Annotated in this window: 56 protein-coding genes, 2 pseudogenes and 1 riboswitch (2 of these 59 cut by a window edge); of the genes and pseudogenes, 22 read left to right on the top strand and 36 right to left on the bottom strand. The window is 41.8% G+C overall.

Annotated elements, in window-relative coordinates; all coding sequences use genetic code 11:
• The 11 genes from I585_RS11825 to I585_RS11775 all read right to left on the bottom strand — a co-directional run.
• Positions 1-795: the beginning of a hypothetical protein gene (locus tag I585_RS11825; RefSeq protein ID WP_010742016.1), read on the bottom strand. It extends 801 nt beyond the left edge of the window; the window shows 795 of its 1,596 coding nt (coding positions 1-795); its start codon is at positions 793-795; its stop codon lies beyond the left edge, outside the window.
• Positions 788-1,546, bottom strand: a complete 759-nt coding sequence (locus I585_RS11820; protein WP_010742015.1) for an ABC transporter ATP-binding protein — start codon at positions 1,544-1,546, stop codon at positions 788-790. Before I585_RS11820 ends, I585_RS11825 begins: the two co-directional genes overlap by 8 nt.
• A 258-nt stretch (positions 1,547-1,804) precedes the next feature.
• Entirely contained in the window at positions 1,805-2,278 is a 474-nt protein-coding gene (locus tag I585_RS11815; protein ID WP_010742014.1) for a GyrI-like domain-containing protein, read from the bottom strand.
• A gap of 122 nt (positions 2,279-2,400) precedes the next feature.
• Entirely contained in the window at positions 2,401-2,604 is a 204-nt protein-coding gene (locus I585_RS11810) for a hypothetical protein (RefSeq protein WP_010742013.1), read from the bottom strand.
• Between the two features lie 120 nt (positions 2,605-2,724).
• On the bottom strand, positions 2,725-3,108 hold the full coding sequence (gene lpdD, locus I585_RS11805; protein ID WP_034709146.1) for a prenylated flavin chaperone LpdD: 384 nt from the start codon (positions 3,106-3,108) through the stop codon (positions 2,725-2,727).
• Positions 3,101-3,670: a UbiX family flavin prenyltransferase gene (locus tag I585_RS11800; RefSeq protein WP_010742011.1), complete on the bottom strand. Its 570-nt coding sequence runs from the start codon at positions 3,668-3,670 to the stop codon at positions 3,101-3,103. Before I585_RS11800 ends, lpdD begins: the two co-directional genes overlap by 8 nt.
• Positions 3,671-3,679: 9 nt before the next feature.
• The gene (locus I585_RS11795; RefSeq protein WP_010742010.1) at positions 3,680-5,152 is read right to left on the bottom strand and encodes a UbiD family decarboxylase; all 1,473 of its coding nucleotides are present in this window, start codon (positions 5,150-5,152) and stop codon (positions 3,680-3,682) included.
• Between the two features lie 87 nt (positions 5,153-5,239).
• Positions 5,240-6,121, bottom strand: coding sequence for a LysR family transcriptional regulator (locus I585_RS11790; RefSeq protein WP_010742009.1), 882 nt, complete (start codon positions 6,119-6,121; stop codon positions 5,240-5,242).
• Between the two features lie 72 nt (positions 6,122-6,193).
• Positions 6,194-6,760 (bottom strand): NUDIX hydrolase, encoded by a 567-nt coding sequence (locus I585_RS11785; protein ID WP_010742008.1) that lies wholly within the window; start codon positions 6,758-6,760, stop codon positions 6,194-6,196.
• Between the two features lie 143 nt (positions 6,761-6,903).
• The gene (locus I585_RS11780) at positions 6,904-7,599 is read right to left on the bottom strand and encodes a response regulator transcription factor (RefSeq protein WP_010742007.1); all 696 of its coding nucleotides are present in this window, start codon (positions 7,597-7,599) and stop codon (positions 6,904-6,906) included.
• Positions 7,600-7,636: 37 nt separating this feature from the next.
• Complete coding sequence (locus I585_RS11775; protein ID WP_244265992.1) at positions 7,637-9,145, bottom strand: sensor histidine kinase; 1,509 nt, start codon at positions 9,143-9,145, stop codon at positions 7,637-7,639.
• Between the two features lie 155 nt (positions 9,146-9,300).
• Between I585_RS11775 and I585_RS11770 the strand changes: the two genes are divergently transcribed.
• The gene (locus I585_RS11770; RefSeq protein ID WP_010742005.1) at positions 9,301-11,607 is read left to right on the top strand and encodes an HAD-IC family P-type ATPase; all 2,307 of its coding nucleotides are present in this window, start codon (positions 9,301-9,303) and stop codon (positions 11,605-11,607) included.
• Between the two features lie 45 nt (positions 11,608-11,652).
• On the opposite strand, the gene I585_RS11765 is transcribed toward I585_RS11770, so the two are convergent.
• From I585_RS11765 to I585_RS11750, 4 genes are all read right to left on the bottom strand, one after another.
• Complete coding sequence (locus I585_RS11765; protein ID WP_010742004.1) at positions 11,653-12,504, bottom strand: AraC family transcriptional regulator; 852 nt, start codon at positions 12,502-12,504, stop codon at positions 11,653-11,655.
• A 73-nt stretch (positions 12,505-12,577) separates the two neighbouring features.
• Positions 12,578-13,729, bottom strand: a complete 1,152-nt coding sequence (locus I585_RS11760; RefSeq protein ID WP_010742003.1) for a pyridoxal phosphate-dependent aminotransferase — start codon at positions 13,727-13,729, stop codon at positions 12,578-12,580.
• A 19-nt stretch (positions 13,730-13,748) separates the two neighbouring features.
• Entirely contained in the window at positions 13,749-14,471 is a 723-nt protein-coding gene (locus tag I585_RS11755; RefSeq protein ID WP_010742002.1) for an amino acid ABC transporter ATP-binding protein, read from the bottom strand.
• Complete coding sequence (locus I585_RS11750; protein ID WP_010742001.1) at positions 14,464-15,915, bottom strand: ABC transporter substrate-binding protein/permease; 1,452 nt, start codon at positions 15,913-15,915, stop codon at positions 14,464-14,466. Before I585_RS11750 ends, I585_RS11755 begins: the two co-directional genes overlap by 8 nt.
• A gap of 261 nt (positions 15,916-16,176) precedes the next feature.
• Here I585_RS11750 and I585_RS11745 point away from each other — a divergent pair, with 261 nt between their 5' ends.
• Both I585_RS11745 and I585_RS22900 read left to right on the top strand, forming a co-directional pair.
• A complete protein-coding gene (locus tag I585_RS11745) occupies positions 16,177-17,256 on the top strand; it encodes an iron-containing alcohol dehydrogenase family protein (protein WP_010742000.1) in 1,080 nt (359 codons plus the stop codon).
• Positions 17,257-18,303: 1,047 nt separating this feature from the next.
• Positions 18,304-18,498, top strand: a pseudogene (locus I585_RS22900) (hypothetical protein); the annotation flags it as partial.
• A gap of 381 nt (positions 18,499-18,879) precedes the next feature.
• On the opposite strand, the gene I585_RS11730 reads toward I585_RS22900, so the two are convergent.
• Both I585_RS11730 and I585_RS11725 read right to left on the bottom strand, forming a co-directional pair.
• Entirely contained in the window at positions 18,880-20,622 is a 1,743-nt protein-coding gene (locus I585_RS11730; RefSeq protein ID WP_244266005.1) for a hypothetical protein, read from the bottom strand.
• Between the two features lie 59 nt (positions 20,623-20,681).
• Complete coding sequence (locus I585_RS11725; protein ID WP_010741997.1) at positions 20,682-21,218, bottom strand: GNAT family N-acetyltransferase; 537 nt, start codon at positions 21,216-21,218, stop codon at positions 20,682-20,684.
• A gap of 378 nt (positions 21,219-21,596) precedes the next feature.
• Here I585_RS11725 and I585_RS11720 point away from each other — a divergent pair, with 378 nt between their 5' ends.
• Positions 21,597-23,027 (top strand): basic amino acid/polyamine antiporter, encoded by a 1,431-nt coding sequence (locus I585_RS11720; RefSeq protein WP_010741996.1) that lies wholly within the window; start codon positions 21,597-21,599, stop codon positions 23,025-23,027.
• A gap of 42 nt (positions 23,028-23,069) precedes the next feature.
• Here the strand turns inward: I585_RS11720 and menA (I585_RS11715) are convergent, their stop codons facing one another.
• The 4 genes from menA (I585_RS11715) to pplA all read right to left on the bottom strand — a co-directional run bounded on the left by menA (I585_RS11715) (position 23,070) and on the right by pplA (position 27,254).
• Positions 23,070-24,056 (bottom strand): 1,4-dihydroxy-2-naphthoate polyprenyltransferase, encoded by a 987-nt coding sequence (menA, locus tag I585_RS11715; RefSeq protein ID WP_010741995.1) that lies wholly within the window; start codon positions 24,054-24,056, stop codon positions 23,070-23,072.
• A gap of 86 nt (positions 24,057-24,142) precedes the next feature.
• The gene (gene menA, locus I585_RS11710; protein WP_010741994.1) at positions 24,143-25,093 is read right to left on the bottom strand and encodes a 1,4-dihydroxy-2-naphthoate polyprenyltransferase; all 951 of its coding nucleotides are present in this window, start codon (positions 25,091-25,093) and stop codon (positions 24,143-24,145) included.
• A gap of 10 nt (positions 25,094-25,103) precedes the next feature.
• The gene (locus I585_RS11705; protein WP_010741993.1) at positions 25,104-26,168 is read right to left on the bottom strand and encodes an FAD:protein FMN transferase; all 1,065 of its coding nucleotides are present in this window, start codon (positions 26,166-26,168) and stop codon (positions 25,104-25,106) included.
• Positions 26,169-26,354: 186 nt separating this feature from the next.
• Entirely contained in the window at positions 26,355-27,254 is a 900-nt protein-coding gene (pplA, locus tag I585_RS11700; RefSeq protein WP_010741992.1) for an extracellular electron transfer flavoprotein PplA, read from the bottom strand.
• A 256-nt stretch (positions 27,255-27,510) separates the two neighbouring features.
• On the opposite strand from pplA, the gene I585_RS11695 reads away from it, so the two are divergent.
• From I585_RS11695 to I585_RS11680, 4 genes are all read left to right on the top strand, one after another.
• The gene (locus I585_RS11695) at positions 27,511-29,475 is read left to right on the top strand and encodes an FAD-dependent oxidoreductase (protein WP_010741991.1); all 1,965 of its coding nucleotides are present in this window, start codon (positions 27,511-27,513) and stop codon (positions 29,473-29,475) included.
• A gap of 130 nt (positions 29,476-29,605) precedes the next feature.
• On the top strand, positions 29,606-30,019 hold the full coding sequence (locus tag I585_RS11690; protein ID WP_010741990.1) for a NusG domain II-containing protein: 414 nt from the start codon (positions 29,606-29,608) through the stop codon (positions 30,017-30,019).
• A gap of 11 nt (positions 30,020-30,030) precedes the next feature.
• On the top strand, positions 30,031-30,573 hold the full coding sequence (locus tag I585_RS11685; RefSeq protein WP_010741989.1) for a Gx transporter family protein: 543 nt from the start codon (positions 30,031-30,033) through the stop codon (positions 30,571-30,573).
• A gap of 20 nt (positions 30,574-30,593) precedes the next feature.
• On the top strand, positions 30,594-31,580 hold the full coding sequence (locus I585_RS11680) for a polyprenyl synthetase family protein (RefSeq protein ID WP_010741988.1): 987 nt from the start codon (positions 30,594-30,596) through the stop codon (positions 31,578-31,580).
• 51 nt (positions 31,581-31,631) lie between these two features.
• Here the strand turns inward: I585_RS11680 and I585_RS11675 are convergent, their stop codons facing one another.
• The 5 genes from I585_RS11675 to I585_RS11655 form a co-directional block, all read right to left on the bottom strand.
• Positions 31,632-31,991, bottom strand: coding sequence for a DUF1634 domain-containing protein (locus I585_RS11675; RefSeq protein WP_010741987.1), 360 nt, complete (start codon positions 31,989-31,991; stop codon positions 31,632-31,634).
• Positions 31,991-32,839 (bottom strand): sulfite exporter TauE/SafE family protein, encoded by an 849-nt coding sequence (locus tag I585_RS11670; RefSeq protein ID WP_010741986.1) that lies wholly within the window; start codon positions 32,837-32,839, stop codon positions 31,991-31,993. The genes I585_RS11675 and I585_RS11670 overlap by 1 nt, the downstream gene beginning before the upstream one ends.
• A gap of 137 nt (positions 32,840-32,976) precedes the next feature.
• A complete protein-coding gene (locus tag I585_RS11665) occupies positions 32,977-34,551 on the bottom strand; it encodes a phosphatase PAP2/LCP family protein (RefSeq protein WP_010741985.1) in 1,575 nt (524 codons plus the stop codon).
• Positions 34,552-34,580: 29 nt separating this feature from the next.
• A complete protein-coding gene (locus tag I585_RS11660; RefSeq protein ID WP_010741984.1) occupies positions 34,581-35,732 on the bottom strand; it encodes an FtsW/RodA/SpoVE family cell cycle protein in 1,152 nt (383 codons plus the stop codon).
• The gene (locus tag I585_RS11655) at positions 35,710-36,852 is read right to left on the bottom strand and encodes an FtsW/RodA/SpoVE family cell cycle protein (protein ID WP_010741983.1); all 1,143 of its coding nucleotides are present in this window, start codon (positions 36,850-36,852) and stop codon (positions 35,710-35,712) included. The genes I585_RS11660 and I585_RS11655 overlap by 23 nt, the downstream gene beginning before the upstream one ends.
• A gap of 113 nt (positions 36,853-36,965) precedes the next feature.
• Positions 36,966-37,134: riboswitch (M-box (ykoK) riboswitch) on the bottom strand.
• A gap of 211 nt (positions 37,135-37,345) precedes the next feature.
• Here I585_RS11655 and I585_RS11650 point away from each other — a divergent pair.
• The gene (locus tag I585_RS11650) at positions 37,346-37,930 is read left to right on the top strand and encodes a class I SAM-dependent methyltransferase (protein WP_010741982.1); all 585 of its coding nucleotides are present in this window, start codon (positions 37,346-37,348) and stop codon (positions 37,928-37,930) included.
• Between the two features lie 161 nt (positions 37,931-38,091).
• Positions 38,092-40,308: a MucBP domain-containing protein gene (locus tag I585_RS11645; protein ID WP_010741981.1), complete on the top strand. Its 2,217-nt coding sequence runs from the start codon at positions 38,092-38,094 to the stop codon at positions 40,306-40,308.
• A gap of 37 nt (positions 40,309-40,345) precedes the next feature.
• On the opposite strand, the gene I585_RS11640 is transcribed toward I585_RS11645, so the two are convergent.
• On the bottom strand, positions 40,346-41,041 hold the full coding sequence (locus I585_RS11640; protein ID WP_010741980.1) for an alpha/beta hydrolase: 696 nt from the start codon (positions 41,039-41,041) through the stop codon (positions 40,346-40,348).
• 3 nt (positions 41,042-41,044) lie between these two features.
• Positions 41,045-41,680 carry a pentapeptide repeat-containing protein gene (locus tag I585_RS11635; protein ID WP_010741979.1) on the bottom strand — a complete coding sequence of 212 codons (636 nt, stop codon included), beginning with the start codon at positions 41,678-41,680 and terminating at the stop codon, positions 41,045-41,047.
• A 247-nt stretch (positions 41,681-41,927) separates the two neighbouring features.
• Between I585_RS11635 and lepB the strand changes: the two genes are divergently transcribed.
• Entirely contained in the window at positions 41,928-42,497 is a 570-nt protein-coding gene (gene lepB, locus I585_RS11630; RefSeq protein WP_010741978.1) for a signal peptidase I, read from the top strand.
• 46 nt (positions 42,498-42,543) lie between these two features.
• Here lepB and I585_RS11625 read toward each other — a convergent pair whose 3' ends face one another.
• From I585_RS11625 to I585_RS11610, 4 genes are all read right to left on the bottom strand, one after another.
• Positions 42,544-42,963, bottom strand: a complete 420-nt coding sequence (locus I585_RS11625) for a hypothetical protein (RefSeq protein ID WP_010741977.1) — start codon at positions 42,961-42,963, stop codon at positions 42,544-42,546.
• A 2-nt stretch (positions 42,964-42,965) separates the two neighbouring features.
• Positions 42,966-44,264: a Y-family DNA polymerase gene (locus I585_RS11620; RefSeq protein WP_010741976.1), complete on the bottom strand. Its 1,299-nt coding sequence runs from the start codon at positions 44,262-44,264 to the stop codon at positions 42,966-42,968.
• 161 nt (positions 44,265-44,425) lie between these two features.
• Positions 44,426-45,370, bottom strand: coding sequence for a permease prefix domain 1-containing protein (locus I585_RS11615; RefSeq protein ID WP_010741975.1), 945 nt, complete (start codon positions 45,368-45,370; stop codon positions 44,426-44,428).
• Positions 45,371-45,373: 3 nt separating this feature from the next.
• Entirely contained in the window at positions 45,374-45,700 is a 327-nt protein-coding gene (locus tag I585_RS11610; protein ID WP_010741974.1) for a PadR family transcriptional regulator, read from the bottom strand.
• 281 nt (positions 45,701-45,981) lie between these two features.
• On the opposite strand from I585_RS11610, the gene I585_RS11605 reads away from it, so the two are divergent.
• On the top strand, positions 45,982-47,067 hold the full coding sequence (locus I585_RS11605) for an NAD(P)/FAD-dependent oxidoreductase (RefSeq protein WP_010741973.1): 1,086 nt from the start codon (positions 45,982-45,984) through the stop codon (positions 47,065-47,067).
• A gap of 57 nt (positions 47,068-47,124) precedes the next feature.
• Here the strand turns inward: I585_RS11605 and I585_RS11600 are convergent, their stop codons facing one another.
• From I585_RS11600 to I585_RS11590, 3 genes are all read right to left on the bottom strand, one after another.
• On the bottom strand, positions 47,125-47,688 hold the full coding sequence (locus I585_RS11600) for a YdeI/OmpD-associated family protein (RefSeq protein ID WP_010741972.1): 564 nt from the start codon (positions 47,686-47,688) through the stop codon (positions 47,125-47,127).
• A 1-nt stretch (position 47,689) separates the two neighbouring features.
• Complete coding sequence (gene deoC / locus I585_RS11595; RefSeq protein WP_010741971.1) at positions 47,690-48,391, bottom strand: deoxyribose-phosphate aldolase; 702 nt, start codon at positions 48,389-48,391, stop codon at positions 47,690-47,692.
• A 170-nt stretch (positions 48,392-48,561) separates the two neighbouring features.
• Positions 48,562-49,467 (bottom strand): AraC family transcriptional regulator, encoded by a 906-nt coding sequence (locus I585_RS11590; RefSeq protein ID WP_010741970.1) that lies wholly within the window; start codon positions 49,465-49,467, stop codon positions 48,562-48,564.
• Between the two features lie 287 nt (positions 49,468-49,754).
• On the opposite strand from I585_RS11590, the gene I585_RS11585 reads away from it, so the two are divergent.
• The 10 genes and pseudogenes from I585_RS11585 (at position 49,755) to rarD (ending at position 57,594) form a co-directional block, all read left to right on the top strand.
• Positions 49,755-50,393 (top strand): CPBP family intramembrane glutamic endopeptidase, encoded by a 639-nt coding sequence (locus I585_RS11585; protein WP_010741969.1) that lies wholly within the window; start codon positions 49,755-49,757, stop codon positions 50,391-50,393.
• Between the two features lie 110 nt (positions 50,394-50,503).
• The gene (locus tag I585_RS11580) at positions 50,504-50,872 is read left to right on the top strand and encodes an iron chaperone (protein WP_010741968.1); all 369 of its coding nucleotides are present in this window, start codon (positions 50,504-50,506) and stop codon (positions 50,870-50,872) included.
• A gap of 91 nt (positions 50,873-50,963) precedes the next feature.
• A complete protein-coding gene (locus I585_RS11575) occupies positions 50,964-51,536 on the top strand; it encodes a TMEM175 family protein (protein ID WP_010741967.1) in 573 nt (190 codons plus the stop codon).
• A gap of 225 nt (positions 51,537-51,761) precedes the next feature.
• A complete protein-coding gene (locus tag I585_RS11570; RefSeq protein ID WP_010741966.1) occupies positions 51,762-52,805 on the top strand; it encodes an aldose epimerase family protein in 1,044 nt (347 codons plus the stop codon).
• On the top strand, positions 52,795-53,964 hold the full coding sequence (locus I585_RS11565; protein WP_010741965.1) for a galactokinase: 1,170 nt from the start codon (positions 52,795-52,797) through the stop codon (positions 53,962-53,964). Before I585_RS11570 ends, I585_RS11565 begins: the two co-directional genes overlap by 11 nt.
• 161 nt (positions 53,965-54,125) lie before the next feature.
• Positions 54,126-54,383, top strand: coding sequence for a hypothetical protein (locus tag I585_RS11560; RefSeq protein WP_010741964.1), 258 nt, complete (start codon positions 54,126-54,128; stop codon positions 54,381-54,383).
• A gap of 61 nt (positions 54,384-54,444) precedes the next feature.
• Positions 54,445-54,855: a FosX/FosE/FosI family fosfomycin resistance hydrolase gene (fosX, locus tag I585_RS11555; RefSeq protein ID WP_010741963.1), complete on the top strand. Its 411-nt coding sequence runs from the start codon at positions 54,445-54,447 to the stop codon at positions 54,853-54,855.
• Positions 54,856-55,015: 160 nt separating this feature from the next.
• The gene (locus I585_RS11550; protein WP_010741962.1) at positions 55,016-55,936 is read left to right on the top strand and encodes a hypothetical protein; all 921 of its coding nucleotides are present in this window, start codon (positions 55,016-55,018) and stop codon (positions 55,934-55,936) included.
• A gap of 74 nt (positions 55,937-56,010) precedes the next feature.
• A complete protein-coding gene (locus tag I585_RS11545) occupies positions 56,011-56,445 on the top strand; it encodes a GNAT family N-acetyltransferase (RefSeq protein ID WP_010741961.1) in 435 nt (144 codons plus the stop codon).
• Between the two features lie 259 nt (positions 56,446-56,704).
• Positions 56,705-57,594, top strand: a pseudogene (rarD, locus tag I585_RS11540) (EamA family transporter RarD).
• Between the two features lie 42 nt (positions 57,595-57,636).
• Here the strand turns inward: rarD and I585_RS23395 are convergent.
• Positions 57,637-57,671, bottom strand: partial view of a hypothetical protein gene (locus I585_RS23395; RefSeq protein WP_010741959.1) — the end only. It continues 130 nt past the right edge of the window; the window shows 35 of its 165 coding nt (coding positions 131-165); its start codon lies off the right edge, out of view; the stop codon is at positions 57,637-57,639.

The raw sequence follows: 57,671 nt of genomic DNA, 5'->3' as shown, positions 1-57,671 counted from the left end.
AAAAAATCTAAGTGCTAGTAAAAACAGCCCGGTTAGGACGAGCAAGCCAACTAAAGTCAACAGTCCTCTTGCTGTAAACAATCCATGCATCACTTGATAAAATGGCATGAAGATCGCAAATGCCTGTCGATCAACCATGCCTGCTGAGTGATCGACAGTATTCTGAGAAAAATTAATCATCAAAATCCCGCCGACAGAAACGACCATTGAAAATCCTAGCATCAAGCTGGTAAACAATTTTTTATGTTGGCGAAACAGCTTGGTCTTCGTCATCCCAAAAACAATCAAGCTGCAAAGACTGAACAGCAAGATGAAGAAGATGAAGAACAATAGTATCGCGCCAATCACCGCAAACACGATGGAATAGCCGCTCTTAAAGGCCGTCAGGAAAAATAGAATCAATAGCGGCAGCAAAAATGGCACGATCGTCATTCCCACCGCTAAAAACTTCGCGATAAACACTTCGCTCTGTTTGATCGGCAGTGACAGATAATCCTGTAAATCCTTGCTTTCAAAAAAGACATTAAAGATGGCCGACAAGGATTGGGAAAAGCCGATCAAAGCAAACAAGGTCATATAATAGGTGAAAAATCCAGGCAATTTGGCAAAGTCGATCATCACCATCGTGACTCCGTAGATCGCTAGAAAAATCACGCCGGATAACAGGTATTGCTGAATGATCCCGCGGATAACCTGCTTCCCCTTACGCCCTTTTTTGCGGATTTGATTCGTAGAAGATGGATTGACATACAGCATATTTACCGCAATCAATCGCTTGATGATCCCGCTATTCATGCGCATCCCCCTCAATCTCGGTTATCAGATCGCCATCCGCTTGGCGGCCCGCCATCTTGAGGTAGACACTTTCTAAAGATTCATTTGGATAATCCTGCAATAGGCTGTCCACCGAACCATTGTAAATCAATTCGCCCTTTTTTAAGATAGCTAACTCATCGCATAATTGCTGCGCAGTATCCAACACATGGGTAGAAAAAATGACTGTTTTTCCTTTTTCCGCATGCCGTTTGATCATTTCCTTCAAGTCAAAGGCCGCTTGCGGGTCCAAGCCCTGCAAGGGTTCATCTAAGATCCAAATATCAGGATCAGGCAGCAGCGCCCCGATGATGATCGTTTTTTGCCGCATCCCATGGGAGAAGCTTTCTAATGTCTCATCCTCATGGCCAATCAGATCAAACAATTCGATCAGCTCCTGCCGCCGATGGTCTTGTCCCTTTAACTCATAGGCCGCCGAGATCAGATCCCAGTATTCATTTGCCGTCAATTGCAAAAACATATCCGGTGAATCCGGCACATACGCGATTTTTTTCTTGATCGCCAAACGATCCGCCTTCAAATTCTTGCCATCAAATAAAATTTCGCCGCTTGTAGGCTCAATGATACTCACTAAGCTCTTGATCGTGGTGGATTTTCCCGCGCCATTGTGTCCCAAGAAGCCAAAAATCTCGCCTTCCTTGATCGTTAGGCTCAAATTATCCAACGCCTTTTTCTCTCCATAAACTTTCGTAATTCCCGTTAACTCAATCATCGCTTCATCCCCCTAGGTCATCTTTTGATTGAAAAATGAGTTTTTCCTGCTGCTATACTGATTATTTTTCATTATCACTAAAAATGGTTTACTTTGATTCTTTGTGAAAGACAAAACGGACATCTTCTCTTCTATTGTAGTAAACACTTCCAAAAAGGAAATGATTTTGTCCTGAATTGCGCCAACCTTTGTAATTACTATACGAGAAAAGACTGGCTATGACAATAAACTCCAAAAAAAAACACTCATTTGAGTGTTTTAAGCTTTAAGCGGAACCCAAATCTCGATGACCGAGCTTTCGCGATTCCAATGAAATTTTTCGTCATATTTTTCAAAATGCAAAAAATTGGTCTGCTCCAATGACAGACCCAGTTTCGGTATGAGCCCTTGATAAATATCTGCATAAGTAGAATAGATGTGCGCCATTGCCCCTCGATGTTCTACCACCAAATACTTGCAGGCTGGTATTTCTTCCAAAACAAAGTTTGCCGGCACCTTCGATGTGAAAGGAACCGCACAATAGTAAATCAATCGGGCTTCCCGACGTTTCATAAAGGCAAACTTTGTCCAAGCAGCATTTTGCTGGCTCAATCCGTTGCTTTTAAGCTGCCGATTAAACGTCGGCCAAAATGACAGGCAGCGTTCTAGATTTGTGCTTTTTTGCTCCGTCAGTTCCTGCTCCAAACCAATCACAGAAAAACTAGGCAGTTCTCTCAGCTCGTACTTCATCATGATTTTTTACCCTTCGCCGTTTTCAATTAGTTTACCTGAAACGGCCTAAGAATGAAATTGCGTATAATAAAATATAATAGCAATTAACTGCTGATCAACTACAGAAGATCGGCTAGTTAAGCTTAACTAGCCTTCTTCAAATCTTGATTATTATCAGAATTGGATGCTTGCTGCATTTTGATTGCCTTAGCTAGAATTTGCTGTTTCCGTTGTGCTTCGAGCGCATTGATTCGCTCCCAATAGCGCAATTTTGCTTGGGCATTTCTTTGTTTTCTAACACCCATCAACACGACAAGACTAAGGATCAATAGAATAAGGATCATCATCTTTATCACCTCCTATACCCTTATTCTAGTACCTCTCGTCAAAACCAATTAGGACATATGTCACATTTTGGCAAGAAATTTTCAGAAAAAAACTGCCTAACAGAATTAGGCAGTTTACAATCAATTATATAGCGGTGCTTTTGTTAAGGTATGTCCATCGAGCCAAAGAGCAAGCGCTGCCGCAAGCTCATCGGTCATCGAAAAAGCCGCTTCGATTTGTTCCTTCGAAATATGGTCCACGTGCACTCCCGCCGTAATGACACAATTTCCGGGTATTTTTGGGGCGATCGTTTCAAAAATCAGATCGGCTAGCACATCGTCTTTATGAAAGCGGCCGTCATGGCTCGGAAAGCGCTGGACCTGTTTTTCACTTGAAAAAGTAGTCACCGTCCCAATATGAGGTGTATCTCCTCCGAAGAGACACAGAATCAAGTCATTTCCGATCCATTCAGCCCGCAAAGTGATTTGATAGCCGGCCTGCTTGCTGGTGAAGGTTTTAGTCATTTTCTTTCCACCGTCCTGAAACATGGTTTGCGATTCCTAATGCATCCATCAGCTTCATCGATTGATGGGCTACAATATCGTCGATCGTTTTAGGTTGGCTGTAAAAGGCCGGAATCGGCGGGACGATCTGAACACCTAAACGAGCTAATTTTGTCAGGTTTTCTAAATGAATCGCATTTAACGGCGTCTCTCGCGGAACTAGAATCAATTTTCTTTGTTCCTTCAAGGTCACATCGGCCGCTCGCGAAATCAAGCTATCGCCAAAACCAATTGAAATCCCGGCGACAGTTTTCATGCTGGCTGGTACGATCACCATGCCATCTGTTAAAAACGAACCGCTTGCGACTGCCGCACCCAAATCACGATTACTATAATGATAGTCCAGCATGCCTTCCAGCTCATTTAGCGTTAGATCAGACTCTAATTTCAAGTTCTGCTTTGCCCAATCGCTGATGATCCCGTGAGTCTCGATCGCAGGATCGTCTTTCAATTGTTTGATTAAATCGATCGCGTAGACGATTCCTGAGGCTCCGCTGATTCCTATGACGATTCTCTTTTTCATCTGGTTCACCTACTTCAAATATTTTTCCCAATCAGGTACTTCTTTAAACTCTGCTCGAATAAAATCATCCTTCAAATCAAAGGGCACAGTCCCATCCAAAATCGTTTTGCTGCTCATGCCGCGGAAGCGAATCGAGGTTGGATTGTATTCTGGCCGTTCAGACGGATCTAACGGATGATTCCGCATCCCCGGCAGCACGATAATATCCTGATCTCCCTGGAAACGAGTATTCAGCGTCCACATTACATCGTTCATATCAAAAATATCGACATCATCATCCACCAAAATCACGGTTTTTAATTCTTTGAAGGCTGACAAAGCCAGTAGTGCTGCTTGTCGTTGAATCCCTTCATCTGCTTCATTTTCTTTATGAATCTGCAAGATCGACATCAATTTTCCGCCGCCAGCAGGAGGATTGTAAACATTGGTCACTTTCCCCGGAATCGCCTTGTCGACTAAGTCTAAAATACTGGCCTCGGTAGGAATCCCCGCCATCGAGACATGCTCTTCTGAAGGACCAATCGTTGTCTGCATGATCGGACGATCCTTGCGGTGAGTAATGGCCTTGACTTTTACTACGTTAACCGCTGGATTGGCATCGCCATTGTAGCCGGGAAATTCCGGCATGGCTTTGCCTGTGTTGGTGTTGATATCCTCTTGAATCGTTTCGTAAGGCAAAATTTCCGCTTCAATAATAAATTCTGACCGGGCGATGCCGACTTCATCCACGGCCACGCCATCAACTAATTGCACCGGTTCTTGTCGCAACGCACCTGCCACCCATAATTCGTTGTAGCCCAGCGGTGTGGTCGGCGGCTCAAATGTCGTCCCAATAGAAATCGCTGGGTCCAACCCAATATTGATCGTGATCGGCATCGGCTTGTTCAACGTCTCGTATTGTTTTTGGAAATGGCCGATGTGACGACCACCTGGCATGATATACATGCCGATTGTGTCTTCATCTTCTAAAACCATGCGATGAATCGTTACATCGCTCATGGTTTTATCAGGATCAGAACCGAAAACGACACCCATCGTAATATACGGTCCCGCATCATATTCCGTATTGGTCGGCGCAGCCAAAATTTTGCGAATATCGAAGCCCTCATCGGTCGCTAAATGTACGACTTCTTGCGCAGGCGCTTCCGCTTTTGAGACTTTGATCGGCTTGACTGGATTTTGCACTGAATCCTTCAATAAACGTCCCAAATGCTTTGGGTCATGATGCAAAATTTTTCCGACGCGATCACGACTGGCGATAATCCCAATCAATACGCGCGTATCGGGGAAGCCTTTGACATTGTTGAACATCATCGTCGGACCTTCTTGCGTTGGCCGCTTGACGGTTCCTCCCGCTCCGATATAACGATAGACTCCCGATAATTCCGCATGCGGATCGACTTCCAGATTCGTCTCATGGTATTCTCCTGGCATTTCTTGCAGCTCAGCTAAAACTTTTCGCAAATCATAAGGTGTAGACATAAAAAAAGCCTCCTTGGATTGTTATCATTTCGATAAGCTAAGTTTAGGCTCACCCATGTCACAATACAATTCGGCTTTCAGGCGGAACTATTCCATATTGGAATATTCGCTCTGCAGAAATTGGAAAAATTCTTTTGGTGCTGGCGCGTCTGCATCTTCGGATAAATAAAAATTCAGAAAACTCTCATTGGTCGGTTCGATTTCTCGAGTCACTAATTGATCGGACAAAGAGTTTCCCAACGACTTTTCCATGATTAGTGAAACGCCTAAACCTTCTTCAATCATACGCAAAATCAAATCGATTCGTGTGCCTTGATAGGTAATTTTCGGTTCAAAGCCGGCTTCACGACAAAGCTCCTCGACTGAATAATAAGGACTTTCCGCCAGCCCTAAGATTAGAAAGTTTTCGTCTGCCAAATCACTAAGAGCAATCACCGCATTTTTGGCTAACGGATGGCGCTTCGGCAAAACCGCTACAAAACGATCCTTTTCAGTAATAATAGAATTTTTTTCGGTTTGTTCCCTTAAGGAACGAAAAAAGTAGACCCTATTTTTCTCGATCTCAAAATTTCCCAGCGCCATTGCTTCCGATTCCTTCAAATTCAGATGAATCTCAGGATGCTGCTTCAGAAAATTGGTTAATAGATCGAAGCCTCGATAATTGGGCATGGTGGGAATCGTATGGATCGTCAGCACCCGCTCTTTTTTCTCACGATATTCGCTCAGGCTATCCGTTAAAACCTGATAAGCCCTCACGATTCTTTTGATATCCGGCAATAGCAGCCGTCCTTCTTCGGTCAGCTGAATCTGACGATTGCTGCGATCAAATAAGGGAACTTGCAGCTCTTTTTCCAACGCACTGATTTTTTTCGAAACATTTCCTTGGGTCATATAATTCCGCTCAGCCGTTTCCGTATAATTCAACGTTTCCGTTAAATCGAGAAAAAGCTGCAATTTTTGCTGATCCATAATGTCCCCCCTCGTTCATCATTGTTTTTCCATTCCATTCAGGAATAGTATATTACAAAGATCGGTGTGTTTCTATTTTTTTAGTAAACGTGCCTTTTCCATCATTTTATGGTAATAAGGCCGCATCTCTTCTTCAGTGACCGCTTGATCCAACTCGGCGACATCGATCCATTTGACGTCGCTGTTCTCATCCTCCTTGATATGCAGCATCTGGTCCTCTTTTGCCATAAAAAGATAGGCCGTATTGATATGATAGTGCTCCTTAATAAGCTGCCCTTTCTTATAATGCTCCTGCACTGGCAAAATATCAAAGGCGAACAAGCCCTCGTGGATCAATTGATAATCCTTGATTCCCGTCTCTTCTTCCAATTCCTTTTTAGCTACGAATAATAGGTCAGCACAACCATCGGCATGGCCACCCGTCCAAGAATAGGACTGATAAATATTATGATAGACCATCAGTACTTTGTCATAGCTGGGATTGATGACCCACGCGGAGGAAGAAAAATGATAGTCCGTATTTTCCCGCGTCAGCAGATTTTCTTGAAATTGCAGCTTGTCTAAAAATAGTTTTTTATCCGCCGCTTCTTGTTCCGTAAACGGTTCGTATGCCATAATTTCCTCAATGATTTCTTGCATCTTATCCCCTCTTATCTTTCCTTATTCTGACTTTTCTATGCACATCGATTATACCAAATTATTCTGGCGGTCCCTCTATGCAAAGAAAAAGACTTGGTTCATTTGACCAAGCCTTCACGGATTATTCTCATACGCTTAACTTTTTAAGGCACAAAACGATACCCCGCACCCCAAACCGTTTGAATATGAACTGGTTCAGAGGGATTGTCTTCGATTTTTTCCCGCAGGCGATTGATATGGACTGTCACCGTCCGCATGTCGCCAACTGATTCCATCCCCCAAATCTTCTTATAGAGCTCCTCTTTACTGAAGACACGTTGAATATTCTGCATCAAAAACAGCAGCAGCTCAAACTCTTTATGCTTCATTACCACTTCGGTTCCTTTAACCAATACCTTCATCGCGTCCGGCTGAATCACGATGTCGCCGGTTCCAAGCTGCCGAACCTTCGAAAGGCGAGGTTCCTGATTGTTCAGTCGTTCAAATTGAGCAATATTTGCCCGAACGCGAGCCACGAGTTCTGTTGGCGAAAATGGTTTGCTGATGTAATCATCCGCACCGAGTCCCAGCCCCCGTAATTTGTCGATTTCTTCATTTTTGGCCGTCACTAACAGAATCGGAACCAAAACCTCATTGCGAATCTGCCGCAGCACTTCGATGCCATCCATTTTCGGCAGCATCACATCCAGCAAAATCAAATCATAATCTTGCGACAACGCTTCTTTTACACCGGCTGTCCCATCATGAACGATGGTACATTCAAAGCCATGAATCGTTAAAAAATCCCGTTCAATCTCTGCAATCGCCTCATCATCTTCAATAATCAAAATATGCTTCATTTTTTCCCCTCATTATTCATGGATATTTTTAGTAGCTTTACTCTTTGTCCTCATTTTCTGCGGAACGAATCGGCAGTTGAATGCGTATTTGCAGTCCGCCGCTTGGAGAAGGTGCTGCTTCGATGGTACCTTTCTGACTTTCAACCACGCGTCGCGCAATCGCCAGTCCTAATCCGCTGCCTTTCCCAGTTTGTGTCCGCGCCTGATCCCCACGATAAAACACATTGAAGATTTTTTCATACTGCTCGGCTGGAACCCCAGGACCATTGTCACTGAATGTCAGTATCACCTGATCCAAATCCTCATATTGCTCAATCACTAGTTGGTTTTCGGTTTGGTTTCCATATTTCAACGTATTTTCGATAATATTCATGATCACATTACGCAGCTGCTCTGGATCAATCGCTGCCTTTGTCTGAAAAGAACGCGCTCCTAAAATGATCGTCAATCCTCGTTGTGCGTATTCGTCTGTCACACCCTCGATCACATCCGCCAGATATTTTCCGATATTGACCGTTTTGATCTTCAGCGCGTACTCGCCCAAATCGATTTTGGAGAAAAGAAACAGCTGCTCTACTAAATGAGTCAGTTCGTCAGTTTTACTCGCAATCGTCCGCAAGTATTTATCTTTCATGGCGGGCGTTGTAGCCACACCTTTATCTAAGCCTTCAACATAGGCCTTGATCGCCGTCAACGGTGTGCGCAGATCATGAGAAATTCCAGCAATCAGCTCTTTGCGATTTTCGGTCGTTTTCTCCTGTTCGGTCACCATCGTCTCAAGCCTTTCAGCCATCTCATTAAAACTGTTCACAACCGGAAGAAACTCGTCTTCTTCATGATAGCTCGTACGCCAACTCAAATTTCCGTCCCGGATTTGCTGGGCACCATTCAAAAGAACCGTTAACGCGTCATTGATCGGCCGGAAAATAAAGCGCGACAATAGGTAATTGGTCAGCAGCACAAAGAGGATCACACAAGCCAGTGTCAAAACGATCACAAACAGAATCTTCTGCTTATTATCCACGAGCCTTTCTTCTAGATTCATATGATATTTTTGATTGATCAGCAGCAGATGGAAGCCGCCAATCTCAAGCCGATTTACCAAAACGTTATTGACTACCAGCGTGTGCTGCTGCGGATCAGCCAGCATATTTTTGACGATTTTGTCTTCCTGATAGGGTCCCTCGCGATGAAGCAATTTTTGTTCCTTGCTGTATACCAGCACGCTGATATAGTCGCGAGGAAATTGGCGATCGATGCGAGCAACCTCAGCGATCATCTGTTTTTCAGTTGGCGGCTTCGCATCAAATTTCGTCTTTAACTCTTCAATCTGATCATATTCCTTAGCGTATATTCGATTTTCCTGCCATTGGTGAAAAAAGTTTCTGCCAAAGGTATCAGAAAAAATAAAGAACAATCCGCTTAAAACGATCCCGGTCAAAACAATCGGCATGATGATCATTAGTAAATTGGATAAATAAAGCCGTTGTCGAATCGTCATCTCTGATCGCCTCATCTCATTCATTTCTCTCTTCTTATTTAACACGACTACGCCTCATTTTCGCAAAAATAAAGCAAGTATTAATAAATAGTTTACAAATTGTTTATCACTTCCGCCCTGTTTATTTGATTCCTTTGATTATCATAAAATTAACTATAAGCAACGCCCAACCACTTTTATATTTTTGGAGGAAACGATTTATGCATTCATTTACCGGCTTAACCGCCAAAGAAGTCCAAGAGCGGAGCGAGGCTGGTCAAACTAATGATCATCGTCTGAACCCGGCAAAGTCCACCGCCACGATCATTCGCGAAAACACGTTAACACTGTTTAACTTATTAAACTTTCTTTTGGCGGCCTGCCTATTTGCAGTCAAAGCCTACAGCAATATGTTCTTTATCTTGATCATCCTATTCAACATCACGATCGGCATCGTCCAAGAGATTCGCGCAAAAAGGATGGTCGAACGCCTGACTCTATTGGCCCAGAATGACATTACCGTCATTCGAGAAGGGGAAAAACAACGGATTGCTCCGGATAAATTAGTCTTAGGAGATACCGTTCTATTAAAAGCCGGCGAGCAGATTCCCAGCGATATGTTGGTTTTAGCTGGTCTGGCTGAAGCCAACGAATCACTGCTGACTGGCGAATCTGATACGATTATCAAAAAAGCCGGCGCTGAGCTTTTGTCAGGTAGCTACCTGACTAGCGGACAGCTGATTGCACAAGTGGAACGAGTAGGCGCTGATAATTATGCGGCGAAAATCATCAATGAAACCAAAGCTGCCAAACCGATAAAATCCGAGCTGATCCAATCCATCCAAAAAATTTCCAAATTTACCAGTCTGATCATTTTACCCATTGGTGTCTTACTTTTTATCGAAGCCTTCTTTTTACGTCACAGCTCCACTTACACAGCGGTCGTAGCGTCTGTCGCCGCGCTTTTAGGGATGCTGCCGAAAGGTCTAGTGCTGCTGATCAGTATTGCTTTGACTACTGGCGTGTTAAAATTGGCGAAAAAACAGGTGCTTGTACAAAATATGTACGCGATTGAAAATTTGGCCCACATGGATGTCCTTTGTCTAGATAAGACGGGAACCTTAACAGAGGGCAAGATGCAGGTGGAAAATCTATATCTTTTAGCCGAGTCCTATCGAGAAACTCTTCCCGACCTGATGACCAGCTATTTGGCAGCAACGGAAGACAGCAATCCTACCGCGCAGGCTTTAAACGCCTATTTTGGTTCAGGTGCTCACGAATCTGCGAAACAGGTACTGCCCTTTTCATCCGAACGAAAATATGGCGCCGTAGCCTTTGAAAATGGTACCACCCTTTATCTAGGTTCGCCGGAGAATTTACTTCCTGCCGAGGAGATTCCATCACTGATTCAGCATTATCAAGCGGCGGGGTTGCGAATTCTTTTGATTGCTCTCTCTCCATCAGAGAACTTGGAACAGCCAACGAATCTGTCACCGATCGCCTTTCTGACCTTAAGTGATCCGATCCGCGAAAACGCGCAAGAAACCTTGAACTTTTTAACCGAACAAGGCGTGGATTTGAAGATTATTTCAGGCGACAATCCAAAAACGGTCGCAGCCATCGCTGAAAAAGCCGGGTTTGTTGATTATCAAAAAGCCATTGATCTTTCGGCCTATACTGAGGAAGCCAAAATTCGGGAACTGGCCCATACCCATTCGATCTTCGGACGGGTCACTCCGCAACAGAAAAAACTATTGATCCATGAGCTGAAATCAAAGGATCAAACCGTTGGAATGACTGGAGACGGTGTAAATGATATTTTGGCTTTACGCGAAGCAGATATTTCCATCGCCATGGCTGAAGGAGATGACGCCACTCGTCAAATCGCGGATGTAGTATTGCTCGATTCTAATTTCGGCAGCTTGCCAGCGATCATCTTTGAAGGCCGCAGAGTCGTGAATAATATTACTCGTTCATCCGGCGTATTCTTTATCAAAACGATCTATTCGCTGCTGGTTTCATTGTTCTGTATCTTAACAGTATCAACGTTCCCTTTCATTCCATTACAGATCACTTTAATCGATTTAGCGATCGAAGGCTACCCATCCTTCTTTCTATCCTTTGAAGCAGACAAGCGGAAAATCCAAGGACGTTTTTTACCTATCGCCATCAAACGAGCCTTGCCTAGCGGTCTTTTAGTCCTAATGAATGTGGTCCTCGTTTGGATTTTCGGTCAATTCTTCTTATCTGCCTTGGATGCACGAACGCTTATGTATTATTTATTGATCGGGATCAGTTGCTATGCAGTATTTAAATCCTGCCAGCCTTTAAATCCTCTGCGATTCTTTTTAGTGGTCACAACAACTGTCGGTACTTTTGGTGCAGTGGTTTTATTCCATAGCTTTTTATCGATTGGTTCGCTGACCCTTCCTATCTTTGGCTGGTTCATAGGCTTCATGATCGTTAATCTTCTGCTGTGGCCGCCTTTAGCGAGGAAAATCAACAATTTGAAACTAGCTTTCCTGTAATCGGATGTCACAAAAAAAGAAGCTGTGGACACAGCTTCTTTTACTTTATTTCGCTCGAACTGGCAGCCAGACTTGGAACTGCGCATTTTCTGGTTCCATGTTCAAATACAACTCAATGTCCGGCAGCTCAGCGTATTCAAAGCCTGACGTCGGCAGCCATTCTGTGAAGACCTGCTGCTGCAGCTCTTGGATTGCACCCGGCATCGGACCAGTTCCTGAGAAGACCGCCCATTTTGCTGCCGGAATTTCGTATTGCGCGAATTCTTCCGTAGTATCGTTACTAGCAACCCCGATCACATATTCCCAAGCATCCTGCACCTCGGAGGTCATCAAACTGATCCCCATAACGCCCGGATTGTTTTGATCCATATGCGGAATCAATTGTTCCAATTGCCCACTAGAGCTGACCTCGTTCCAAAATTCTGGAATTCTTTTTTGTGCTGCTTCCATATCCTGCGCAAGTTTCAAACCAAAACCTGTCACTTGGAAAGCATCCTTATCGATTAATTGATATTCCATTGCCTGCACTCCTTTTACGGTAAGTTTGAAGGTCAACATTGGATAGCTGGTCAATTTCGCACCAGATTGCTTCGCTTCCTTCGGTGTCATTCCATGAATACTTTTGAACACGCGATTAAAAGAAGTGGGAGAATCATACCCATACTTGCCGGCGACATCAACGACCTTTTCACCTCGTTGCAGATCCACCCCCGCCAGACTCATCTTGCGGCGGCGAATATATTCACCCAAGGTCACATCAGCGATATAAGAGAACATCCGCTGATAATGATAACTAGAACATTGCGCTAATTGCGCCGCGCGCTCCAGCTCGATTTTCCCCGTCAAATTTTCCTCCACATAAGCAATACTCGTATTTAAATGATCTAACCATTCCATCCATTTTCCTCCTATTTCTACTATAGTAGGACCAGCAAAGAAAAACCTCGCAGAACGTGCCGCTTTTAGCGAGCTAAAAAGTTAGCTTCGCCAGTCGATCAAAAGCTTCTGATAAAAGCTCGATAGGCTGTGTCGCGGCTAAACGAATATACTCGTCACCTACCGTTGCGCCAAAAGCCTTGCCCGGAACAAACAAGACACCGCTCTGTTCCAACACTTTTTCTACGAAAGTCACTGAGTCTAGTCCGCTTTTACTGATATTAATAAAAGCATACATGCTGCCGGCTACTGGACGCAAGGATAAATAAGGAATTTCGGCGACTCTTTTTTCAATATAAGCCAGACGTTCTTTGAACACCTCGACTGTCGGCGGAACAAGCTCCTCATAATGATTCAACGCATAGATTGCACCGCGTTGGGAAGCTGTGGGGGCCGAGTAAGTAATACTCTCGTTGATCATCCCGGCAATTTGATTGATATAAGCTGGTGCGATCATGTAACCTAAACGCCAACCCGTCATCGCAAAGCCCTTTGACACGCCACTGATGGTGATCGTATTTTCCGGAGCCAAACTTGCCATTGGCACAAATTTTTCTTTAAAGGCAAAATCTTCGTAGATTTCATCCGAAATAATGAATAGATCATTTTCAACCGCCACTTCAGCAATCTGCTTCAACGTCTCCTCGGAGAAGACCGCTCCGGTTGGATTGTTTGGAGAATTGATGATAATTGCTTTCGTTTTATCCGTAACCGCCGCTTTTAAATCAGCAACCGCTAATTGAAAATCGTTTTCCTCATAGGTCGGGACAAAAACAGGTGTGCCGCCAGATAAAACGACTTGTTCACGATAAGGTGAAAAATACGGTTCGTGAATGATCACTTCATCCCCGGGATCAAGCAGCACTTGCATTACCAAATACATCCCATGCAAAGCGCCGACTGTTCCACGGACTTGATTCACTTGAAAACTCAGACCGTATTTTTTTTGATAGAAATCAACGATTGTCGTCAAAAATTCTTTGCTGCCATCAGGGGCCGTATAATTCGTCGCACCCTTTCTGACATCTTCATAAGCGGCCTCAATGATCGCCGGGTTGGTGATCAAATCGGGATCACCAATCGACAAATCAATAATATCTTCTTTTTCTTTTGCTAAAACGGCGATCTTCATCAACAAATTTTCTGCCGGTTGTTGGAAGCGTCGTGCTATTTTACTTTTATCCATCCTTGCTCACCTCGTTAATTTACAATACCTTATTCAAGAAATCCTGCGTCCGACTATTTTGCGGATGATCAAAGATTTCCTCTGGTGTTCCTTCTTCTTGAATGACTCCGTCCGCCATGAAGATCACACGGTCTGCCACTTCTTTGGCAAAACCCATTTCATGAGTCACAACGACCATCGTCATCCCTTTTTTAGCCAAATCCTGCATAACAGCCAGTACTTCACCGACCATTTCCGGGTCCAACGCTGAGGTTGGTTCATCAAACAGCATTACATCTGGGTTCATCGCTAATGCCCGAGCGATTGCTACCCGCTGCTGCTGTCCGCCAGATAAACTGGACGGGAAGCTGTCGGCTTTTTCCTTCAAACCGACTTGATCTAACAACGCCATGGCCTGCTCTTTGGCTTTCGTCGCATCTTCTTTTTTTATTTTCACTGGTGTGATGGTCAAATTATCCAAAACACTCATATGCGGGAACAAATTGAAGCTTTGGAATACCATTCCCATCTTTTGACGAATCTGATCGATATTGCTATCAGGGGCGGTAATATTTTGCCCTTCGAAAAAGATCTCGCCGGAGGTCGGTTCCTCTAATAAATTCAAGCAGCGCAAAATCGTACTTTTCCCGCTTCCCGAAGGTCCGATGATTACAACTACTTCTCCATCTTTGACCTCAAGATCAATCGATTTTAACACTTCATTATCGCCAAAACTTTTTGACAGTTGTTTTACATTAATCATTCAGACCCATTCTCCTTTCAACTAACCCTAATAGACGGGAAATACAGAAGGTCAATACGAAGTAGATCAGCGATACCAAAACATATGGCAAGAACGGCTTGAAGCTGGCTCCTTGTACTACTCCTGTTTGGAAAATCAATTCTGACACCCCGATAACCGAAACGACAGATGATTCCTTGATGATCGTTACAAATTCGTTCCCTAAGGCTGGTAAAATATTTTTGATTGCCTGTGGGAAGACGATGTAGCGCATCGCTTCTTTTTGGTTCATCCCCAGCGAACGAGCCGCTTCCATTTGACCTTTGTTCACCGCATTGATCCCTGCCCGAACAATTTCCGCGACATACGCAGCACTATTCAAGGAGACCGCAATACAACCTGCTAATAATTTCGACAGATCTAAACCGATAACTCCAGTCCCAAAATAAACGATAAAAATTTGTACCAAAAGCGGCGTACCACGAACATATTCAATGTAGATAACGGCAAGGGCCTTCAAGATTTTGCTCTTGCTAAGTTTCATCAGCGCTAGCAAACTACCGAAGATCAAACCAAATAATACCCCGACAAACGCCAGCAAAATTGTATATTTCGCACCGTTTAAATAATACGGGCCATATTTTTGCAAGAAGGATTTTTCGCCTTGGAACATCAATTCATTGGCTTCCTTTTGATAGCCCTTCAACAAACCTTTGTCATTGATCGTTTTGATCGACGCATTGACATGCTTTTTCAACTCCGGCGTATTTTTTGACATGGCAATAGCTGTGACCTTTTCACCCTGTTCAAACTTCACCGGCGCCAATTCAACATTGTCGCTTTGTTGGACATAAGCTTCAGCTACTGGCTGCTCTAATACCACGGCCTCAACTTTTTTATTCAATAAATTATTGATCAAGTCTGGAACTTTTTGCAACGACGTCGGATCAGCACCAGTTAATTCATTTTTAACTAGATCCTCTTGTGTTGTTTGTTTCTGGGCGCCAACAGGTACGCCGTTAAAATCTGCTGTTGTTTTGTATTTATTTTTATCCCCTTTACGAACCAATACTTTTTGCTGCACGACAAAATATGGATCAGAGAAATCGACTTCCTTTAGTCGTTCTTCCGTGATCGACATACCAGAAATAACCAAGTCGATCTTGCCGGTCTTCAAGGCGCCTAGTAAAGCATCAAAACCTAATTCCTCGATTTTCAGCTTCACGCCCATATCTTTAGCGATTTTTTTAGCGATCGATATATCAAAACCAACGATTTTATCGGTTCCATCTACATCCGCGTGAAATTCATAAGGCGCATAATCTGCCGATAGCCCTACAACTAATTCACCGCTCTGCTGAATGCGCTCGTATATCTCATCTTTCTCTGCCCCTTGCGCTTTTGCTGGTAAAAAACTCAGCAACATCAGCAGCACTGTTACTAGTGCTCCAATTTTTTTCTTCATCCATCCCACTCCTTCTTACTATTAAATGAACTAATTTCTCTGGCGAAAAACTAGTCTGGCACTCATTTATGTGTCTTGCTGTGACATTAAAACCGAATTTCTCTTTTCGGCGACATTCACGACCGACACTTCTTTTTGAATAATAATATAAGTACAGGAACAATTAAAGAATAATTATTCAAAAAGAACTTGCACTTATACTACCACACTAGTTATAATAAAAAAAGAATTATCTAAAAAAATAATGAAAGAAGTTTTACGATGACAAAACAATTGATTGTACGGGGCGCTCCGCAAGAATACGAGCTAAAAAAAGAGGCTTGGAAATCATTGGAGTCCCACCTTAATAGAAGAAATATCAAAAAAGTTCTCATTCTGCACGGCGAAAAATCCTGGGCAGCTGTAAAGACTTACTTTCCTGAGTTATCAATAACAAAAGCTTTTCATTATTACGGCGGTCAATGTACAGATTCTGCCGCTGAAAAATTTGCGTCTTTATGCATGGAGGAACAATTTGACGGCATCATCGCTGTGGGCGGCGGAAAAGTCGCAGATCTAGGAAAGTTCGTTGCCTATAAGGTACATTTGCCAATCCTAATCTTGCCTACTTTAGCTGCCACTTGTGCCGCTTATACGCCTTTGAGTGTAATTTATGATGAAGCCGATGTGATGCTTCGCTACGATATCTTTCCAAAAGCCAGCGATCTAGTGCTGATTGATCCAGCAATTATCTTGCAGTCCCCACGAGAATTGATGATCGCCGGTATTGGGGATACCTTAGCAAAATGGTACGAATCCCACGCGATTATTTCTCAATTAGAGGTAAAGCCGGTCGAAGTTCAAGTCGCTGAATTTGCCGCAAAAAAATGTCGTGAGATTCTTTTAGAAAAGAGTACTGAAGCCTTAGTGGCGATAGATACGCAAGAAATGAACCAAGCCTTTATCGATGTCGTTGAGACGAACATCTTATTGGCTGGTATGGTCGGCGGATTTGGTGATGAATATGGACGTACCGCTGGGGCGCATTCGATCCACGATGCCCTGACTGTCTTACCCGATAGTCACCAGCAACTTCACGGAAATAAAGTCGCCTACGGAATTCTAGTTCAATTGATGATTGAAGATGAATTAACTGAAATCAAAAATCTGTTACCTTTTTACCACCAATTAAAATTACCAACAAATCTCGTTGATTTAGGTATGCATTTAACAGAAGAAGATTACCAAGCCGTCGCCGAGCGCGCGTGCGCCCCCGGCGAGATGATCCATCTCATGAAAGAAACGATCACTCCAGACCTAGTGATTCAAAAAATGAAGACCTTGGAAGAATTTACCCGCTAATGACGAAGAGAACTTGCAGAATTCGCAAGTTCTCTTTTTTTGTTTTTGAAAAAATTTTTTTCTTTTCTAATGATAAAAGCCAATCAGGGTATATCATTTATTTATTAATAATCTTTCTGCCCTAATCATATAGCAGGTCTACTAATTCTGTTCATAACACATCACTCTACTCTATGTGTTAGATAAACTTTTTTTCGTGACAGGAGTTTTTTTCCGATATAATAAACACTATAGAGAATCGATCCAATGGTTATTTGGAAATTGATACAAAAATGTGCTATTGAAAAACTTTGAAGGAGATTAGCAATGAAAAAGTTTAACATCGTATTATTGGTATGCTCTGTCCTTGTCCTTTCCGCCTGTTCAACTAATAAAAAAGCAGAATCAACGGATTCGACAAGGGCAAAATTAACAACTAGCAGTTCAAGACAGAAAAAGGCAACAGAAAACTTAGAAGCAATTATTAACAAATTCAAAATAGATGGGCTAACTGTAGAAGCCTCTAAATCTATGACAAAAGATGACTTTGGAATGGCTCCTATGTCCGCTAAAGAGGCTTATATTTTCGGTATTCAAAAGGACGATGAAAATGAATATATGAATGCTCGAATTTTCTCTTTTGACAATACTAAAGATTTAAATAAAACTAAAACCTATTATGATGATTTAGGTAAAGAGTCAGCAATCGCTTTTTCATATACTGCAACGAATGAAAAGAAAAAAATTTTAATGCAATTTAATGGTGACTTGTCGCAAGATCTTGTACAAAAGTACGTTGATTCCGCTGGTTTAACTCTTACACATACAAACTTTACTAATACTACGCATTCAAGCACTTCTTCGACAACAGACAGTAATAATGCATCTGTCAATAACAGCACCCAACCTTCTATGCCACAAGGAACTGGCTACGGTGACCATAATGCAAATATCAGGGATGCCAGATATCAAGAAGCGATTGAAAAAGGCGCAACCGAACAGGAGGCTAGTGATTTTGCTAACGGAAGCGCACCAACTTACTCTCCACAAACGCCAGAACCTGCTGTTGAAAATCAACAATCATCTGCTCAACAAGACGCTGACAATTTATCATTAACAGATTTTGTTAATAAGTATGGGATGTCTCCTGTCGCTTGGAAAGTACGAAATGGAATGTCTGAGGAAGAAGCTTTACGAACCACCACACACAAGACTTCTGGAGAAGTTCAATTGGGAATCTCAAAATATGGGATTCAGCCATAATTAATTAACTCCACACTACAACCTGACATCGTAATTAAATTCCGCTATGAGAAATATTGTAGATTTGAATAAAATCAAAAAAGCAAAGCCCTTGAAATCAAGGTCTTTGCTTTTTCTAATAACCGAACAGCTAATACATATTTTCTTTTTTAAAAAATCTTCCCGGTTCTAATGGCATAAATAGTTAAGAAAATTAGAATGAACAACGCCAACATTTCTAATAGAAAGTCGGTGGTTTTTACTTCGTTTTTCGAAGTGTTCCTCTCTGGTTTCATTGTGCTATTAGGGCCCTCCTCACTTTTACAATGCAAGGATAGCAAACCATTGGTATAGGAACGTAACAATTCTTATTGAATTTAATTAGAATATGGTTAGCTGGATCTAATTTATTTCAGCTGTGCTTTCGAATAATTTTCCTCTGACATTTCTTACGACCAATGCGATGCCTAGTATCTCGACCACTTGCAGCAAAGGAACACCTGCTCCTGTGTAGAAAAACATGAACAAGCCTTTTCCGCCCGGCGCCCAGGTAGCAAACCATGAAACGCCGAAGAGATAGACGGTATACGTCAGCAACAATCCTAGGAAAATAATCAAATAGTCAGCCAAAATGGTTCGCGTCTCGTTCTTTTTGAAATAGATCATAATAAACTTCAATATGGCGCCTAAACTGATAAGCAAGAGAATCGGCGATAGGATCCGATATAGCCAAATAAGGCCGTTAATAATCCGCACCAAAGGTTTTGTTCGCTTCGCTTCAGCTTCCATTCCTTTTTTGATAGTCGAGACTGACTTGACATTAATCAAATTCAGAATGACCTGCGCAGGTTGGTTGGCGACAAAGATTGAACCGCCATAATCTGTTCGATAGCTCTTATAAAGGATTGTCTCGATGCCACCGGTACCCATATAATTGAGTACTTTCCCTAGATCTTCCAGTTTTTTTCCATTACTCTGCTTCGAAACAAACAGCATTTTTTTCTTAGTCAATTGACCAGTCTCGAAGCCTTTTTCTAATTCCTGATTGATTTTTTTGAAAACTTTTTCGTTTTCCCGACCGTCTTTATACAATCCTGCCCGTTGGAACATTTCTCTCAGCCCCCAGACAAACATATCTCCCGGTAACTCTCCATTTTCAACTGGCCAAGATTCAGGCCAAATGGAATCCTTCACCATCCAATTAATACCCTCATGGTATTTGGCCAGCGTTGGTGATACCTTTTGTGCCTGAGCTAAGGTTTTCTTTGAGACCCAGATACCGCTGTTTTCAGCAATTGATCGGGAATCATACTTGCTGTTGTCGATTTGAATCAAATTTTCCGTCAGCTTAGCAAAGGATGTCTTCGTACGATCATTAGTGGTAAAGATCCCATAATGCTCCTCATTGATTTTGGAGATCACCAATGACTCTCCTAACGTTAACAGCACAGGTGCGAGCAACAGCAAAATATTCATACCTATTTTCTTCTTACTCGCCGCCTTCAATGAACGTCCAAAATTACGACATTTTTCTTTAAAAGTTGTCCCTAGCCGACGATCCTGTACGATGATCCCAAAAAGTGTACAAATCGTCGCCACCAGATAAAGTGGCACTAGCCAAATGGAATCCTCCCGCAAAAACCAAAAGAACGGAAAAGCGATCATCAGCACAATTGACCATGGAAGCCGCCGCTTAATCGTATCTTTTCTGCGTAAATAAAGGCCGAGTACTCCTGCTAAAACAAATAGTACAGCCGCAAAAACTAAACTGTTCCGGTAAACCCGCAGCGAAAATTCCGAAGCCAACGTCGCGGGGGAAAAAATGAGAAATAGAAAGCTCAAACCACTTAGATAGCTGTTTCTGATCAAGGGAGTCAATGCTCTGACTATAGCAAAGGCCGCCCCAATGTTGAATAGACACAAAAACAACGGATAAGAAAGCTGCGAAAAGTGATTAGCAATCAAAAAGAAGGTAAAGGATAATCCCTTGGTCAGCGTTCCGGCATTGTAAGCCCCTAGCCACTTTCCGGCAAGAATAGTCAATGCTTGGTTGATCGAAAGCGCATCGTCATACCCCGCCTGCATATAAATTTTGACCGGCATTTCCGCCGCGATGACGAGTCTAAAAATTATAGCCAAGGCCACAAAACCGACAAAAACTTTTCCTTTGGTCGTTGCGATAAACGGAAACCGTTCTTTTAGCTTCATAATTTAGAAAAAGGGATAAAAGGCGGCAGATCCCCTTCAACCTCAGTTAAGAATTTTTCCAGCCAAATGACATCCAGCCATTTTTCAAATTTGTAGCCGATTTTAGGAAACTGAGCGACTTTTTGATAGCCAAGCTTCTCGTGGAAATGGATACTTCCTTGATTTCCACCAGTAATACATGCGGTTAAAATCGCTATGTTTTGTTTTCTCAAGGCATCTTCTAAGGCCTGATACAATAATTTTCCGGCGCCATTGCCGCGTTTATCGCGATCAACATAGACGCTCACCTCCACTGCCCAATCATAGGCGGCCCGCTCTTTATAAGCGTGGGCATAAGCGTAACCTAAAATTACGCCATCATCCTCTGCCACAAAATAAGGATAAGCAGTAACCGTTTCCTCTATTTTCTGAACAAAATCCGCTTCACTAGGTACATCATAATCAAACGTAATGGTGGTTTCTTTAACGTATGGTGCATAAATCGCTGCTAGTGCAGACGCATCTGCACGTGTTGCTACTCGAATTTCAATCATCTTGGACCTCCTTGCTGGTTCAATTCTATCACTCTGTTAAATAAAAAAACACCCTATCTAAAAAAGACGCAAACAAATCTTTAGATAATCATCCGCCTATTATTAATTCAAGGCTTCTACTCATATCTACCTTAGTTGACATAGTGATGGCAACAATAACAGATGAATCACTCAATTTGATAAAACGAGACAACTCAATCGGTAGCAGGTTGTTTTAACCAAGTTTTTCTAACAATCAATGAATAACGGAAACGGAAAATTTGATTAAAAATAAGTGGCGATTCTCTAAGTTAAAAGCGCGTAGTTTCACCTCTTCCTTCTGGTTATTTTTAGTGAAATATGCTTGAATAGAAACAGTGTTTCTATAGGAGGGTATTTATGGAACAGAATCAAACGCCCGATAATCACACAAAGGAAATGAGTTTATTGGGCTTGAGTATGATCGTCATCGGCTCGATGCTGGGGGGCGGCGTTTTTAATCTGCCCAGCAGTATTTCGCAATCCGCCGGTGTTATCGCTTCATTATTAGCCTGGCTGATTACCGGAATCGGTGTATTCTTTATCGCGAAAGTTTTTCAAACTCTTTCGAGAGAGGAGCCCGAGATCATCGGCGGAATTTATTATTATGCTAAAGATGGTTTTGGTGATTATATCGGCTTTAACTCCGCTTGGGGCTATTGGCTGAGTAATATTATCGGAAATGTCTCTTTTGTCATCTTATTTCTAGATGCATTAAGCAAGTTTATTCCGGCGATTGGTGGTTCAGGTGGTCGGATCGGATTATTTTTAGGAACCTTTATGATCTGGGGCGTCATTTTCTTAGTCGCTCGCGGCATTCGAACGGCTAGTATTTTAAACACGATTGCGACAAGTGCAAAAGTGGTTCCAATTTTATTAGCAATTTTTCTTTTATTTGTTCATTTTAAGTATCAGACCTTTTCAATGGATGTTTTCGCTAAAAATATGATGATGAACGGGCAAAAATTAGGCAGCATTCCTACCCAAATTCGCCACGCAATGCTGCAAACAATGTGGGTTTTCGTCGGGATTGAAGGTGCCGTTGTCCTATCTGGTCGGGCAAAACGTGCCCGCGATGTCGGTCGGGCAACCTTGATCGGCTACAGTGTAACACTGGCGATCTATGTATTGATCGTCATGCTTAGCTTTGGTTCGTTGCCGCAAGAACAGCTGGCAAACTTGCCTAGCCCTTCATTAAGCGGGGTTCTGCGAGCATCAACTGGCGCTTGGGCCGGGCAAATGATCAATATTGGTGTGATCATTTCAGTCTTGGGTGCTTGGATTTCCTGGACGATCTTAGCAGCGGAAATTTCTTTTGATGCTGCACAAGACAAGATGTTTCCGGCTTTCTTAGGAAAGGCCAACAAACAAAATGCGCCGGTAAACGCCTTAGTCCTTAATGGCGTCATTATGCAGATCGTCTTTTTGATATCTCGCTGGGCGATGGACGCTTTTCAGTCCGTGACTGATACCGCAACGACGATGGTTCTTGTTCCTTATGTTTTATCTGCCGCCTTCTTATGGCAGGTCGCCAAAGGCAAACAACATAAGAGTCAGCAATTTTTAGCCGTTGGCGGAATTATTTACGGGATCTATATGTTGTATTCATCAGGGATTCTGAACTTGCTCTACTGTATCGGAATCTATGCGCTCGGTTTTGTCTTTTGGTTTTGGAACAGCCACACCTATCATCGCCCCGTCTTCACGACGAAACGAGACAAAATTCTATTCGCGATCGTTACAAGTTTTGGGTTGCTTAGTTTGATTGTCTTTTTGATACAATTAGGGTAAGAAAGGCGGCAGTGATTTTTGATCACTGCCGCCTTTCTTCTATTATATAAGTTGCAAAATCATCGTAGCTAAAAGTCCAACTGCATAGCAGCTATTAAATACGATCAGATTTTCAACGGCCATTGGAAATGTTTTGCTTTTGATCTGCTCTTTAGTAAAAATCTGCGTTTGCGGAAAAACTTTTAGCAGACTAATAAACGTTAGTAAGATCGGCCATTGATAAATTCCGCCAATCCAGCCAATGATAATTGCCGCATAGCAGCTGTACATCAATCCGTTAAACAACCGAACACCCCACTCGCGCCCAATATAAAATGGCAAGGTATAGCGCTGGTTTTGAACATCCTGCTCTAGGTCACACAGATTATTTGCCAACATGATATTCGCGATCGTCAGCATCAAGGGCAATGCTGCCCAAATAACCGCGATCACAGCCATCGTATCTCCTGTCACTGCAAAGTGGTTGAAATCCAAATCCATAAAAAAGAGCCGCTGGTCGTAGGTATTCAAGTAAATCGTAATCGCAAAAATCCCTAAGCCTTCCGTTACTCCGCTGAAAATCTCCCCCAACGGCATGCGAGAAAGCGGGATCGGACCATACGTATAAAATATGCCGACAAAGAAACACGCCGCCCCCATTGGCAAAAGCAGCCAGCCAGTTTGAATAACCAAGACAATCCCCACGATTGCTGAAAAACCAACCAGTCCGAAAATCAGACGCTGAATTTGTTTCTCCGATAGGTTTTCTCGACCAATGACATTCTCTTCATATTTATATTTTTCAGAGTGCGCCTTTTGAAAATCCATATAATTATTGATGGCGGTGATGGCTAAATCAAAGGCAAACATTCCGAAAAAGAAGACCAGTGTTTTCCCCGGATGAAACGAGTGGAAATACGTATTCGTAAATAGTACGGCGATCACAAAAGGAAATATCCCAGCAAATTTTGTGCGTATTTGCACAAGTTCAAAGAAATTTTCCTTGGTCATTTTATTCTGCGCTGCCCTTAGCCGCTTAGTGTCTTCCATATTGAACCCCCAACCTGCAAAATTTCCTATTTCTGTCCATAAATCCTACCACCACCTAAAAATCTAGGTGGCAGCGAGACTTTTAATTAACTGAAAGATTGCCAAAGCAACGTGACCAACAGCCCTAGTGCGTAACAGCCATTGAATGTGACTAAATTCTTAATCGACATCGCAAACGTTTTACTCTTAATCTGCTCTTTCGTAAAAGCTTTTGTTTGCGGATAGACTTTTAATAGACTCAAGAAAACTAATAAAATCGGCCATTGATAGATTCCAGCGATCCAACCGATGGCAATTGCCAGATACGAACTGTACATCAAGCCATTGAATAAAATCACGGCATTCTTTTTGCCTAGGTAAAAAGGCAAGGTATACCGATGATTCGCGATATCCTGATCCAAATCACAGATATTATTCGCCAGCATGATATTAGCAATCGTCGCAATCAACGGCAGCGATGCCCAAACTACCGCAAGTGCAGCCGTCGTACTGCCGGTAATCGCAAAACGTTTAAAGTCTAAATCCATATAAAAAAGCTTTTGATCGTACGTGTTCAAATAAATCGTGATCGCAAATATCCCTAGGCCCATCGTAACACCGCTGAACACTTCACCTAAAGGCATACGTGATAACGGGATTGGACCAAATGTATAGAATACACCGATGAAACAACAAGCACAGCCCATAACCAGCAGCAGCCAGCCCGTTTGGATCGCTAACGTAAGTCCAACAACGGCGGCGAAACCGATCAAACCGAAAATGATCATCACGACTGTTTTTTCAGACAGCTGATCTTTGCCGATGATATTTTCTTGATACTTATACTCCTCAGAATGTGCTTTGCGGAAATCCATATAATTATTGATTGCAGTCGTCGCCATGTCAAAAGCGATCATTCCAAAAAAGAAGAACAAGGTCTTGCCCCAATGAAAGGAATGAAAATATGTGTTGGTAAACAATACCGCGATCACAAATGGAAATAGACTCGCCAACTTGGTTCGGATCTCTACTAAGTCAAAAAAACTTTTTCTTGTCATGGCATGCTCCCTATTTCAAATCCTTGTCGTTGCCCATTTTGTAACCCGCTTCTTTGTTCAATTCAAAATGATCCTTCAAACCAGAAGTTACATACACTTTATCGTCACGCGTGACAAAGATCGCCTCCGTGTCCTTCAACTCTTCAACATATTTCAAGCCGTCTTTGACTCCCATTGAAAAGACTGCGGTGGACAGTCCGTCGCCATCGATCGATTTTTTAGAGACGATCGTTACGCCGGCGATGTCATTGTCGAAGGGATAACCGGTCTTTGGATTAAACAGATGATGATACGTCTTTCCATCTGCTTCCAAGTAACGTTCATAAATCCCCGAAGTTACTAACGACATATTGCTCTCAGGAACACTTCCCAACACCACGTTACGTGCTTGATTTGGATCTTGAATTCCTACAGTCCAGTCTTCATTTTGATCACCGCGGGGACTGTGTCCCATCACAAAAACATTTCCGCCAAGGTCAATAATCGCGGTCGTTACATCATTTTCTTTCAAGACTTTCACGACTTCATCGGTAATGTAGCCTTTAGCAATCGCGCCCAAATCTAATTTCATCCCTGCTTGTTTCAAATAGACCGTCTTTTCAGCGTCATTAAATTCCACGTCATGATAATTCACCAATTTCAAGGCCTGATCAATCTCACTTTGTGCCGGTTTACGTGCATCAGGAAAACCAATTCGCCATAAAGATGTAATCGAACCGATCGCCATATCGAAGCCGCCTTTGGAATCCTGACTATATTTATAAGCTTCCTTCAATAAATAGTACATATCATTTGTTACTTTGACGGGTTTTATCCCTGCCTGTTTATTGATTTCATCGATTTCTGACCCCTCTTGGTTGACGGTGATCTTATCAGCCAATTCCTTCACTCGATTAAAGGCCGGCTTCAACGCGCTCTTCTTGCCATCATCGTAAATACGAATTTGGACATATGTACCCATTAAAAACTGTTTATCTTCATAAGGCTTTTCATTTATTTTCGGTTGACTGCTGCCGCAAGCCGCTAAAATAATTGTAATTAAACCAAAAAATAATACTAGTATGCGCTTCTTCACGTAACTACTTCCTTTATCTATTCAATATTTTTTTCACCTTATCATAGCGTTTTTCGGACAACTTTACCACGCCGATTTTTTAAATAGTAGACCTGCTGTATGCCCAGACTAATAAAGCATCATTGACAAAAAGGGTCTGTGACTGATCTGCCACAAACCCTTCAAACATTCCGTCATGTACCGGAATTATTTTTTAGTTACGATATTGTCCACTTGAATGGCAGTAGTGTTTCCTTTTTCAGCTGCGTTCACTAATTGTGAAGCATACGTTTGGAATGCGTGTGAAGAATGAGTCGCACCTGTCACAACTTCAACGTCAGCAGGAGCACCTTTTTCAACTAAACCTTTGTTTAATTGTTCAATGTATTCTTTTGGACCTACACCGCTTTTAGCCTTCATGTTCTTTTCATAATCCGCGTCATCTTTTTTAGATTTACCATCTTTGTCGATCATATCGAAGTTAGATTCAGTGATTTTTCCGCCAGCAACAGTCAAGCTAAACACTGTGCGGTAGCCGTTAGAATAGTTCTTTTCTTCTAATTTATACGTACCGTCTTTCAATGCTGCGCCGTTGTCGATTTCAATCGTGTTCGTATCGCCTGCTTGAGCAGCTTGAACTAATTGTTGTGAGTAATTTTTGAAGTTTTCACTTGAATGCGTTGCACCCGTAACAACTTCTACTGCATCTGGATTTTGCGTTTGTTCTAATGATTTATTCAATGCTGGAATGTATTCTTTTGGACCAGTTTTGGTTTTTTCTTTCATGCTTTTTTCGTATTCAGCATCTTTTTGTTTAGATTTCCCATCTTCATTCAGGTAATCATAATTTGATTTCGTAATTTTTCCGTCTTTAACTGTCATATCAAAAACAACCCGATAACCGTGATCGTAATTCTTTTCTTCTAATTTATAAGTGCCGTCTTTTAAATCGCCGCCCGCTTCTTTTTCTGCTGGCTTAACTGCTTCAGAAGAGCTCGCTGAAGAACTTGATGAGGCTTCCTTGTCATTATTTCCGCCACAAGCTGCTAAAGCCACTGTTGAAAATGCCACAACCGCAAACCCGGATACTATTTTTTTCATTTTCATGATTTAACTCCACCTTTTTCTTTTTTTGTGATTCATTAAACAAGAATCATTCTAAATCAGTTGTTTAATTTTGTACATCTTTTTTTACATATAACTTATATTTTCTAATTAATTTGTTAAAAAAAGACGGTTATTAGAGTAAAACAATTCTAATAGACAAAAAAATAAACTATATGTATAATGATATCGATTGTTCAGCTATTATCAATACATTATTATTGTGCAGTCATTATCAATTAAAGGGAGTGGATTATCAATGACGAAACAGAAGATTGTCGTTGTGGGTGCAGGGTATGCAGGTGTTGCAGCAACGAAATTCATGGCCAAAAAGTTAAAAAAAGACGACGTTGAGATCACCTTGATCGATCGTCACTCTTACCATACAATGATGACCGAATTACACGAAGTGGCTGGTGGACGGGTTGAACCCGAAGCTGTGCAATATGACCTACAGCGTCTATTTGCACGAAAGAAAAACGTTTCACTCGTAACGGATACGGTTATCGGCATCGATAAAGAGAAAAAAATCGTCAAAACCAAATTAGGAAAGTATCCTTTTGATCAATTGATCATCGGTATGGGCGGCGAACCTAACGATTTCGGTACTCCTGGTGTTAAGGAACACGGATTTACCTTATGGTCGATGGAAGATGCGATCAAGATCAGAAAACATATTGAAGATACCGTAGCTAAGGCGGCGCTTGAACCAGATGAAGCGATTCGCCGTGCGATGCTGACCTTTGTCGTCTGCGGTTCTGGCTTCACTGGAATCGAAATGATCGGTGAATTGATGGAATGGAAAGATGTTCTGGCGAAGGAACATAAGTTGCGTCCTGAAGAGTTTTCTTTAATGGTCGTGGAAGCCCTTCCGACTATTTTAAATATGCTAGATCGCAAAGATGCCGAAAAGGCCGAACGCTTCATGATGAAAAAAGGCATCCAGCTGACAAAAGGATCTCCCATCACACAAGTAACCGCAGATCACATCGTCTTAAAAGACGGTTCGCAAATTCCAACAAACACGTTGATTTGGACTGCTGGTGTTAAGGGTACGACTGATGCAGCCGACTTCGGATTAGAATCTGCACGCGGTCAGCGTCTGTACGCGAATGAATACATGCAGGCTAAGGGTTACGAAGACAAAGATATCTACATTGTTGGTGATTTAGTCCATTACGAAGAAAATGGCGATGGCAAACCAACGCCGCAAATCGTTCAAGCTGCGGAACAAACGGCTCACACTGCCGCAGCAAATATTGTCGCAAAAATCAAAAATACGCAAAAGCATGAGTTCAAGAGCAACTACCAAGGATTTATGGTTTCTATCGGTTCTAAATGGGGTGTTGCCAACTTAATGGACAAAGTTCACTTGGCCGGCTTCATGGCAATCGTGATGAAACACATCGTCAATTTGAAATACTTCTTTGATATGCGTTCTGGCTATTATATGTTCCAATACATGATGCACGAATTCTTCCATATCAAAAACGATCGCAATGTGACACGCGGACACTCTTCTCGTTACGGAAACGTTTTGTGGAGCGTTCCATTACGTGTCTTCTACGGTTCAATGTGGCTGATCGAAGCCTCGAAAAAAGTGGTTGGCGATGGCAGTTATTTGAATCCAAGCTCTTGGTTTGGCAGCGGCTCATGGTTTACTGATAAAGTCGTCTTCCCTTTCCCTTGGCTGCAAGAACAAGTCACAACTGGTGCATCTGCGGCGGGGGCTCATGCAGCTGAAGCAACGACGGCGGCAACTGGCGCTGCTGGCGGAGCAACGGATGCTGTAGCCGCGACCGCTACACAAGCAACACATTTTGGCTTCAACTATACCTTTGGTGAAAATCCAATGCCGGTCTTTGAAAAAATGCCTCACTGGTTCGCAAAAATCATGGAATTCATGATGCCGAATAAAGATGTTGCTTTATTCATGCAAAAATTCATGACCTTTGTTGAAATCGGAATCGCGTTGGCCTTGATTTTTGGCCTATTTACTTGGTTAGCCAATGCTGCTACGATCGGTTTAGTTATCGCCTTCTGTCTATCAGGTATGTTCTACTGGGTGAACATTTGGTTCGTACCCGTTGCTTTTGCTTTGATGAACGGTTCAGGTCGTGCTCTAGGACTTGATCGCTGGGTGATTCCTTGGATTCAGCGTACCGCTGGCAAATGGTGGTATGGAACGCCAAGATCGATTTACGGAAAAAACAGTTCGAACTAATTTTTATCACTAGTAAAAGAAAGTTCTAAGGGGCTTACCTACCCTCTTTAGAACTTTCTTTATGTTATGATAAGAAAAGCTTCATTAACTCGTTCGCTTAGCTAGATATCAAGAAAAAGGAGTGGAAGTTTTGAAACTGAAGGATTTTGCAAAGAATAGCCTGCTGCGGCCATGGGACGGCATTATCGTTTTAATCCTAGTTCTACTCTCCTTTGCTCCGGTTGTGGTCTTCAGTCTCAATCGTGCGACTAGTCCTACACAAGAGGCGGTTCTTTCAGTCGACGGGAAGAAAATCAAAACCTTCGATCTCACGGACAGCTCTCAGGCCTATACCTATCGCTACGAAGACGCAGATGGCGACTATAATTTAATCGAAGTCAAAGGCAAACGAATTCGTATTAAGGAAGCGGATTGCGGCGATCAAATCTGTGTACGACGCGGATGGATCGATCAGTCTGGCGAAACGATTGTTTGTCTGCCGCATAAATTATTAATCGAAATAAAATCCTCAGACGGAGGGGAACCCGGCAGTGTCATTTATTAGCTGCTTTCATTATGAATAAAACACAAAAGTTGATTTACATAGCACTCTTAGTGGCCCAAGGGGTTATCCTGGGTTTAATCGAGAATATGTTTCCATCGCCTTTCGCCTTTGCGCCAGGTGCAAAACTCGGACTCGCCAATTTAATTACGATCGTGGCCCTCTTTACGATGCCAAAAAGAGACAGCTTTCGCTTAATTTGGATGCGTCTGATTTTGACGACCCTTTTAGGCGGGACAATCTCGACATTTTTATATAGTATGAGCGGTTCAATGCTGAGCTATTTTGGAATGCTTTTAGTTAAAAGCCTTGGGCCTAAGCGCGTCAGCATCATTGGGATTAGCGCGGCCGGCGGTTTTCTTCATAATGTCGGTCAACTCTTAGTCGCTAGCTGGATTGCGCAATCCTGGACGGTCATGCTCTACTTGCCTGTCATGTCTTTCTTAGGCATTCTTGCGGGAATCGTGATCGGTATTGCAGGAAATTACCTGCTGGTTCATGTACAGGCGCTGCAAAAGTTCCAGCTGGATTATGAACTGACAAAGAAATCTAAATAAGGATCAGGAGGCTATCCGAAATGAAACTTCATCCTATGTGGCAAGACTATCCTGATCTTGCTAAACAATTAACTACCACACTGCAATTAATGGAAAATGTTGTCAAATTAAAAAATAAAAACGTTGAGTCGGCCGTTTTGGACATGATCCATGCTGGCGGAAAACTTTTACGCCCAGCCTATCAGCTATTATTCGCGCAATTTGGAACCGATCAAGACGAAAAAAGAGCCACTTCGCTAGCGGCTTCCATCGAAATGCTGCATACCGCTACCTTGATTCATGACGATATCGTTGATGAATCTGAATTGCGCCGCGGCCTGCCGACGATTCGTTCCGCTTTTGGCAATGACACCGCTGTTTATGCGGGAGATTACTTATTTATTTGCTGTTTCAAGTTATTATCCGATTACGCGACTTCATTAAAAAGTCTGCAGCTGAATTCTCGCAGCATGGAGAAAATTTTAGACGGCGAACTTGGTCAGATGGATGATCGCTACAAACTTGATCAAACGATTGATGAGTATTTGGAAAATATCTCAGGCAAGACCGCGGAGCTGTTTGCCTTGAGTTGTTTTGTCGGTGCTTTTGAAAGCGGCAATAGCGAACGTTTCGCAAAGAAAGCCGGGACCATCGGACACAATATCGGTATCGCTTTTCAAATAATGGATGATCTGCTGGATTATCAGGCCGATGCCGCGATGCTCGGCAAACCCGTTTTAGAAGATGTGCGGCAAGGAGTCTATTCACTCCCTTTGATTTATGCTCTTAATCAAGACAATCAACTGCTGCGGCCTTACTTGGAAAAGAAAAAGAATATGACTGACGAAGATACCCGGCAAGTTCAACGACTGGTTCATCAATTAGGCGGCGTGACCTACGCTCAGCAATTGGCGGCAGAATATACCGAACAGGCCCTCAAAGATATTCGCAAATTACCGGATAACTATTTTGACACAAAAGAAAAACTCGAACGCTTGACGAGCCAAATTTTATTACGCAAAAGTTGATACTAAAAAAACGACCAACAATTTGTTTGGTCGTTTTTTTTATTTATAAAATTATTTTTCGACTAATCCCAGACTCATACCGATAATCAGAATAACCAGTACGATGATCGTGATCGCCACATATAAATAATCTTTTTCTTTCGCAAAAGCGAAGATGGATACGACTACTCGCAAGACTGGCGTTAGAATCAGGCAAAAAAGTCCCAACATGATGAAGGCTTGCCCGTCCAATTGCATCAAACCTTGAAAAATCAGCGGCAAACTATTCGGTGCTTGCGCTGTGCTTGGTTGAAAGAATAATAAAATCATACCAATCAGAATAATCGTCGCCGAAACAATCACGCCAATCCGCAAAATATAGCCGATCGACCGTTCGATTTTCAGAATCTCTGCTTTTTCTTTGTCTTCCATTAGATGATCACCCCGAATCCGCGCAGTACCATTTGAATTCCCATAAACAATAAAATCGGAATAAAAATCAGTCGAATAACAATTGGTTTCAAGCGCTGCATAATCCGAGAGCCAATCGTTGCGCCGACTAAAACACCTAAAGCTAAAGGTGCCGCAATTTGCGGTAAGATCGCTCCGCTGAAAAAGTAGACCGTCGCAGAAGCCGCTGCGGTGACCCCCATCATTAAATTACTGGTGGCACTTGAAGGCTTCAACGGCATTTTCATGATTGTATCCATTGCCGTCACTTTGAATACTCCACTACCGATTCCCAGCAGCCCCGAAGCGATCCCTGCACCAAACATCATCGCAAAACCACCCGGCACTTTTTCGACTTGATAATCGATCTGCTCCTCTAAAACTTTATCATAGTAAGAACCATTCAGTTTCAACTTATCTGCCAGCGAATCCTCTGTTGCCTTTTTAACTTGCTTATTCGCTTTCCCGCGTAATTTTTGGATCATATTGCTGACTGAAAAAAGTAAAAATCCGCCGAATAAGATAAATAGAAAACCGGTCGGCACCACCCCTGAAAGCAGCGCCCCAACAATCGCTCCGATTGTCGTCGCGATTTCCAAAAACATCGCCACACGCAGATTCAGCATGTCGTCTTTCAAATAAGCGATCGTCGCGCCTGAACTCGTCGCAATGACGCAAACAATACTTGCGGCAATTGCATATTTGATATCCAGGCCCATAATCAACGTCAAAAAAGGCGTCAAAATAATTCCTCCGCCGATCCCTAAGATCGATCCTAAAATACCGGCCAATACACCGGTCACTAATAATAACCCTATCTGACTAAGCATAACTTCCCGCCCTTTCTGTTGCCATTATAGCGCAACTTTGTAAATAGTCAGATTATTTAGCGGTTGGATTAATTATTCCACTGAATGATTTAATCAAACATTGACGACTTTGATAAACAGTTCTCATCAATTACCTGCTAATTTTTTGCTACATTCAATTGTTTATGCAGGATCGTCTCTACACGATCCACCTCTTCCTGTGGAATTCGTTGATAAGATATCCCGTCTTGTCCGGTTATTCCATCACCAGTGAACCCTTCGCCTTGAACCTGCTGACTATCGATTTTTGTGAGACAAGAATGATAACCTGTCATGATTTTTTGCATTTGATCAAAGGTCAAATCAGTCTTGCCGTTCTCGCCGATTCCGTCCAAAATCTTTTGGTAGCTAAACAAACTTTTAGTCGACAGCATTTTAGCAATCAGCAGTTCCATGACCTCCCGCTGTCTGCCTTGGCGACCATAATCTCCGGTTGGGTCTTCGTATCGCATACGAGAATACTGCAACGCCTCCCAGCCATTCAAATGCTGTTTGCCCTTAGGATAATCGATTCCCTCCGCCGAAAATGCAAAATCATTATCGACCGTTACGCCACCAACCGCGTCAACCAATGTCTGTAATCCATCCATATTTACGGATACATAGTGATGGATCGGTATGTCCAAGAATTTTTCAACAGTGTCCATAATCATCTCAGGTCCGCCGATTGAATGAGCGTGGTTGATTTTATCCTGATAATCCGCGCCAACAATCTCCACGAAGGAATCCCGAGGAATACTCACCAAAGTGGTTTTCTTTGTTTGATTATTCAAGGTCGCCACCATAATCGTATTTGCCCGAAAATCTGTTTTTCGTTTTGCGTCATTGGCGATCCCTAAAATTAAAATACTCATAGGTTCTGAAGCTTCCGGAGATTTTAGTTTATTTTTTCGTTCAACCGGTGCATACATGGAATCCGCCATTTTTTGCGAACTGTGATAAAACTTTAGTGCAAAAACACTTATACCTGAAACCAGCACCACTAAAAATGCCAAACCGCTTAATAACATTTTTTGCCAAGAAAAAATTGACGCTCTTCGTCTCCTTCTTAAACCAATGGTATTCGGTTTCAAGTAGGGATAAAATAGGCCAGCACTGCCAAAGGTCAGACCGAAACCAAGGAATAATCCCGCTAAAACGTCACTGCTGTAATGCACACCTAAATAAATTCTGCCGCCGGTAATGATGATCAATGACAGGACTAATAAAATTTTTACTAGCGCCGGCATTTTTTTCTCACTAAAGGAATAAAGCAAGATCACCGAACAGATAAACGTCGCGATCAGCACAGAATGTTCACTAGGAAAACTATACGAGGAACGCGCAATATATTGAAGCTGGTCGGGACGTGCTCGCTGGATCAATTGTTTTAGCACAAATCCCGCTCCGCTCACACACAATAAATTGCCAAATAGCCAAATCACCCAAGTCCGCTGATGGACCCGCAATAAAAAGATTGCCAAAATACTAAAAATAATGATCATTGGACCGATCGTAGCCAATTTTGCTGTGGCCCCTGCAAAAGCGGTTAAATAAAAAATGTTCGGCAATCGATTTTGGATGAAAATGCCATCAAGGCCTTTCAGCCAATGGGCATCCATCGTTACAGCAATTGTCAGTATCAGCAGTCCAAAAAGCGCCCCGCCGCTGGCAATAAATAGTTTTTTTCGCATAATTATCCTCGTTTCTTCCACACTATTTTTCAAAATGAACTTGTTTTTTCTTTGAACCCCATCATGACTCCCAAACCAATGCCTAAAACAATCAGAGAGGTTCCCCCTTGACTCAAAATCGGCAAAGGAATCCCAGTTAAGGGCAAAACGCCAATCGCGGCTCCGATATTTTCGAAAATTTGAAACAACAAGCCAAAAACGAAGGCCACCGCCACGTAAAGATTTGCCTTATTATTCGTTTTTATCGCGGCCGAAAGAATCTGGTAAAACAGATAGAAATAAAGAAAGATCACAATCGTTCCGCCGATAAAACCAAAGCTTTCGCCAATCACCGTAAAAATCATGTCGGATTCTCGCACAGGTACATAAACCGCGGCCTGATCTGCGCCCCGACCAGTCAGCCCGCCTGATCCAATAGCGTACAAACTTTGAACCTGCTGGTAAGCAATCGAATCTTGGTATTGAAAAGGATCGACCCAAGCTCGAACACGATCCAATTGATAGGTTTTGAAATGCATCCCATAAAGCAGCTGATTGCCCCACTTGCTAAATACTAAAACCAGCAGCAGGCTTCCAATTGCCGCCCCGCTTCCGGTGATCACAGCAAGGATCTTCCAATGAACACCCGAAATAACAAACAAGGCACCTAAAATCGCGATAAAAACCAGACTAGTTCCAAAATCCCGCTGCATGAACATCAATAAAAAGGTCGGCAAACTATAAAGCGCGATTTTTCCAAGAAAGTAGAGATCGCTTTTCAAACTTCGCTGCCGACAGCGCATTTCATTGACTACTGTCAACCGCACCATAAAAAGTGTAAAACTCAGCTTCATTAGCTCCGAAGGTTGAAAAGAAAAGCTGCCGATGCGCAACCAGCGTTTCGTACTGGTCACAGAATACATGGCAGGATCATAAAACCAATACAAAAGTGCCATTACGCCTAGTGAAAGCACATAAAATAAAGGCGCATACTTCAATAGAGTCGCTGTTTTTATTTTACTGACTATCATCATCGCGACCAATGAGAGGACACAAAAAATGATTTGTTTCGTCACGACATTTTTTACATCGACCCCATCCAGCTCAGCCGCCATTGATTGCACGCCGATACTGATCAGATAAAAGAGCAGGATCGGTAAAAACAAAGCATAATTAAAATCATTGTTTAAGCGTTTCAACATGTGGTCGAACCTCCGAAGAAAATTTTAGGCAGACGCCTAAGGCCACTGAGAGCAGCAGGTAGCTCGTGCCCCCATAACTGATAAACGGCAATGGGACCCCCGTCATAGGAATCAGCCCTAGAATACTCGCAATGTTGATACTCGTCTGAATCAGCAATAAGGTTCCGACCCCGAAATAAACCAAACTCACCTGCTGGCTTGGTTCTTTGGCAGCCAGAACAAATAGACGAAGTGCGATCACAAAGAGCAGCGCCAGCACAATAAGTCCGACAATCACACCGAGCTCCTCGATCAAAATCGAATACACAAAATCCGTTTCTGCAACAGGCAGATAGCCCTTTTTAGTGATGCTGTTGCCCAATCCGCGACCAAAAAATCCGCCGTTATAGAGGGCGTAATAGGAATTGCTCATTTGAAATCCTTTGCCATAAGGATCTAAAAAAGGATCTCTAACCAAGCGAATCCGATCATAGGTATGAGCAAACAGTTCAGGCAAAAGAGAATGACTTCCCAAAAAAAGAATGATCCCTCCTACCAGTGCAATTCCTAGAAAAATAGCCAAAAAGAGGATCACGGTCAGCTGATACGGAAGCTGAGCCGTTGTAATAATCACTAGCGCAACGATCCAGAGAATGATCGCCCCCGTAACCTTCGGCTGCAATAAGATCAGCAGGCCGCTTAGAAAAACCAGCACACTTGGCGTGATCAGCTCGTGCCGAGATCGCTTCTTCCGAAAAAAATAAGCCAAGTAGAAAATCAACGCGACATTCGTTACTTCCGAAGGTTGAAACTGGATGCCGAATAACGATACCCATCTTTGAGCGCCATTGATACTCACACCACTTATTTTTACCAGCAACAGACTGAATAACCCAATGCCCAATAAAATCTTGACGGGTCTTCCCTTCAGCAAAACATCGCTTTTGACGCGATAGATCACTGCGATGACCAGCCAGCTGAGCACCATAAAAATGGCCTGCTTGCTGAATAACGACAATGGATTTTCTCCAGCTGCCATTAAGCGGTATGAACTCGCACTGAAGACAATTAAAAGACCGATTAAGCTAGTCCCTAAATAGGGCAACAACAATAGCCAATCGATCTGTTTTCTTTTCATCATGTTCATCTCTCCCCTTCATCAAGCAACTGTTCGAGACGAGAGAGTCCACTGTAAATAACCTCAAAAAAAAGACACCAAACGTTAGCAAAAAGAACTAACAAGTTTGGCGTCTCACACAATCTCATCGTCTGAGTTTTAGCACTAAACAACGTAAAGAAATTACTCTTAGCTATTTTATGAAAAGCCTTAATCCGACAATTCCTATTTTACACATTGGCGTCTTTCGACGTTTCTGCGCAATAGCCTATGTTTGTTTAGGAGCCTCACCTAACAAGTTTTCTTATATTTACTTTCACAACGAATACTACTTATTTTGCCATTAAATATCAAAACCTTTCGTAAATAATCCTAATTTCTTTAATTTTGCTTATAAAACAGTTTATGAAAAATTTACTAGACTAAACGTTTCCTTAATAGAAGCTTCTAATTCACTTTCCAGAGTGGTTATCATACAATAACAACCAGATAGATATCATGTAAGGAGCGACTCGAAATGACCAAAAATGTCTTTGAAAAAATGGCAGAAAGATACGATACTGCCGAACGAAAGAGTTTAGCACAAATTATTACGAAAGAAATTGAACCTGAATTTCACGGAAAAATCATGGATTATGGCAGCGGAACGGGACTGGTCAGTTTACCCTTAGCTCACCGAGCAGAAGAATTGATCCTCGTCGACGCCGCTGAAAATATGCTGGCTGTTGCCGAACATAAAATTCAACAACAGCGATTGACCAATGCGCGCGTGCTGCATGCCGACTTTACAGACGGAGCACCCAAAATATCTGTTGATACAATCATGATGTCTTTAGTACTGCTGCATATTCCCGATACGAAAAAAATTTTAACTGAATTATTTGAGCTTCTACCCAACGGCGGTAAATTACTGATCGTGGACTTCATGAAAAATTCCAGTGTGAGCCACCCGAAAGTTCACAGCGGTTTTGATCCGGCGGAATTGACCAGCCTATTAAAAACTATCGGTTTTTCTAAAGTAAACATCCATGACTTTTATCATGGTGAAAAAATCTTCATGAACCAAGCGGCTGATCTTTTCCTGGCAACCTGTTATAAATAAAATTCTTCCCTCTAAACTTTTAAAAGTTTAGAGGTTTTTTATTAAAAGATGAACAAAAATGTTCAAAATAATAAATTAAAAAAATAAAACTTGAACAGTTTAAAACTAAAAACAGTTTTATTATTTACTAGCTATATTATATTTATAAAGGAGTTATATTTGTGAAGAAAAGTTTATATATATTACTTGCCCACTCTATGGTATTAGGTACTTTTTCAGGCCTGCCATTAAAAAGTGCGGCGGAAGCAACGACTGATACTGCTGAACCCACCCAGTCGACCGCTTCTGATACGTCGTCTCCCGCTTATTCAACAGACAGCACTGTGCCTTCAACAGCAAGTTCTGTCATAAATTCGGATACCACACTTTCAACTAGTACGCCTTCGACGACTGAAAGCTCGGTTACTAGTTCGCAAGCAACAACAAGTTCAACGACGAACATGCCAGAAACACGAGCTTCAACTATAGCAGATTGGATGCCAGATCCAGTCTTGCAGCAGATCGTCGCAAAGGCCATCGGCAAGACAAAAGAAACCTTGACTCAAGAGGATATGCCAAAAGTCACTAGTTTATATATTCAAAATGCTGATAATGCAATCGCTAGTTTAAAAGGGTTAGAATTAGCTACAAATCTTGAATTTTTTTATATGAATTCCAATAATCAAATCACTGATTTCTCGTTATTGACTGCTCTGCCGAAATTGAAGCAAGTCTATCTGATGGGATCGAATGTCACGGATCAAAACGTTCCAAATTTCGGTGCTGGACTCACTCGTCTAAATCTATCTGGCACTAGTGTCACGGATAGTGTTTACGATAAAATCATTAAAATGACTGATTTGGAATCCTTAACTTTCGAATCGAATATGAAGATTACCACAATTGAACCGGTCACTGCACTGACCAAGCTCAATGAACTGCGCGTACAATTTTGCGGAATCACTGATTTCAAACCAATCAATCACATGCCCGCTCTTACTCAATTAGCAGCCTTTGGACAAAACACTGGCAGGAATGATCCAGCTACCGCAATCAATGCCAAAAATTTGAACTATAATGAAGAGCAGCAAACAATCTTTGTTCCCTTTTCAATCATGCCGAATCGAATGGTTAATTTTGATGGCTACATTCCACCCTTCAGTACTTCCAATAGTGACAGTCAAACGTATTTTGATTTCAACGGCGAACAGCTGCCGAGCAGTCGCTTAGCTATCACGGATGAAGGAATTACAGTTTCAGGTGTAACACAGGAAGAATTTAATCAGCTGAAAACCTTTAAGTACAATGCACGGTTGAATAACCCCGCTGGAACTTACCAAACGCCGGAAAGGTTCACTTTTTACGCCATTTCGTCCGGCACCTATTTGCATCAGTTTGACGTTCAGCACACGATCGAGTCGCCAGGTGTGACCGTCAAATATGTCGATGAAGCAGGCGATCCAATCCATCCAGAACAAAAAATCACTGGCAATGTGGATAAGGATTACGATGCAACAACTGAAGAATATCAGTTAGAAATTCCTGGATACTCCTTAGATAAAGATCAATTGCCGTCAAATATGATCGGTACGTTGACCGCCGATCCGCAAACGGTTACCTATGTTTACAAACGAAACGCTGTTATTCTGAAGGCGCACGATTCAACGATCACTGTCGGTGATGAATGGTCGGCGAAAGATAATTTCGATGGCGGCACTGATCCCAATGGGAATCCCATTACGATTGACGACGTTAAAGCCGTTGATGATGTCAATAATAAAAAGGTCGGAAAATATGAAGTTACCTATTCCTACAGCCGCGTTCCTAACAGAAGCTGGTCGGGCGATCAAGCTACCGCGACGGCAACAGTAACAGTCATTGATAAGGCCGAAGTAAAACCTGTCACAATCAAATACGTCGATTCAACTGGCAAAGAAATCCATAAGAAACAAGTTGAAACGGGTAAACTTGGTGAATCCTTTGATTTTTCTGATGAAAAGTACCAGCCAACTATCAAGGGGTATATCTTAGACAAAGATCAGCTTCCTAAAAATGCTAAAGGCAAATTTAGTGATCAAGCGCAAACAATAACTTACGTCTACAAAGCTGAAACGGCACCAACGACCGATACAACTACTAGCAGTGATTCAACGTCAACTACTGATACTAGCGCAACCGCTGAATCCACAACGACAGATTCAACAAATGCTGCTGGAAATATCGTAGACGGCAATTCAACTAAGAAACCCGGCAACCCTGCTGCAGCTGGTACACACACAACAACTCGCAAGCTGCCAAAAACTGGTGAAACAATCACGCCAAGTTATCTTATCGCAGGAATCGGCATGCTGATTCTATCAAGTATCTTATTGATTTTTAACCGTCGAAAAGCGAAATAAAAAAAATCCATCTAGCCGATTCAGCTAGATGGATTTTTTATATATTGTTTTCCAACCATGCTTGATAAAAATCTAATTGTTCCTGTGTGTGAAAAAAATGCTCCCCTGCTTCGAAAACCGTCAGAGAACATTGGGGCGCTTCAGAAAACCTTTCAATAGTTGCCCTTGTGGTCAAATTGTCTTTCCCGCCGTAAAGAATCTTTGTCGGAATCGTCCAGTTGATCGGATGAGCTGCAACATAAGTGTAATACTCCCAATCCAATGTTTTAAAGGGTGTCTCGATTTGTTTTTCTCGTTGCAGATCCTCTGGTGTCAGACCTGACCATTTCAACATATTTTCGATCAATTCTCGCATATCAACGATTGGCGACAAGAAAAAGCTTTGATCAATTTTCTTATTTTGACAAGCCATCATTGCGAAATAGGCCCCGATGCTGCAGCCAAATAATGAAATACTTTCTGCCTGCCGCCCTATCTCAACTAGTATTTTATCCGCGTCTGCTGTGACATTTTGCGGATTCAGTGGATAGTCCTCCGCTTTTCGATCCCCATGTTCTGGCAGGTCGAAGCTCCAAACTTGATAGCCCTTTTTTGTTGCTGTTTCCGCCAAAATTTGGATCACAGTATCCTCTTTATAGGATTGATCGCCGTGAAAGGCCAAGATTACCTTTTTACTCGACTCACCCCAACAGATAACTGGAATTCCTTGAATTTTCTTTGACTCTTTTTTCATTTTTTAGCCCTCCACAATTTGCAGGCCCAAACCTGCCGCGATAATCATCGCTTGATAGGAATCGACTTTCAAACCTTTCAGCTGCTCCATCGAAAAAGCGATCTTACTAAATTGATTGGTCGTAAAATCCAGGCCAGACAAGTTGGTCCGCATCCAATTACTATTATCCAACTCATTATTTTTCAAAAAGAGATGCTTCCAAGTCACTTCAAAAAATTCGCTATCGCCTAATTGACAGTTTTCAAAAGCTACATTTTTCAAGTTTGTCGCACTAAAGGAACCAAAACTGATCAGACAGTCTTGAAACTGGCAATCTCGCAAATAGCTCTCCGCAAAATTACAGCCCGTCAATTTGCAGTTTTCAAAAACAACTTGATGGAAACTCCCGCCGATCCATTCAAGATTGGAAAAATCGCAATTCTTAAAAATTACATTACTAGCCTCAAAGCGAACCAGTTTTGAACGCTGCATCGTGACTTTTTCTAAGATCGAACGACGCAATACCAGATTTTCACAAGTCAAATAGCTGTAGTCAAAATCAATGCCGTGAACCTCTTCAATAATGGCTTCGTCTTCCAGATAAAAATCTTCAGAAAAATTTTTAGGTAAAATCGGTGGTGCCGGATAATTTTTGATCATTGCCTTACTCCTTGTATAGTCATATATTTTATTTTTCATCCCGCTGTCGATCATTCCTCTGAACCTAAGGAATGTCTAAATTTTCTGATCTTACTCAAAAAAACCGACAGCCTAATAAATTATTCATGTTCTCAGTTTCCCATAAACGCTACAAATTCTCTAGCCCTAAATGACTTTTCTATCCGATAGAGGCTGAAAAGAGCTTTTTGTTTTGAAGAATGATAAAATCTAGCAATGAGGTGAATCTATGAACAATAAAATCAAAGAATGGCTGCCCGTAGTCATTCTCATAGTACTAATTTTTCTTGCCAGGATGTTTGTTTTTTCTCCAGTAAGAGTCGAAGGCCATTCCATGGACCCGACGCTGCATGACAAACAACGATTGATTACGTCTAAAATATCCAATTTAGAGAGGCAAGATATTATTACGACGAAAGAACCTGATGACACAAATCTTTATGTGGTGAAACGGATTATCGGCCTGCCCGGTGATCATGTGGTGATGAAAGATAACGTTCTAACGATCAATGGAAAGAAATATGCGGAGCCGTATCTGGATGAGTTTAAAGAGAAATTCAAAAAAGATAAGCTTGCTGATGAATATTCCTACAGTACCGCGTTCCAAGAACAGGCAGCAAATGCCACCAGCTTTACGACTGATTTTGATGTGACCGTTCCTAAAAATCAGTATTTTGTTTTAGGTGACAACCGGTTGATTTCCAAAGACAGCCGCATCTTCGGCTTCGTCAACAAATCATTGATCCAAGGAAAAGTGCTCTTGCGTTTCTGGCCATTAAACGAATTCAAAATATTCTAAGCAAAAAGCCGCGACGCTTCCCGCCGCGGCTTTTTTGTTTTTCTCGTTACTTAATGATTTTTTGAGAAAGAATTTTCTTAGGATTCAATACTTCTACATGATGGATCTGTTCGATCTCCAGATGCAGCATCCCGCGTTCCTCCTCGTTCAAATATATTCGTTCTTCTCGTTGTCCAACGATTTTTCCCACAAGGTCATCTAAGAAATTCCCTTCGCTGTCCAAAGCCTCCAATTGAATAGCAATCCGCTTATTTTGCAGATACGCCCTTTGCAGGGTCTCGCCGATTTCTTCAACGGTCATTTGTTCCTTTTCATCATTAATCCGATTGCGTTCTTTGGACTCTTTATCCAGCACCGCAGTATGATCTGATAAATAAAACCCGATCCATTTCATCATCCCGCGATCCTGATACACCCGCTTGGCGTCCATAAATAGTTGTTCCGCACTTTCATCATCATAAATCATGATTAATCCATCCCTTCCATTCCGCCCGCATGACCGCCGACCAACCCAGCTCGCTTGATTGCGGTTGCTCCTTCATTTAACGAATGAGCACGGACGATCGACGTGAACTTGTAGCGGCTGCGAATTTGCGCAATGACCTCATCAATTTTCTCTTCTTTGATCGTCTGCTGCGGATCTTCAAACAGATTTAGCTGCAGGTTTCCTGCTGGCCGCAAGGAAGAAACAGTAATGGAAATATTTCGCACTTCCGAATGATCCCAATATTTTTCAAACAATGAAAATGCAACACGCGTCAGCTCTCTTGCTTGGTGGGTTGGCGGAATCTTCACCTGATGATGAAAACCGCCGCGCTTTCCGCTGCCGAAATAAGCATAAGCCATTCCCAAATGCAGCGTTCCGCCCAAAACATCCGCCTTGCGCAAACGTTGAGCGACCTGTTCGCAAATTTCAGCCACAACGGTCAAAATATCCGCCTTATGCGCATAATTTCTCGGTAAAACTTGGGAGTTTCCAATCGATTTTTCCTTAGTAGGGTACAAATCTTTTTGCGACAAAACAGAACGATCGATTCCCCAAGCATGCATATAATGCTGCATGCCCATTACACCAAAATGGTTCTTCAAAACAAAAGGATCTGTGTGAGCCAAATCTCCCATCGTTTTCATCCCCATCATTTGATACCGGCGTTCCATTCGACTGCCGATTCCGCAAAAATCACTCAAACGAAGCGGCCAAATTTTTGCTGGGACATCCTGATAGTGCCATTGAGCAAAGCGCTCTTTCTCATGCTTCGCTTCATTATCCATCGCGATTTTCGCTAATAGAGGATTGTCCCCCATCCCCAACGACGTATAAATACCAAGCTTATCAATAATTTCAGCCTGAATTTTTTTACCCACTTCTGCCGAGCTGGCACCAAATAAATTCCAGCTGTGAGTCAAATCACCAAATTGTTCATCGATGCTATATGTATGAATATCTTCTTCTGCCATATACGAACGAAAAATTTCTTGGATGCGCATGTGGTATTGAATATAGAGCGTCATCCGCGGCGGCACGATTTTAAGGTCAGGATGATTGGGAATTTCAAAGCCGCGACTGACATTACTGATGCCTAAAACCTCTTTCGCTTTCGGACTTGCAGCCAGAACCAATCCTGCGTTCTCTCGATCGCCGCTCATTACGACTAATAATGTTTCTAGCGGATGCCAACCATGCTCAATACATTCAACGCTGGCATAAAAACTTTTGGAATCCATACAAAAAATATCTCTAACGGGCTCTCCTTCGTAAACATTCATCAAAACCACCTCCTAAAATACAAACATATGTTCGCTTTTAGTTTAAGTTTATTCTGATTTTTTGTCAATCATTTACGCATAAAGATCTGACGAGAAAAGCAGCAAAAAAAAACTGTCCTAAGCCTTCAACACTTAGGACAGTTTCATTAAGTAAAGCTATGCTACTTTTTTACAAAAATTGCCTCCAAAACACTATAAAAGATTCCTGCCATGACAAAAATCATCCAGCTGTAGCCCCATGAATGCGTCAAGAACGACCAGCTAAAGTAAATCATCACAATAATTGGCCAGTAAACACGTTCCAGCAAATGCTTCGTACGTGCTGAATCGCCGTACTTTTCCTGCATTGCATTTGGTCCCAGCGTATCTTCATCTGCAATAAAATATTTTTCCTTGATAAATTTATCAAAGCTGCTGAAAATGATACTGCCGTAAATAATCAAGAATACCCCGATTGCCAAAAAGAAGAACATAACCGGAATACCGTATTCCGCATACGTAAACATTTGGAAAAAGAAGATCGGCGAAACACTCAATACACACAAACAAATACCAAATACTAAACTCACTTGAAAACTTTTTTGATACCCTTGTTTTAATTTTTGCGCTTCTTTATTTAAATCAACCGAAACATAGCGGTCATTCAAGGCTAAGCCATTTTTCGAAAATTGCATCCCATTATAAATAATGATCCCGACACTGATCGCTATGATAATGAAGAATAGTAAAAAGCCCATCATTTCAGCCCCACGTGTGCTTAGTCCAATCAATGTTCCAACCGCTAACAAACAGCCGCTGATTCCTAGGCTCAAGCCCTTTGCGTCTCTCTTGCGACCCATTAAATATTGAATCATTTCTTCTTCTTCAATCGCGTTATCTGGTTCCTTTTCACGCGTCGCAAATTCTAATTCTTCTCGTAATTCGTCGACAGAACCAAATTCACTGATAACCTGTCCAATCGCTTCGTGTTCACTTTTTCCCTCGTCTAATAATGCCAAATAATGATCTTCCATAATCGTCAAAATCTCTTGCTTTGCTCGTTGCACTTCTTTCGTATTGGGAAATTCGAGAAACAATGTCTCAACATAATTTTTAATCGTATCCATTTTTTACCCTTCTTTCATAAATCGGTTCACTACTTTTTTAGTTTGCTGCCACTCATCCCGTTTCTCTTCTAAAAAAGTTAGACCTTTATCTGTAATCTGATAATAAGTTCGCTTTTTTCCATGAGTAACTTCTCCCGGATAAGATCGGATATAGCCATTTTTCTCCAAACGATTAAACGCGGAATAGAGTGTCGTCTCCTTGATAATATAGACTTCTTCACTCACATCACGAATTTTTTGGGAAACAGCATAACCATACGAATCCCCATCCTTCAGTACGGACAAGATGATGACATCATTGTAGCCGCGAATTCCATCGCTCGAAATCATTTTGCCACCTCCTGAAATTACTTCATCTGTCGTTGTAATCATTGTACGACAATTACTACGACAGGTAAAGTAAAATATTTCAGAATTATTGAAAAAATGTTTCTAGTGTGTCAAAATCAACAACGGAAAGCTATTCGGTTGCTTTTTACTTTGTCTGCTCCAAAGTCTTAAATAATAAGCAGGCCTGATCTAAAGGTAAAAAACAGCTTCAACGATCAACGGACTCATTTTCATGATTTTTGGAAAATAAGTTCTTTAAATAGAAAGAGGAAGTACAATCCATGAAAAAAATCGCAATTATTGGCGGCGGCATTATTGGTATGACGCTGGCAAATTATTTAGACCCAACAAAATATCAGGTAACAGTGTTTGACGAACCGACCGGACAAGCAACTAAAGCCAGTGCCGGAATCATTTCTCCCTGGCTTTCAAAACGCCGAAACCAACAATGGTATCGGCTGGCCAAAGACGGCGCAGCCTTTTTCCCAAAATTGATCCAAGATTTCCATCTGGATCATACCATCTATCAGCGATCTGGCACGCTCCTCTTACGTCCAGAAAAACAATTGGATGAACTTTTAGCATTAGCGGAAGAACGAAAAAAGGAAGCTCCAGAAATTGGTCAAATCACCCTACTGTCTGGCAAACAAACACAGCAGGAACTGCCGTTGTTAAAGCCTTTCTCCGCTCTAAAAATCAGCGGCGGCGGTCGTTTAGATGGCAAAGCCTATTTACTCTGGATGCGTAAAAAGGCCGAAGAAAAAGGTGTCGGCTTTATTTCCCAACGTGTTCAGTTAGCGAATGCTCAAACTGTCATCGCTGGAGAAACACAGAAAACTTTCGATCAACTTATTTTGACTGTCGGTCCGCATTTAAAAGAACTGCTGACTCCCTTAGGTTACCAAGTAGATTTACGTCCGCAAAAAGGACAGCTTTTAGTTTTCCAAACGACCTTTAAAAATAGCGGGAACTTCCCCGTCGCCATGCTGGACGGGGAAGCGGATTTGATCCCCTTCTTGGATGGAAAAATTTTGTTGGGAGCGACACACGAAAATGACGCCGCTTGGGATTTGGCAGAAACTCAAGAAGCTTTTGATCAGCTTACGCAGGGGGCTCGTCGTTTCCTTGCTGATCCAGAAAAACTATTAGCGGCTCCTGCTCATTACCGTGTCGGAACTCGCGCATATACCTCTGACTTCGCTCCGTTTTTCGGTCAATTGAATGATCAACTGCTCGTCGCTAGCGGATTAGGTTCCTCTGGTTTGACGACTGGACCATATATCGGTTATTTGCTGGCTCACTATTTAAATACCGGCGCAGAAAATTGGCAAGACTATCAAAAAGAATTGTCGAATTATATTCGCTGATACTAGCAAGCCGCAAAAAAAGACGCTGGAATCCTCTTGAGATTCCAGCGTCTTTGCTTACATCGGTCTTAAATTTTTTTCCAAACGATCCATCATCCAAGCCAAACGTTTTGCACGTCCAGCCTCCGTTTTGGCATCAAGATAGGCTCGCGTATAGGTCTTTTTAACTGATGGCGGCATATTTTCAAAATTTCTCGCGGCCTCAGTATTTTCCTTTAGCAGTATCGCTACTTCCAAGATCTGCTCCTCAGTAATCGCTGATGGCTTTGCAGCATTGTCCCACTGTCCATTTTTCTTCGCCTCAGCGATCTTTTCCCGTCCGAGTTCAGTCATCAACTCTTGTTGCTCCAGCTTCGCAACGATTTTTTTGTTTTTCTCAGACCATTTGCTGTTCTTACGGCGAGGAGCAAAATATTTGATATATGCCTGCTCATCGAGTTTTTTCATCACACCGTCGATCCAACCAAAGCACAATGCTTCTTCCAATGCTTCTCCAGCTTTGACTGTTTTGAGTTCCTTCGTTTTTCCGAACTTCAGCCACACACCTCCGCTAGTTTGAGCATTTTCTGTGAGCCAAGTTCGAAAATCATCGCGCGTTTCAAAAAGTAAGTTATCATCCATATTATTTATCTAATCCTAACACAACTGGTGTTGACCTAAAGCCGATCCCCATGCGGTCAATTCCCATATCGATCAATCTTAAGAAATCCTCCCGCGTACGAATACCGCCGCTGCCTTTGATCTTGATCCGGCCTTTGCATTGATCCATCATAATCTGAATCACTTCCGGCGTCGCCCCTTTGCCTTCGTAGCCGGTAAGAAATCCCGTACTTGTCTTAACGAAATCGGCATTCGCCGCGATCGCACATTCACAGGCTTGGCGAATTTGTTCCTCATTTAATGTATCGGTCTCAAAAATGACCTTCACTGCTGTTCCGTGAGCATGACAGGTTTCAACGATCACTAAAAGTTCTTTCATGACGTCATCATATTTTCCGCTGCGAATCCAACCAAAATTTGCGACAATATCCAATTCATCAATATCTTCCCGCTGGCAATAGGTCTCAGCTTGCAAAACTTTGGACGGAGTTGTACTGGTCCCGAAAGGAAAATCACAAACGACACAAATCTTTGTATCTGTGCCCTTAGTCAGCTCCGCTGCAATGTCTAGCGAAGACGGGTTGACACAAACGGTCGCACAATGATAATCGATCCCCTCTTGGATGTATTGGCGAATCTCGGCTTCAGTGAAATCAGGCTTCAACACCGACTGATCAATATAAGCACCTAATTCTTCAACAGTCATCTCACTCGCTTTTTTCATAGTTGGATCCCTCCTATTTGGTCTTCAACGCGCCTGCCTTTTCCTAGTTGCAGCAAAAGTGATTCCATTCACAAATAAAATCCGGCATCTCAGGTATTTTACAAAAAAATACCCTACACTTCTTAAATTAAGTATAGGGTATCCGTTTCTCTTTGTAAACGCTCACTTAATCAGGTTGCGCGATTAACGATTGCCTGCTTTTCCAGCTTCTGTTTCAATTCATTTAACGAGACATTTTTAAAATCCTCATTTTTCATTCGCTTGCGATAAGTCGTCGCCGTTTCTCCGGTCAGTTTTTTAAACATTCGACTAAAAACAACTAAACTATTAAATCCCACTTGTTCCGCGACATGCTCAACAGATTCATCAGTCATGGAAAGCAGAAAGGCGGCACGATTGATCCGCACACCTAAAATGTAATCTCTAATACTAATAGCCATATGATTGCGAAAGACCCGCGATAAGTGGCTGCGATTGACCGCTAAGTGCTGCGCGATCCCTTCCACAGTTAATTGATCCGCATAATGCGACTCAATGTATTCCACCGTTTCTACTGCTAAAGGCGAATAAATTTTTTGCTCGCCTAAATGAATTTTCCCACCATCAGCCAAAAGAGCCGCTAAAAAACGATAGGTCAGCTCATTCAAATGCAATTCATTCTCTAGTGTCTCCTCCGCGAAAGGAAGACATGCCAAAATCACATCGATGTATTTTTGAATATCTGAAGAAATCATCGTATATTGATCGTCTTTAAACTGAGAATGACGAATAATCTCATCAGCAGCCGAACCGCCAAACGACAGCCAGCAATACATCCACGGCTCTTCCCCATCAGCCAAGTAAAAGGTGGAATCCCCCGGTCGGATCAAGAACAGGTCGCCTTTTTTTAAATGATACTGCTGATTTTTTACTTGGTAGGTTCCCTTGCCTTCCATCACAATATGCAAAATATAATTTTGGCGAATCGCCGGTCCAAAGGAATGAAACGGCAGCGTTTTTGAAATCCCGCAAAAATCAAAATGAAGATCAGTTTTCAATTGATGTTGTTCTTTTTTTAAAAAGATCGTCTGTTCCATCAGCTCTTCCTCCAGCCTGATTTTTCATTTTAAATTATACATGAAATCAACTCAGAATACCGCGTAATCGCTGCGAATCCAATTATTTTCAATAATCAAAAAAATTGCGCGATCAGCTAATTTTTGTTTCAATGATGATAGTTTAAGTAACGAACCAGACATATTGACTGATTCGTTGCAATCGTTCTCTTCCGTCAGTTTTCTGAAACAAATAAAATAAGCTGGTTTATTTAAAAAAGAAGCGTATAGTTCACGATAGCAAAAAAACTCACACGAGGAGCAAGATCATGGATAAAATATTGAATAAACAAGTTGCTTTCAAAAATATCGGCATCGCCACTGCCATCCTAATAGCTGGTTTGGCTATTTTACTTTTTGGCCCAGGCTACCTTGGATTTTTCTCGGTTGCAGCGACTAGTTTGATTGCGCTGCTTATCGTTTATCCTAAGAAGTCCGTTCAAGCGATTTTCGGAAAACCGCTTCATCCAGTAAAAATCATCATTGGTTACTTTCTGCTTAATTGGCTCGTCAGCATCGTCGTTTCGCTTCTATTGAATTATGGTTTGGGCTGGCATCTGCAAGGCAATCCGATCAATGATAATCCAAGCTGGTTGTTGCTTTTTACCATTCCAATCATGCTTATGGGTGAAGAGCTGCTTTCGATCTATTTCTTAAGTGTTTTTTCTAGTAAATTCTCATTGCCCATCGCCAGCCTTCTGTCTGCACTCATTTTCGGATTGATTCACTATTCGACCTACAATGATGGGAATGTTCTTCACACCTTGGCCCATATCCTGCTCATTCAAGGAGTCGCACGATTAATTTTTAACCGTGCCGCAATCAAAACCAATTCGATTTGGACTAGCTGGATCATTCATGTCCTATTTGATTCTAGTACGATTTTATTGGTGCTATTGCAGCATTGATGGTTTGTTATCTTCTTCCATTCACTCTAAGGATCAGCACACTTGCTGGTCTTTTTTGCTCTGATTTTTCTCCTTCTGCTGGTATACTAAAAAGAAAAAGGAGCACAGCGATGGATACTTTCGAAGATTACCTAACCCACATTGAGAATGACGATCACAGAAACAAACTCAGGGAGCTTTTTCAATGGATTTTGTCTGAATTTCCTGAATTAAATACGCGGATCGCTTGGAACGAACCGATGTTTACTCACCACGGAACGTTTATTCTTGGGATCAGTACGGCCAAAAAGCACCTGGCTGTTTCCCCAGAAGTCGCCTGTCTAAATAAGTTTTTACCTGCTATTCAAAAAATCGGCTATAGCCATACAAACAATATCTTTCGCATTAAATGGACGGAACAGATCAATTACACTCTTTTAAAGGATATGATCACGTTTAACCTTCAAGATAAGGCAGATTACACGAAGTTCTGGCGCTAACTCAACAAATCCCTTGACTTCAAGTGTAAATAATACTCTTTTTTTATTTTTTTGTTTAAACTAATCTTATTTAATAGAAAAGAGTGTCCATATGAAAACCCGTATTGAAGCGTCAAGCGATGCCGTAATTGCCATTGTTGTAACTATTTTAGTGTTAGAATTCAAATCTCCTGATACCCCTGATATTCATTTAGTAATGGAAAATTGGAGAAGTTTTTTAGTTTATATCGTTAGTTTTTTTCTGATATTTACCACTTGGTATGACCACTACCAGCTTTTTAAACTTTCAAATAAGATGACGAAGAACATTTTTTGGGCAAATGCCTTCTGGCTGTTCTTTTTGTCCATTATCCCATTTACTACCTCCTTCGCTGGAAAATTTCCAGCCTATCGCGGGGCTTCGTTATTGTACTTAGCGAATATCTTTTTATGGGTAATCAGCTACGTCTACCTTACCTACTGCCTTGCGCAATCAAATCCTGAAAATGCTGGGAAAATCAAACAAATCGGTTTCTTGAATAAACAAGATCTGATTATTTTTATTGGCGGCGGACTTCTGTCCTTCTTCATTAGCTGGTTCATTCCAATTTTCACGTGGGTCGTCTTAGCGCTGGCCTCAATTTTTACACTGGTTTTCAATCGGAACGGAAACGCTCGGATATAATTACTAAACGGACCAACAATTGCGTTGGCCCGTTTTATTTATGGACAAAATGCAACAAAAAGTTAAATAGTCGTCACAGAAATACGTTACAAAGAAAGCGATTTCTTGATAAATTGAAGGCATCCACTAGTGATGGATCAGCTAGTCCTTGTCACTTTAGCCAGAAATCGATAAAATTATTGGGACACGAGGAATTCTCCAATACACAAAAAGAGAGGTTTTTAGATGCATATTACAGAAAAAGATTTTGGCAAAAACTACCACCTGATCACTATTGAAAATGAAGCCGGTTTCCATCTGTCCGTCACGGATTTGGGAGCACGGATTGTCAGTCTTGGGCGCGAAATGGAATTGATCTTAGGCTTTGATTCTGCCGAGGAATATTTAGCAAAAGATGCATTTATCGGAGCCTCAATCGGCCGAACAGCCGGTCGAATCGAAGCTGGTCGTTTCACACTTGAGGGCCAAAGCTATCAAGTCATGACAGATCCATTGAACGGTCATTCTTTGCATGGCGGCCAACCAGGCTTCGAAACAAAGAAATGGGATTATACGATTGAAGATGGGGAAAAAGAGGCCTCTATTATTTTTACAACTGTTAGTCCCGACGGCGAACATGGCTTCCCTGGGAATTTAAATGTTGAGGTGCGCTATACCCTGACTCAAGAAAATGTTTGGCGCTTAACGACAAAAGGCGTCAGCGATCAAACGACTTTATTTAATCCGACGAACCATGTTTATTTCAATTTGACCGGAGACGTTACCCAGTCAATCGATAATCATCAGCTTTGGGTGAATAGTGCCGACTTCGCTCCGCTGCGTCAAGACAGTATTCCAACAGGCGAAAAAGCAACTCTTGCCGGTACTCCCTTTGATTTTCAAACGCCAAAGAATTTGGCTAGCGTATTTACTAGCGACTTTGAACAAAAAAATCAGTTCAACGGGATTGATCATCCCTTCTTTCTAAAGGAAAACGACTTGAACACACCCGCTGCTAAGCTGGTCAGTCCGGATGGCACAGTCGAAGTTGTCGTTTCAACAGATGCTTCAAGTGTCGTGATCTTTACCGCAAACTTCGGGGATAACGCCCCAGAGATGCGCGGAAAAAAATTAGCGGATCACGGTGGAATTACTTTTGAAACGCAAATCGCCCCTGGCGCTGAGCAATACCCAGCATTCGGCTCGATAAAGCTGGCGGCGAATGAACCTTTCGAAACCACCACAGAATTTAAAATAAACTTGAAAGAAGCGAATAAGCATGGAAATTAAACGCGAACTCAACACAAAATTTGCTGAAATTTTTGGTCCAAAGGAAACGACGCAATATTTTTCTCCTGGTCGAATCAACTTGATCGGTGAACATACGGATTATAACGGCGGACATGTCTTCCCTGCATCAATCACTTACGGTACTTATGGCGTGGCAGCTCCTCGCGAAGACACGAAGGTGTTGGTTTATTCTACCAACTTTGAGGATATCGGTGTTATTACCTTTGATCTAAACGATTTAACTTACGCTAAAAAAGACAATTGGGCCAATTATGTTAAAGGCATGGTCTTAAAGCTGAAGGAAGCAGGTCATACGATTGACCACGGTTTTGACTTATTGGTCGAAGGAACGATTCCTAATGGAGCGGGACTTTCCAGCAGTGCTTCATTAGAACTATTAGTCGGAGTGATGTTGGAAGATCTATTTAACCTAGATACCGACCGCCTTGAACTCGTTAAAACCGGTAAAAAAGTCGAAAATGAATTTATCGGTGTAAATTCAGGAATCATGGACCAATTCGCAATCGGCTTTGGCGATGTTGACCAAGCGATCCTCTTAGATACGAATACGTTGAAATATGAAATGGTGCCGGTAAAACTTGACGGCTATGCTGTAGTCATCATGAATACCAATAAACGGCGTGAGCTTGCGGATTCCAAATACAACGAACGCCGCAGCGAATGTGAAGAAGCCTTGGCTCGGCTGCAAAAACAATTAGACATCCAATCATTAGGTAATCTTGATGAAGCAACCTTTGAAGCCAATACTGCATTGATCGGTGATGAAACCTTGATCCGTCGTGCACGCCATGCCGTAACAGAGAATCAACGAACATTAGAAGCAAAAGCAGAATTAGTCCAAGGCAACTTAGAAGCTTTCGGAAAATTATTGAATGCGTCTCACTATTCCCTGCGCCACGATTATGAAGTAACGGGAATCGAATTAGACACATTGGTCGATGCTGCCCAAGCTCAGGACGGCGTCCTTGGTGCCCGCATGACAGGTGCAGGCTTTGGCGGTTGCGCCATTGCCCTAGTTAAGGAAGAAAATATTCCCGTCTTCAAAAACAACGTCTATGACGACTACATGAAGACTGTCGGTTATGCTCCAGACTTTTACGTTGCTCATATCGGCAGCGGAACAACTAAGATCGGTTAATTTGCTTAATAAAAGTACTCCCCTAGTTTTTAGCTAGAGGAGTATTTTTGTAAAACGAAAAATTGCGCTGTTTTTGACTGTTAGATCGCCCATCCGCTTAACTCAGAATCCGTTTTACTGAATTAATATCACGGTGTATAATAAAATTGGAGGTGGTTATCATGTTACCTAGAGATGTTGCTGCTTTTCTAATTTGTGCACTTGGTGCTGTTTTAGGCGCATATACGATCGCTTTGTTCAAAAGAAGACCCTCCCTATTCCAAATGTTTGCTGCTTGTTTTTTCTCTGGCGGATCATTGGTATTCTATTATTATTATTTCGAAGGATTCGGCTCGCCACTCATACCGCTTTTGTATTACAGTGTGGTTATCGGTACCGCTGTCGTATTTGCTAAATTTAGAAATAAATTGAATTCTTAACCATTCATCCAGTTGAATGGTTTTTTTATTAAGTATTTTCAAACGAAAGGAGCGGCTCTTATTGCCTTCAATCAGTCACATCACGTTTATCGTAAAAAATCTTGAACGTTCATCTAATATGTTAAAAAATGTCTTTGGCGCGAAAGAAATTTATTCTAGTGAGGCTATTCAATTTTCTGTTCATCCAGAAAAATTCTTTCTCCTTGATTCTCTCTGGATCGCACTAATGGAAGATCCAACAGTGGACTTGCCTAAGAGTTATAACCATATTGCATTCAATATTCCCATTTCAGAGCTGGAGGGGTATCGCTCTCGCATTAAAAAAGCCGGTCTAAAAATTGAAAAAGGCCGGTCAAGAATCACTGGCGAAGGTGAATCTATTTACTTTTATGATTATGACAATCATCTGTTTGAGCTGCACACAGGGAGTTTGGAGGAGCGTTTGACTAAATATAACTCTTATCAGGATTAGTTTTAAAGCCGTGGGCTCTGGTGGCTCGCTTTAGCGATTACCCTCTAAAGAATTTTTTTAACCGATTACTTGATAGGCAAGTAGAATCGAGTGGTCCGACGATATATTTATGCCATGTTGCGATATAATTGAATAAATACTTTTTGGGCGGGTGTCTATCATGCAAAGAAACCAAAATCAAATGATGAAGAAGAAATCCAAACTAAAATGGTTCATTATAATAGCAGTCATAATAATCATAGCTCTGCTAGGTATGTTTTTCTACGGGCAAAGCAACAAGGACTCAAACCACAACACATCAAGTGAGTCTTCTATTTCGTCCTCCCAAGCTAGCGAAAGTTCTAACGATAGGAGCAGCTCGCAAAAAAATGATTATCCATATAGTGTTGCTTTTCCAGGCAATCAGATTTATCAAGGAAACTATGATCAATTAGGTTTTGCGATAACAACATATAGCGATCGCAGCGATATAATGGTTGCTTCTCGAGCAAAAGCCAATACCGATCCTACAGCACATATGGGAGAAAATGCTTCTCTTGTTCCAAAAAATATCTCGACTAAAAAAATAAACGTGGTAGAAAACGGAACAGAAAAAACAGTTAAAGCTAATACCGAACTCAAACTTTCTGATACAACAAATGCGGTTAGTGCCGACTTTTTAACTCCCTTTAACGGAAACGATACTAAAATTTTTGCCTATACTATGAACAATGGTCATATTGCATTAGCATTTACTAGCAAAAATAGCGATTCCCACAAAGCCGCCGTATACCAAGCAATAGAATTCACACCAACGGATACTAGTACAAATAATTCTACAAGTGATGTTGCAGAATCCTCTTCAGAAGTAAATGATCAAGCGTCAAAAGAAAATCAAGCATATGCGGATATCCAAAATCGGTTAACAGCAGCCAGGGATGCAGCAATCGATAATCAAAACAAAGCAGTCGCAGCCGGCGGTTCGCCGAATGATGTTCAAAGCGCTGTATCGGCGGTAATTGCTGAAAGTGATGTATTAAAAACAGAATACCCGCAATATAGTGATTACATTGAAAATAGTGTCCGACAATTGGGCTATTAATTCTTTTAGATAGATAAAATACTCAAAGACTAGAGCTTAGAATTTTGGTTTTATTATTAATTAAGGAGCAAAATATGATCAAACTAATTGACCAGTTAAGCAGTACTGATTTACAAGCTATCGCTCAAATTTGGTTAAAGAGCAATATTGAGGCCCATGATTTCATCAGTAAGGAGTATTGGCATAATAATTACCAGTTTGTGCTGAATTCTTTTCCAAGTGCAACCATTTATGCCTACTATCAGGATAAAAAGATTGTTGGTTTTCTTGGTCTCATTGACGAGTACATTGCGGGCATCTTCGTTTTGTATGAATACCGCTCACTGGGAATTGGTACCCAATTATTAGAGGAAGCACAATCTGATCATACTCAGTTAACTCTGAATGTCTATAAAAAGAACGAGAATGCCGTACAATTCTACCTGAAAAAAGAGTTTACGATTCAAGAAGAAAAACTAGATGCTGAAACAAATGAGATAGAATTATCCATGAAGTGGCAGCGGTCATGACTTCTTCGATACCACAATAAATCAAACAATAACTGTCTCAAAGGCCATCATTAGCTGATGGTCTTTTATGTTCCATTTTTCCCCTAATAATTTGAAACCGTTAATCTTAAACAGTCAGATTTCAGACACGGATGATTGTGCTATTTGCCCTATTTTTTCAAACTTACTCAACTTATCAATAACCTTAATTTATCTTTTATTAAAATCCTCGTTTTTTTTATGTTAAAATGATGAATACTGTTCAATGAAGGAGGTTCCAATGAAAAAAGATTCTGGGTTGGTTTATGGGTTTAGTGCGTATATAGTTTGGGGCATCCTGCCGCTATACTGGAAATTATTAGGAAATGTCGGGTCAGTGGATATTCTATTTTATCGAATCGTATGGTCGTTGATTTTTATGACGATTTATTTAGTTATATTTCGAAAAATTCCGCTTTTTATTCGAGAAGTTAAGGAACTATTGAAAAGTAAACGAAATACCCTCGCCATTATCATCGCCGCGATTTTTATTTCTCTCAATTGGGGAATCTATATTTATACTGTCTCGATTGGGCAGGTTCAACAAGCCAGCTTGGGTTATTACATCAATCCCTTGCTAAATGTCTTGGCAGGCGCCATTTATTTGAAAGAACCACTATCTAAACAGGCAAAACTCGCAAGCTTTTCGGCTCTCGCGGGTGTCGTGTTATTGACGATTCAAACCGGGGTCTTCCCCTTCAACTCGCTCTTTTTAGCCGCTAGTTTCTGTTTGTATGGTCTGACTAAAAAGCAATTGCAGTTGAGCGCTGCTACAAGTATTACTTTGGAAACATTGATCATCACTCCTTTTGGATTGATTTATCTGTTTTTCCTTTCACCAACGGGATTTATGCAGTATCCGATGAACACTAATTTACTACTTATTGGAGCTGGGATCGTTACAGCAATTCCTTTACTGCTATTTGCGACAGCTGTAAAAAATTGTCTTATATCACTCTCGGCTTTTTGCAATATGTCAATCCTACTATTATGCTGGCCATGGCAATCTTTCTATTCCATGAGCCTTATGAACTGCCGCAATTTATCGCCTTCGCCTTTATTTGGCTGGGAATTTTAATTTTTGTTGCCGGAAATGTTATCGAATCACGTAAAAGAGGGCTTCGTCTGTAAAGACGAGCCCTCTTTTAGCCGAATACTTCTCATAACTTACGATTAATAATTGAATTCATTTACCTGTTCACCCGCTT

Source organism: Enterococcus malodoratus ATCC 43197 (assembly GCF_000407185.1).
In the GTDB taxonomy this organism is placed as follows: domain Bacteria; phylum Bacillota; class Bacilli; order Lactobacillales; family Enterococcaceae; genus Enterococcus_A; species Enterococcus_A malodoratus.
This window is presented reverse-complemented; position numbering and strand designations above follow the sequence as displayed.

Coding starts and splice junctions, on each gene's coding strand:
- I585_RS11680 (WP_010741988.1), top strand. CDS start 30,594: ATGAAACTTCATCCTATGTGGCAAGACTATCCTGATCTTGCTAAACAA.
- I585_RS11755 (WP_010742002.1), bottom strand. CDS start 14,471: ATGATTAATGTAAAACAACTGTCAAAAAGTTTTGGCGATAATGAAGTG.
- I585_RS11580 (WP_010741968.1), top strand. CDS start 50,504: ATGGATACTTTCGAAGATTACCTAACCCACATTGAGAATGACGATCAC.
- I585_RS11810 (WP_010742013.1), bottom strand. CDS start 2,604: ATGATGATCCTTATTCTATTGATCCTTAGTCTTGTCGTGTTGATGGGT.
- I585_RS11665 (WP_010741985.1), bottom strand. CDS start 34,551: ATGCGAAAAAAACTATTTATTGCCAGCGGCGGGGCGCTTTTTGGACTG.
- I585_RS11785 (WP_010742008.1), bottom strand. CDS start 6,760: ATGCAAGAAATCATTGAGGAAATTATGGCATACGAACCGTTTACGGAA.
- I585_RS11790 (WP_010742009.1), bottom strand. CDS start 6,121: ATGGATCAGCAAAAATTGCAGCTTTTTCTCGATTTAACGGAAACGTTG.
- I585_RS11745 (WP_010742000.1), top strand. CDS start 16,177: ATGACAAAACAATTGATTGTACGGGGCGCTCCGCAAGAATACGAGCTA.
- I585_RS11585 (WP_010741969.1), top strand. CDS start 49,755: ATGGATAAAATATTGAATAAACAAGTTGCTTTCAAAAATATCGGCATC.
- I585_RS11695 (WP_010741991.1), top strand. CDS start 27,511: ATGACGAAACAGAAGATTGTCGTTGTGGGTGCAGGGTATGCAGGTGTT.
- menA (WP_010741994.1), bottom strand. CDS start 25,093: ATGACAAGAAAAAGTTTTTTTGACTTAGTAGAGATCCGAACCAAGTTG.
- I585_RS11720 (WP_010741996.1), top strand. CDS start 21,597: ATGGAACAGAATCAAACGCCCGATAATCACACAAAGGAAATGAGTTTA.
- I585_RS11635 (WP_010741979.1), bottom strand. CDS start 41,680: ATGATCAAAAATTATCCGGCACCACCGATTTTACCTAAAAATTTTTCT.
- I585_RS11675 (WP_010741987.1), bottom strand. CDS start 31,991: ATGGAAGACAAAGAAAAAGCAGAGATTCTGAAAATCGAACGGTCGATC.
- I585_RS11800 (WP_010742011.1), bottom strand. CDS start 3,670: ATGAAAAAGAGAATCGTCATAGGAATCAGCGGAGCCTCAGGAATCGTC.
- I585_RS11625 (WP_010741977.1), bottom strand. CDS start 42,963: ATGATTTATGATGATGAAAGTGCGGAACAACTATTTATGGACGCCAAG.
- I585_RS11660 (WP_010741984.1), bottom strand. CDS start 35,732: ATGTTGAAACGCTTAAACAATGATTTTAATTATGCTTTGTTTTTACCG.
- I585_RS11685 (WP_010741989.1), top strand. CDS start 30,031: ATGAATAAAACACAAAAGTTGATTTACATAGCACTCTTAGTGGCCCAA.
- I585_RS11815 (WP_010742014.1), bottom strand. CDS start 2,278: ATGATGAAGTACGAGCTGAGAGAACTGCCTAGTTTTTCTGTGATTGGT.
- I585_RS11560 (WP_010741964.1), top strand. CDS start 54,126: ATGTTACCTAGAGATGTTGCTGCTTTTCTAATTTGTGCACTTGGTGCT.
- menA (WP_010741995.1), bottom strand. CDS start 24,056: ATGGAAGACACTAAGCGGCTAAGGGCAGCGCAGAATAAAATGACCAAG.
- I585_RS11820 (WP_010742015.1), bottom strand. CDS start 1,546: ATGATTGAGTTAACGGGAATTACGAAAGTTTATGGAGAGAAAAAGGCG.
- I585_RS11725 (WP_010741997.1), bottom strand. CDS start 21,218: ATGATTGAAATTCGAGTAGCAACACGTGCAGATGCGTCTGCACTAGCA.
- I585_RS11750 (WP_010742001.1), bottom strand. CDS start 15,915: ATGAAGAAAAAAATTGGAGCACTAGTAACAGTGCTGCTGATGTTGCTG.
- I585_RS11655 (WP_010741983.1), bottom strand. CDS start 36,852: ATGATGAAAAGAAAACAGATCGATTGGCTATTGTTGTTGCCCTATTTA.
- I585_RS11760 (WP_010742003.1), bottom strand. CDS start 13,729: ATGGATAAAAGTAAAATAGCACGACGCTTCCAACAACCGGCAGAAAAT.
- pplA (WP_010741992.1), bottom strand. CDS start 27,254: ATGAAAATGAAAAAAATAGTATCCGGGTTTGCGGTTGTGGCATTTTCA.
- I585_RS11640 (WP_010741980.1), bottom strand. CDS start 41,041: ATGAAAAAAGAGTCAAAGAAAATTCAAGGAATTCCAGTTATCTGTTGG.
- I585_RS11615 (WP_010741975.1), bottom strand. CDS start 45,370: ATGGATACGATTAAAAATTATGTTGAGACATTGTTTCTCGAATTTCCC.
- I585_RS11765 (WP_010742004.1), bottom strand. CDS start 12,504: ATGGAATGGTTAGATCATTTAAATACGAGTATTGCTTATGTGGAGGAA.
- I585_RS11545 (WP_010741961.1), top strand. CDS start 56,011: ATGATCAAACTAATTGACCAGTTAAGCAGTACTGATTTACAAGCTATC.
- I585_RS11565 (WP_010741965.1), top strand. CDS start 52,795: ATGGAAATTAAACGCGAACTCAACACAAAATTTGCTGAAATTTTTGGT.
- I585_RS11575 (WP_010741967.1), top strand. CDS start 50,964: ATGAAAACCCGTATTGAAGCGTCAAGCGATGCCGTAATTGCCATTGTT.
- I585_RS11670 (WP_010741986.1), bottom strand. CDS start 32,839: ATGCTTAGTCAGATAGGGTTATTATTAGTGACCGGTGTATTGGCCGGT.
- I585_RS11600 (WP_010741972.1), bottom strand. CDS start 47,688: ATGGATGATAACTTACTTTTTGAAACGCGCGATGATTTTCGAACTTGG.
- I585_RS11620 (WP_010741976.1), bottom strand. CDS start 44,264: ATGAATGTTTACGAAGGAGAGCCCGTTAGAGATATTTTTTGTATGGAT.
- I585_RS11770 (WP_010742005.1), top strand. CDS start 9,301: ATGCATTCATTTACCGGCTTAACCGCCAAAGAAGTCCAAGAGCGGAGC.
- I585_RS11605 (WP_010741973.1), top strand. CDS start 45,982: ATGAAAAAAATCGCAATTATTGGCGGCGGCATTATTGGTATGACGCTG.
- I585_RS11610 (WP_010741974.1), bottom strand. CDS start 45,700: ATGATTTCGAGCGATGGAATTCGCGGCTACAATGATGTCATCATCTTG.
- I585_RS11780 (WP_010742007.1), bottom strand. CDS start 7,599: ATGAAGCATATTTTGATTATTGAAGATGATGAGGCGATTGCAGAGATT.
- I585_RS11570 (WP_010741966.1), top strand. CDS start 51,762: ATGCATATTACAGAAAAAGATTTTGGCAAAAACTACCACCTGATCACT.
- lepB (WP_010741978.1), top strand. CDS start 41,928: ATGAACAATAAAATCAAAGAATGGCTGCCCGTAGTCATTCTCATAGTA.
- I585_RS11550 (WP_010741962.1), top strand. CDS start 55,016: ATGCAAAGAAACCAAAATCAAATGATGAAGAAGAAATCCAAACTAAAA.
- deoC (WP_010741971.1), bottom strand. CDS start 48,391: ATGAAAAAAGCGAGTGAGATGACTGTTGAAGAATTAGGTGCTTATATT.
- I585_RS11650 (WP_010741982.1), top strand. CDS start 37,346: ATGACCAAAAATGTCTTTGAAAAAATGGCAGAAAGATACGATACTGCC.
- I585_RS11795 (WP_010742010.1), bottom strand. CDS start 5,152: ATGTCTACACCTTATGATTTGCGAAAAGTTTTAGCTGAGCTGCAAGAA.
- lpdD (WP_034709146.1), bottom strand. CDS start 3,108: ATGACTAAAACCTTCACCAGCAAGCAGGCCGGCTATCAAATCACTTTG.
- I585_RS11590 (WP_010741970.1), bottom strand. CDS start 49,467: ATGGAACAGACGATCTTTTTAAAAAAAGAACAACATCAATTGAAAACT.